We start from the raw sequence: 57,671 nt of genomic DNA on the forward strand, positions 1-57,671 counted from the left end.
CATTTTTCAGGATGATATCCTGAACGGCTTTCAGTTCTTTACCTTGCAGCATATAGCCGCCGTGAGTTGCAAAACGCTCACGTACTGCATCATAAACAGAGTCCACTACGATAACAGACTGTTCAGAAGCACAGATTACGCCGTTATCGAAGGTTTTAGACATCAGGATAGAGGCTACAACACGTTTGATATCGGCGGTTTCGTCGACAACAACCGGAGTGTTACCTGCACCTACGCCGATAGCCGGTTTACCAGAGCTGTATGCCGCTTTCACCATACCTGGGCCACCAGTGGCCAGAATCAGGTTGATATCTGGGTGGTGCATCAGTTGGTTAGACAGCTCAACGCTAGGCTGATCGATCCAGCCGATGATGTCTTTAGGTGCGCCCGCCGCGATAGCCGCTTGCAACACGATATCTGCAGCTTTATTCGTTGCATTTTTTGCACGAGGATGCGGAGAGAAGATGATACCGTTACGCGTTTTCAGGCTGATAAGAGCCTTAAAGATTGCCGTAGAGGTAGGGTTTGTGGTTGGAACAATACCACAGATGATGCCGATAGGTTCAGCGATGGTGATGGTACCAAAGGTATCGTCCTGAGACAGAATACCGCAGGTCTTTTCATCTTTATACGCGTTGTAGATATATTCAGAAGCGAAGTGGTTTTTAATCACTTTATCTTCCACGATACCCATGCCAGATTCCTCAACGGCTAATTTAGCCAATGGGATACGGGCATCAGCAGCTGCCAGAGCGGCGGCACGGAAGATTTTATCGACTTGCTCTTGAGTGTAATTGGCAAACTCACGCTGGGCTTTTTTTACACGCGCTACTAACGCATCCAGTTCAGCGATATTGGTTACAGCCATAATGCTCTCCTGATAATGTTAAACTTTTTTAGTCAATGAGCCGCACAAGCAACAAGTATAGACAGATAAATGCGCTCTCTTTCAGAAACTATATGCACTAAAAAGTTCCTGTTGGCTGATTTGCTAAAACAGCTTAGCTAGCAGTGGAGAAGTAAAGCCTGTGTTAAACTTGAACAGTTTGGCTTTCTGCTAATCAGTGGGCTGAATGATGATAGCAGCCCTTTACTGTGATACTGAGCTTAACCATTCTTGGGTAGTTGTTTTGTGATGTAAGTCACAAAAATACCAAGCTGACACCTTTCAGCAATGTGAGATTGAGACGATTTCTCATTAGTAACCAAGTACACTGAATTTTGCAGCGAAGTATCGATAAAATAAAACATTTTTGCAACATTTGGGCGTTTTTCTGCCATCTACAAAGCCGCTGCAAGAAATTAGTCTTAGAGCATAGATCAAGGCCTGTATTTCCATTACATTAGCGCCGCAAGAACGTATCCTTTTTCTTGTTATTTACTGGCATTGTTCCACGTAATGATGTCTTGAATGACAGAAGCGTTATTTAACATGGTTTTTGGAGAGTATGGTGAGCCAGTCTTTGCTGGATTTATCTGGTTATATTAAGTTTTTTGTCGGGCTCTTTGCGCTGGTGAACCCGGTGGGTATTTTGCCCGTGTTTATCAGCATGACGAGCTATCAGGCTGTTGCTGCACGTAATAAAACCAATCTGACAGCCAACATGTCAGTTGCCATCATTCTTATCTCCTCTCTATTACTGGGCGACTCGATACTGATGTTCTTTGGTATCTCGATCGATTCTTTCCGAATTGCGGGTGGGATCTTGGTCGTAACCATTGCAATGTCCATGATTAGCGGCAAGCTGGGTGAGGATAAGCAGAACAAGCAAGAAAAATCAGAAACTGCGATCCGAGAAAACGTTGGCGTGGTACCGCTGGCGCTGCCGCTAATGGCGGGGCCGGGGGCGATCAGCTCAACGATTGTTTGGAGCTCTCGTTATCACGGATGGCAGAACTTGCTTGGCTTTTCTGCCGCAATCATCGTTTTTGCCTTTTGCTGTTGGTTGTTATTTCGAGCAGCACCCTTACTCGTCCGCCTTTTAGGCCAAACGGGAATTAACGTTATCACGCGAATTATGGGTCTGCTATTAATGGCGTTAGGGATTGAGTTTATCGTCACCGGCCTGCGTTCTATTTTCCCCGGATTGCTATAAGCGCATCACCATTGACGTTTTATAAAACCGCTGCTGGCTACGCCAATGGCGGTTTTTTTATCTAAGAAAGCTCATAGATAAAAATATTACCAATCACTTTTTCAAATCATAAATCTGCTGAATTTCAATAGTTTCGCCTCATTCTTACGATCACTCAATGAGTCAATATGCACATTTTTTGTGCAAAAAATCACATCATAACATTCTGTCATATCTACCAAAGAGTGCGTGTATAAAACGCTCATAGGATCATGTGTGGTTGAATATTCTTACATTTATTCATTAAACGATGTATTACTTCATAAGTAACACCAAGCCTGAATGATTCGGTTTATCTCTGCGCATGATAAAAAGATATTATGTTATATCAGCGAGTTAACATTGATCTTTTGATCCCTCCGGTGCAGTCTGTTGAGAGGCCAAAAATAAAATTTAGAGAATTGCGTAACATTTTAATAAAAATAATTCGCAGTGATTTTAACCATCTGTTAGCTTTTGGGCTTAATCACTGTGCTTTAGGCCGATGATAAAACATTCTGCTGCCATCTTTATTGCGATGAGAATGGCGTGAGTTGCAGATTAATTCATGATCATCCAGAGAACGTGCTGACCTTGCGTTCTCGGTATAAAAGAAAGAGGTCTTTTTACTACCACATTCCGTATCAACAAATTCGTTCCTTGCTGATATGGAGATAAATCTCAACCCAGGTTTTTTGAACGGCAATAACGCGGTGACTGAATCTGCGATGTCGTTCTCAACACCAAGGGGAATAACAACAGTTGGCGTGCTCTGATGAGCATTCTATAAATGGGGAGTGGGTATACAATGAGCAAACACATCAAAAAGAAGTTATTAACCGTAAGCGTTATGGCTGCACTCGGTATGTTCACTGCGGCACAGGTTCAAGCTGCCGACGTACCGGCTGGCGTGAAACTCGCGGCCAAGCAAGAGTTAGTCAAAAACAATGGCTCGGAAGTTCAATCTCTCGATCCGCATAAAATTGAAGGTGTACCAGAGAACAACGTTACTAATGACTTAATGGAAGGCCTGACTCAGCACGATACTCAGGGTAAAACGATTCCAGGCACAGCGGCAAGTTGGGACAACAAAGATTTCAAAGTTTGGACCTTCCACATTCGCCCAGATGCTAAATGGTCTAATGGTAAGCCAGTGACTGCTGAGGACTTTGTGTATAGCTGGCAGCGTATTGTCGATCCTAAAACGGCGTCACCTTACGCGAGCTATTTGCAATATGCACACGTTGAGAACGTAGACGATATCATCGCGGGAAAAAAAGACAAATCGACGCTGGGCGTTAAGGCTCTGGACGATAAGACTTTCCAAGTGACGTTAACTGAACCGGTGCCGTATTTGGCTGAGATGACTTCCCACTATGCGATGAAGCCGGTGAATAAAGAGGCCGTTGAGAAATTTGGCGACAAATGGACGCTGCCTGAAAATTACGTTAGCAACGGCGCTTATAAATTAAAAGATTGGGTGGTCAACGAACGTATTGTTTTGGAACGTAACCCCGAATATTGGGATAACGAGAAAACGGTGATTAATAAAGTTACCTTCCTGCCGATTGCGTCTGAAGTGACCGACGTTAACCGCTACCGTACCGGCGAAATCGACCTCACCTATAACAACATGCCGATTGAGCTGTTTCAGAAGTTGAAAAAAGAGATCCCGAACGAAGTTAAAGCCGATCCGTATTTGTGTACCTATTACTACGAGATTAATAACCAGAAACCACCGTTTAATGATGAGCGCGTGCGTGAAGCGCTAAAATTAGGTTTGGATCGCGACATTATCGTTAATAAAGTCAAAAATCAGGGCGACCTGCCCGCCTATGGCTTTACACCGCCGTATACCGACGGGGCTAAGTTGACGCCGCCTGAATGGTTCGGCTGGTCACAGGAAAAACGTAATGAAGAAGCTAAAAAACTATTGGCTGAAGCTGGTTATGGCCCAGATAAACCATTAACGTTTAATCTGCTATACAACACTTCCGATCTGCATAAAAAGTTGGCTATTGCCGCAGCATCGATTTGGAAAAAGAATTTGGGTGTTAACGTTAAGTTAGAAAACCAAGAGTGGAAGACCTTCCTCGATACCCGTCATCAGGGCACCTACGATGTTTCTCGTGCTGCTTGGTGTGCTGACTACAACGAGCCTAGCTCCTTCTTAAACATGATGCTGTCTGACAGTAGCAGTAACACGCCGCACTATAAGAGCGCAGCTTTCGACAAAATTATGGCTGGGGCACTGCAAACCAACAGCAAAGAAGCTCGCGCGGGCGTCTATCAGCAAGCCGAACAGCAGCTAGATAAAGACTCCGTTATCGTCCCTGTGTTCTATTACGTGAATGCGCGTCTGGTGAAACCTTACGTGGGTGGTTATACCGGCAAAGACCCGCAAGATAACGTTTACGACAAAAACCTGTACATTATTGAGCACTAAAATACTCGCTGCATCAACGTCGTAGTAATACTCCTACGGCGTTGATAATAGGTATTACCCAAAATAATTCGCGTTGTGGGTAGGCGGCAAGAGAGCTTATTTCCATACTAAGGTAAGTGGCTGGGATAAGTGCGAGCAGCTGACACCAACAACGTGAAGTATGACGGGAATAGATGCCGTCGTGGCGGGGGAAACTTCGCCACTGTTCAAAAATATAATCAGCCTCAAGGCTGAAGCGCAGGGCTAGGGCAATGTTAAAATTTATCTTTCGTCGTTTGCTTGAAGCAATACCGACACTTTTCATCCTGATCACCATCTCCTTCTTTATGATGCGTTTGGCACCAGGGAGTCCGTTTACCGGCGAGCGTGCACTGCCACCCGAAGTTTTGGCAAATATCGAAGCTAAATATCATTTAAATGACCCTATCTGGAAACAGTACGGCCATTATCTGGTGCAATTAGGCCACGGTGACTTTGGACCTTCCTTTAAATATAAAGATTATTCGGTAAACGATTTAGTCAGTGCTTCGTTTCCCGTGTCTGCCAAATTAGGTTTTGCCGCATTTATCTTGGCGGTGGTTTTAGGCGTAACGGCTGGGGTATTGGCTGCGCTTAAACAAAATAGCAAATGGGACTACGCTGTGATGGGGGTCGCCATGACCGGTGTGGTGATACCGAGTTTTGTCGTAGCGCCGTTACTGGTATTAATTTTTGCTATTCAGTTAAAGTGGTTACCGGGCGGTGGCTGGAATGGTGGGGCGCTTAAATTCATGATCCTGCCGATGGTGGCACTCTCACTGGCTTATATTGCCAGCATTGCGCGTATTACGCGGGGATCAATGATCGAAATCCTGCACTCCAACTTTATTCGTACCGCGCGCGCTAAAGGCTTGCCAATGCGCCGCATCATTTTACGTCATGCGCTAAAACCGGCTCTGCTGCCGGTGCTCTCTTATTTAGGCCCAGCCTTCGTCGGTATTATTACCGGCTCAATGGTGATTGAAACTATTTATGGCTTACCGGGAATTGGTCAACTGTTTGTTAACGGTGCGTTGAACCGCGACTATTCCTTGGTATTAAGCCTCACTATTTTGGTTGGCGCGCTGACCATTCTGTTTAACGCGATTGTCGATGTGCTTTATGCCGTCATCGATCCGAAAATTCGCTACTGATTCGGGAGATCGCATATGTTACTGAATAAAAAAAATGCGCAGGTAGTCGAAAACTTCGGCGAACAGCTCGAAGTGGAAGGCCGTAGCCTATGGCAAGATGCGCGCCGTCGTTTTGTGCATAACCGTGCGGCGCTGGCTAGTCTGTTCGTCCTTGGTTTGATCGCGCTGTTCGTTGTTTTTGCACCGATGCTGTCGCAGTTTGCCTATGACGATACCGACTGGGGAATGATGTCAGCAGCGCCGGATATGGTGTCTGGGCACTACTTTGGTACAGATTCCTCAGGACGAGACTTGTTGGTGCGCGTGGCCATTGGTGGCCGCATCTCTCTGATGGTCGGTATCGCTGCGGCATTGGTTGCCGTTGTCGTAGGGACTTTATACGGTGCCATGGCAGGGTATATCGGGGGTAAAACCGATTCTGTGATGATGCGTCTGCTGGAAATTCTCAACTCCTTTCCATTTATGTTCTTCGTGATCCTGCTGGTGACCTTCTTTGGACAAAATATCCTGCTGATCTTTGTCGCGATCGGTATGGTGTCATGGCTGGATATGGCACGTATCGTACGTGGCCAAACGCTAAGCCTGAAACGCAAAGAGTTTATTGAAGCGGCGCTGGTGGGCGGTGTTTCTACGCGAAAAATAGTGACTCGTCATATCGTTCCCAACGTGCTGGGCGTGGTAGTCGTTTACGCATCGCTGTTAGTGCCAAGCATGATCCTGTTTGAATCCTTCCTAAGTTTCTTAGGATTGGGCACGCAGGAGCCGCTAAGCAGCTGGGGAGCGCTGTTAAGCGACGGTGCGAATTCGATGGAAGTGTCGCCATGGCTGCTGATGTATCCGGCTGCGTTTTTGGTCGTGACGCTGTTCTGTTTCAACTTTATCGGCGACGGTCTGCGTGATGCCCTCGACCCGAAAGACCGTTAAGGAGTTCTACGATGATGACAACAGATAAAAGCGCTGAGCGACTGCTCGCGGTAAAAGATCTTCGTGTGACGTTCTCGACGAATGACGGCGATGTGACGGCGGTAAACGACTTAAACTTCTCGCTGCGCGCGGGTGAAACCCTCGGCATCGTTGGAGAGTCTGGCTCTGGCAAATCCCAAACTGCGTTTGCGCTTATGGGGCTGTTGGCACAAAACGGCCGCATCGGTGGTTCTGCATTGTTCAACGGGCGCGAGATCCTCAACTTACCTGAGAAACAGCTCAACAAACTGCGCGCCGAAGAAATAGCGATGATCTTTCAAGATCCGATGACGTCACTCAACCCTTATATGCGGGTAGGGGAGCAACTGATGGAAGTGCTGATGCTACACAAAGGCATGAGCAAAGCGCAGGCGTTTGAAGAGTCGGTTCGGATGTTGGACGCGGTTAAAATGCCAGAAGCGCGTAAGCGTATGCGTATGTTTCCGCATGAGTTTTCAGGTGGTATGCGCCAGCGCGTAATGATAGCGATGGCGTTACTGTGCAGGCCTAAGCTGCTGATTGCCGATGAACCAACGACGGCGCTGGATGTGACGGTTCAGGCGCAAATCATGACGTTGCTTAATGAGCTGAAAAGCGAATTTAACACAGCGATTATTATGATTACTCACGATCTCGGTGTTGTCGCCGGTATTTGTGACAAAGTGCTGGTGATGTATGCGGGGCGAACCATGGAATATGGTCAAGCGCGTGACGTATTCTATGCGCCAAGCCATCCTTATTCGATTGGCTTACTCAATGCGGTTCCTCGTTTGGATGGCGAAAACGAATCTTTGTTAACGATCCCAGGCAATCCGCCTAATCTGCTGCGTTTGCCGAAAGGCTGTCCATTCCAACCGCGCTGCCCACATGCGACTGAGCAGTGCATGCAGATGCCGCCGTTGGAAAGTTTTGGTGAAGGACGCCTGCGAGCCTGCTTTAGAACGGTGGAGGAATTGGCATGAGTCAGAGCAGCGAAAATAAAAAAGTATTGCTCGAAGTGACCGATCTGAAAGTGCACTTTGACGTTAAAGATAATAAGGCATGGTTCTGGCAGCCCGCAAAAACCCTGAAAGCCGTCGATGGTGTCACCTTACGTTTGTACGAAGGGGAAACTTTGGGCGTGGTAGGTGAGTCTGGCTGTGGTAAATCGACCTTTGCGCGCGCGCTCATTGGTTTGGTCAAAGCTACTGATGGACGCGTTGCATGGCTGGGCAAAGATTTGCTAGGGATGGATGCTAAGCACTGGCACGAAGTGCGTAATGATATCCAGATGATTTTCCAAGATCCGTTGGCGTCGCTAAATCCGCGAATGACCATTGGTGAAATTATCGCCGAGCCACTGAAAACCTATCATCCGAAAATGTCGCGTCAGGAAGTGAAAGATCGCGTCAGAAATATGATGATGAAAGTCGGGCTATTACCTAACTTAATTAACCGATACCCACATGAGTTTTCCGGCGGCCAATGCCAACGTATCGGGATTGCGCGCGCGTTAATCCTTGAACCTAAGCTTATCATCTGTGACGAACCCGTTTCTGCACTTGATGTGTCGATTCAGGCACAGGTCGTCAATTTATTGCAGCAATTGCAACGTGAAATGGGGCTTTCCCTGATCTTCATTGCTCATGATTTAGCCGTGGTGAAACATATCTCAGACCGCGTTTTGGTGATGTATTTAGGGCATGCCGTTGAGTTGGGAACGTATGATGAGGTGTACCACAATCCTCAGCATCCTTATACGAAAGCGCTGATGTCGGCAGTACCTGTTCCCGATCCTGATCTGGAGCGCAACAAAAAAATCCAGCTGCTGGAAGGGGAATTACCTTCTCCCATTAATCCGCCGTCAGGCTGTATTTTCCGCACTCGTTGCCCGATTGCGGGGCCCGAATGTGCGTTGACGCGCCCGTTGATGGAAGGTAGCTTCCGGCATGCGGTATCATGTTTGAAAGTTGATCCGCTCTAAAAGCGCTTCAAGAGCTCAAACCAGAGGGCGTAGTTCATTCAGAGCTGCGCCTTCTTCTTTTAAACGTTGGCGTTAACTGTACTATTATCGGCTGATTTTCCCGCACTTGATGATTTGTCTCCTACTCAGGCTTGAAAGCCGAGCGCGCTCTACTCATACTGCAAGCACTAGATTTTTATCTCTATTGATTCTTTAAGGATATTCGTCATGGCAGAAGAAACTATTTTCAGCAAAATTATTCGTCGTGAGATCCCTTCTGATATCGTGTATCAGGACGATTTAGTCACTGCATTCCGAGATATCTCTCCGCAGGCACCAAGCCATATCCTCATTATCCCCAATCAGTTGATCCCTACGGTTAACGACGTTAAGCCAGAGCACGAAGCTGCGCTGGGGCGCATGATCACCGTGGCGGCGAAAATTGCACAACAGGAAGGGATTTCTGAAGATGGTTACCGCCTGATCATCAACTGTAATCGTCATGCGGGGCAAGAGGTTTACCACATCCATATGCATCTGCTGGGTGGTCGTGCATTAGGACCGTTGCTTGCACGCTAACCTTTAGCGTTCCTGTTTTGCTATAACACAATGTCTTTAACCGGAGTTCATCGTTATGCGCGTTTCATTCACTGGTTTTGCTCTGGCGGCGTTCTTACCGTTGGCACTTTTGGCTGGCTGTAGCGCGCCGAGTCATATTGCAGTGAGCGATGGACAGCGGGTCGTGATGGATCCCTCTGTGCTGACTGCAGGCATCACGGCGGACAATCCAACGGTTTCTTCGGGAGATCTCTACCCAGTTGCGTATGCCAATGTGAACTATGGGCAGGAACAAAAGCCGATTACGCTTAACTACCGTTTCTATTGGTATGATGTGAAGGGACTGGATATTTTCCCCCACGAGCCGCCGCGCACCATCACGTTAAAACCAGGGCAGAATGTACGTCTGGAATCGACCAGTGCCAATACCCGTGCAAAACAGGTTCGTCTCTATCTCTATTTATAAATTTAGCCAATACCTCATGGGAGAGGGATGATGAAAAAGCTTTTATCTGTGACGTTTGCGGCGTTGCTGCTGGCGGGCTGTCAAATCACGACGAAGCAGGGCAGTGAAACAACGACCGAGCCGGCGCAACCGACACAAACCCAGCCTCCGGTCACCGCGCCCACTACGCCGGTAGAACAGCCACCGGTCACCACCGTACCAACCCCGCCGAAGGTGCAGAGTTTTAACTGGAGCGGGAGCTTAACGCCGCTGATTAATCAGATGCTGAGCTCACCAGATGTGGCTGCGGGTAGCGTATTGTTAGTCGATAACGTACAAAACCAAACTAACGGTAGTATTCAGGTATCCAATGCGACCGCGGAGTTGAAAAAGGCGCTGCAGCAGGGCAATAAATTCACGTTGGTTCCGGCTAACCAAGTGACTAGCGCTAAACAGTCGTTAGGGTTATCCGCAGAAGATAGTTTAGGTTCACGCCGTAAGGCGATTGGTCTGGCGCGTATCGTTAATGCACAGTATGTGCTGTATAGCGCGATAGACGGCGATGTACAATCACCCAAGATAGCGATGCAGCTGATGTTGGTCCAAACCGGTGAAATCATCTGGTCGGGTAATGGGGCCGTGACTCGTTGATCCTATGTCGAACGTGTTTGAATCATCATTGACTTCCGTGCGGGCCGTTCTGGCCCGCCGTTTTTCGTTGGTTGACCCACTAGAGTGGCAAATATCTCAAGTCGAAGGGCTGACCGGTATTAACTGGAAAGTTTCAACGCCCGAGGGCCATGCCTATCTACTGCGTCCACAAACGCAACAAAAAACACAGCTAGGTATCAATCGCAAGCGTGAATCCCATGCGCTGAGGTTAGCCGCTGATGCCGCTATTGCGCCACAGTGCTTAGGCATTGACGCCGGCTGGCTGATTACCGAATGGATTCACGGCCAAGCACTCACTGATATCAATTACTTTTCTCATCTGCCAGCGTTAGCAGAAAAAATAGTGGCGTTACATCGCCTTAAACCAACGGGCCAAGCACGCGATTTTCACCGTCATTGCCAGCGTTATTATCAGTTAAGTTCGCCTCACTGGTTCACTCCGCAAACGCTAAGCATTCATCAATATTGGCAGTCGCGTGCGTTACCTACGCCGCTTAAATTCGCACTACTGCATATGGATATCCATCCGGGAAATATTATTCAAACATCCAGTGGGCTGCGCCTTATCGATTGGGAATATGCCGCGGTAGGTGATATCGCTTTGGATCTGGCAGCGATGTATCGTAGTTTCGGCTGGGCGGAACCGCAACAGCACTATTTTACCGATTTGTATGTGCGGGCAGGTGGTTACGCAGACATAGAAAAATTGCAACAACATGTTCAATGCTGGTTGCCCCGCGTCGATTATATGGCGTGGTTATGGTATGAAGTGCGCTGGCAGCAATCAAAACAGAATTCATTTCGTGAGGCCGCCAATCTGTTGCTATCCCAGTTGCTCGCTCAGAGAGAAGCAGGACGCTAGCCAGTAAAGCCGCACGTGACAAAATAGCGAAGGCGTTAATGCGCGCCGCAAAGTTAAATTGATAAGGAGATTCCTTGTGGGTCCAGTAATGTTGGATGTGGCAGCCTATGAGTTGGATGCCGAAGAGCGTGAGATTTTGCAGCATCCGCTGGTCGGGGGATTAATTCTATTCACCCGCAATTTCCATGATGCGCAACAGCTTCGTGAGCTGGTACGCCAAATCCGCGCTGCATCGCGTAATCACTTAGTGATTGCCGTCGATCAGGAGGGCGGCCGCGTTCAGCGTTTCCGTGAGGGGTTCACCCGTTTACCGGCGGCTCAGTCTTTTGCGGCTTTAAATAGCGATGCCGAAGGGCGTAGGTTAGCCCAAGAAGCGGGATGGCTTATGGCTTGCGAAATGATTGCCATGGATATTGATATCAGCTTTGCGCCGGTGCTGGATTTAGGCCACGGCAGCGCGGCGATTGGCGAACGATCGTTCCATGAAAAGCCAGAAATCGCAGTGCGTATGGCGGAAAGTTTTATTGATGGTATGCATGAAGCTGGCATGAAAACCACCGGCAAACATTTCCCCGGTCACGGTGCAGTGACCGCCGATTCGCATAAAGAAACGCCAATTGACCCTCGTCCGCTGGAAGAAATCATTAATCATGATATGGTTATTTTTAACCAACTGAATTCGCGCGGTAAACTGGACGCCGTAATGCCCGCTCATGTGATTTATCCGCAGGCCGATGCGCGCCCGGCAAGTGGTTCTCCATACTGGTTAAAGCAGGTATTACGCCAACAGCTAGGCTTTAATGGCGTGATCTTCTCTGATGATTTGTCGATGGAAGGTGCTGCTGTCATGGGGAGCTACGCAGAGCGTGGTCAGGCTTCGCTAGACGCGGGCTGTGACATGATTTTAGTGTGCAATCACCGCGAGGGGGCCGTCAGCGTGTTGGATAATTTGGCACCGATCACCGCAGAGCGTGTTAGCTCGCTGTATCATAATGGTAAATTAACGCGTGAAGAACTGATGGCTTCACCGCGCTGGAAAGCGGCGCATCAAGAATTAGAGCAGCTTCATCAGCGTTGGGTGGACAGCAAAGCATAAATACCGGCGCTTAAATCACAATAACGCAAGGCGGCTACGACGTTAGCCGCTGTTTGGGAGCAGTGAGAACATGATTATTTATCTTCACGGTTTTGATTCCACCAGTCCAGGTAATCACGAAAAAGTGATGCAGTTGCAGTTCATCGATCCCGATGTGCGTTTGATTAGCTACAGTACTCGACACCCGCGCCACGATATGCAGCATTTGCTGAAAGAGGTGGATAAAGTTGTGCAGCAGGCTGGCGATGCTCATGCGCTGATTTGCGGCGTAGGCCTTGGCGGTTTCTGGGCAGAGCGAATTGGTTATTTATGCGGTATTCGTCAGGTGATGTTTAACCCGAATCTGTTCCCGCAAGAAAATATGATGGGTAAGATTGATCGGCCTGAAGAGTATTTAGATATTGCGACCAAGTGCGTGGAGAACTTTCGTGAAAAGAATCGCGAGCGCTGTTTGACGGTGCTTTCACGTCATGATGAAGTGCTAAATAGCCAGCGCAGCGCAGAGTACTTGCAGCCTTTCTATGAAATTGTATGGGACGAGCAGCAGACGCACAAATTTAAAAGCCTGTCGCAGCATCTGCAAAAAATTCGGGCATTTAAAACGGTATCTTAAGGCCGATGAGAATTTAAGCATTTCACTTCCAGCTTCAGCATTCTGCTGAAGCTTTTTTTATCTCATCCTTTGGTCTGGTGAATAGTTTAAGCATGTTGGCCTAAAAGTGAGCTGGATTAATTTGCTATGGTGAATATCATCTCAAGCCAAGAGGGCTACGCTGTAATTCTTTGGCTATCACGAGATGTCTGTGTCGGCGCTTCACACGCTGGCGGCTTATGATTATGACAGAGCGTTTTAGCCCGCTTGGACGGATACGCGCATCTTGAGAGTCTTGTTGTTAAGTAAGTGATAGATAATTTTACTCATTGCTCTGAGTTGATGCCCAGAGCCAAGACGGAGTTAGTTATGACTGATATCGCTAAATTATTAGGTAAAGAAGCCAATTCCCTGCTCGAACATCGCTGTACGACTATCCCATCAGACCAGCTCTATCTTCCCGGTGCCGATTTTGTTGATCGTGTGATGATCGACAATAACCGTTCGCCGCGAGTGCTAGCGGCCATGCAAAATCTGTATAACACGGGGCGCCTAGCGGGGACTGGTTATCTTTCTATCCTACCTGTCGATCAGGGCGTAGAGCATTCTGCTGGGGCTTCCTTTGCAGCTAACCCGCTCTATTTCGATCCAAAGAATATTGTCGAGTTGGCTATTCAGGCGGGCTGTAACTGCGTGGCGTCAACCTATGGTGTATTAGCCGCGGTTTCGCGTCGCTATGCACATAAAATTCCTTTCTTGGTCAAACTGAACCACAACGAAACGTTAAGCTATCCAACGCAGTATGATCAGACTCTATATGCCAGCGTAGAACAGGCATTCAATCTGGGTGCTCAGGCCGTAGGGGCAACGATTTATTTTGGTTCAGCAGAGTCACGCCGCCAAATTGAAGAGATCTCAGCGGCTTTTGAACGTGCGCATGAGTTGGGCATGGTTACGGTGCTATGGGCTTACCTGAGAAATCCAGCATTTGTTAAAGATGGCGTAGATTACCACTCTAGCGCCGATTTAACTGGGCAGGCTAACCATTTGGCCGCAACGATTGGGGCCGATATTGTGAAGCAAAAAATGGCCGAAAATAACGGTGGCTATAAAGCCGTTAAATTTGGCTATACCGATGAGCGAGTGTATACCAAACTCACCTCCGACCATCCAATCGATTTGGTGCGCTATCAGTTGGCGAATTGCTATATGGGGCGTGCCGGTTTAATTAACTCCGGCGGTGCTGCTGGTGAAAATGACATTCAAGAATCGGTGCGAACCGCGGTGATCAATAAACGTGCCGGTGGCATGGGGCTGATTTTGGGACGCAAAGCGTTCAAAAAATCGATGAAGGATGGCGTCGCGTTAATCAATGCGGTGCAGGACGTGTATTTAGATAAGAAGGTGACTATCGCTTAACTGAAAGCGAGATGGCTGAAAATAGTTGGCTTAGAAAAATAAATTAAAAAAAGCGGGCTCAGCCAGAACGACTGAGCCCGCTTTATGATGGACAGGGGACTAAAAGTGATGAGGACGCTTTAGCGGCCTGCCTTCAGCTTCTGGAAGTAGTTCTCATAAATTTCGCTGGCGCTACCCACGTCGTTTTGCCACTCACCATGAGCGATGGTTTCAGCATCAGGGTAGAGTGATTTATCGCCAGAGATGGATGCTGGGAGCATTTTCTGAGCCGCTAAGTTCGGTGTTGGATAGCCGATAGTTTTGGCAACCTGTACCGCAATATCAGGGCGAAGCAGGAAGTTAATCAGCTTCAAGGCACCTTCAGGATTCTTCGCGTTAGCGGGAATAGATAGGCTGTCCATCCAGAAAATCCCGCCTTCTTTCGGCCAAACCACCTCTAGCGGCGTACCGGCTTCGCGTGCAACGTATGCCGAGCCATTCCAGACCATCCCCAGATTGACCTCGCCTTCCATGTAAGGATTGGCAGGGTTATCAGAGTTGAAAGCCAATACGTTTGGCATCAGCTTTTTCAGCTCTTCATAAGCCGCTTCGATCTGTTTCGGGTCAGTGGTGTTGCCTGAGTATCCCAGTTTCAGCAGCGCCATTTGGAAAACTTCGCGAGCATCGTCGGTGAGCAGTAGGCTACCTTTATATTCTGGCTTCCATAGGTCAGCCCAACGGGTGACGCTTTTAGGATCGATGGCATCCGAGTTAACGCCAATCGCGGTTGCACCCCAGATGTAGGGAATGGAGTAGTCATTCTCTGGGTCGAAAGGCTTGTGCAGCAGATTCGGGTCCAGATTATGGAAGTTGCTTAGCTTAGTTTTGTCGATCTTTTGCAGCATGCCTTCTTTACTCATTTTGGAAACAAAATAAGTGGAAGGAACCACCAGATCGTATGCGCCACTTTTATACGTCTTCAGTTTGGCATACATGGTTTCATTGGACTCGTAGGTGGAATAAATCACCTTGATGCCGGTTTCCTTGGTGAACTGCTCTAACAGTCCCGGCGGCACATATTCAGTCCAGTTATAGAAATAGACAGTATTATTGTCATTTTCCGTTTTCGGCGCATCGGCAGCGATTGCGGCATTAACTCCCAAAGCCAACAAACCTGCGGCTACCAGAGGTGACCACTTTTTCATTCAGCGTATCCCTATAGTGAAGGTCGAAATAAAGAGAAAATCTCTATGGGTCCTGCATGGAACACTTCGACAAGAACACATGTTTTCGCGGGAGTTGTACCATCAGGGCGGCCATTATAGGAGCGGGGGCGCGTGGGGTAAAGCAAGGGGATGGTTTAGGTTTTGCAGGGCGCGGAAAATCAATGGGTTTCTGCCACCAATGAGATGCATTGGTGGCAGAGAGATACCACGTTACCCTAGCCGATCGTCAGGCGGTGGGTTTTGCTTTTGTTGGATGGCATACGCTTTCTCATGTTCCCCTTGTTTGCGGGCATAGAACATCAAAATGCTTAAACTGATAATAAAGGTTGCCGTCAGCTTAATATTTTCTGCTCCTGACAATGCGACGAAGCAGAAAACACAGCCTAATGTTGCCGCCATAACGCTGACGATATTTTTCAGCGACGCGCCTTCCATACGAATTAACGCTACGCAGGAGTAGAAATACGGCAACATGGTCAGCAGAACCGCGATGCCGATAAGCTCGCCAAAAATATCGGAAGAGTTGCTGCCTTTTGCACTCATGAAGGTCATGAATGCCATCAACAACGTCATTTTGATTGCAGAGAGGATGATGCCTTTACGTGGCACGCCGTGGCTATCTACCTCGCCGTATATTTTAGGGAAGTTGCCATCACGCGCGGCGCGGACACCCGCCTGTCCGACCAACATCATCCAAGAGCCCAGCGCTGCCAAACAGGCAAATGCGGTAAAGGCCGATACCACTGGGGCAGCCCATGAGCCAATCATCATGGAGGTACTTGCGGCGAAAGGCGCACCGGTTTTTGACATCACATCAGCAGGGAACATTCCGCTCATGACCTGTGTTGCCAGAATATATACAATCCCAGCTAATGCGGTGCCCAGCATGGTTGCGATAGGAACAGTACGCTGCGGGTTTTTCACCAGACCCGAGCTGACGGCCGCGGATTCCACGCCAACAAACGCCCATAGGCAAATCAGAATGCTGTGCATAATCGCTTTGCTGTCCGTTTGGCCGGAGGTATTCCAGTTCGCCTGATACAGTGCAGGGTCGAACCAATGCCAGCCAGCGACGGCGGTACCAATGACGGGAACGAGGACGAGGATCAGCCCCAGTGTGGTTAGGCGACTCACCCAGTTGCCTCCCATCATGTTCACCAACGCCATAATCCAGATAATGACGATACTGGCAATCCCGGCAGGAATCGGCTGATTAAGCGCGGGGAAGAAGACAGAAAGATAGGCCACGCCGGCAAGACAGTCGGCGAGATTACCTATCCAGTTTGCATGGTAGTAAAGCACGGCGGTTTGGAAGCCAAATGCGGGACCTAAACGGCCAGCATAGGCGATAGGTCCGCCAACCTGTGGATCGCGCGTGGTTAAACGTGCAAACACATATGCCAATGACATGGCACCGATCAATGTAATAAACCATCCGAAGAGAGCGATAGAACCAATTTTGGCGAGGTTCGCAGGTAGGAGGGCGATACCGCTCCCCATCATGTTACCTGCGACGATACCGGTACACGCTATCAGCCCGATTTTTTTAGAAGACGCCATTTTAGCCCCGTTAACATCAGCATTTAGCTATGTTCCCTCACGGCACGCTGTCGTTTGATATTGAAAATCCTTGGGTGGGAATTATATGACAAATTGAGACATGTATCACATTTGCAAATAGGTTAACGACAATGCATTGAGCTAAAACAGTTTTGAGTCACAACCGATGGTGTAATGAACAATCTAAACCGAGTTGTCTTGCACTAAAGCTAGCACAGGAATGCAAAAAAGGCGCTCTAGGCGCCTTTCATGTTGAATCAGTATTCTTAATTAAAGCGGCTTGGATGCCGTTCTGTCGCGCAATATGAACTGACTCCCCAGTACCAGAACCAGCGATAATACCAGCAGGATGGTTGCCAGCGCGTTGACCTCAGGAGAGACACCCACTTTCACCATTGAGTAGATTTTCAAGGGCAAAATTTCATAGCTTGGGCCGGTCACAAATGAGGAAACAACCACATCATCCATCGATAGTGTGAAGCTCAGCAACCAGCCAGCCGCTACAGCAGGCATGGCGAGCGGCAAAAGAATTTTGCGCAGAATAATGAATTCGCTAGCGCCAAGATCTTTAGCCGCCTCCAACATACGCACGTCAAATCCCTTTAGGCGTGAATATACGGTAACGACGACAAAGGGCAGGCAGAAGGTGATATGCGAGAACAGCAGTGACCAGAAGCCTAAAGAGACACCCAGTAACATGAACAGCACCAGCAACGAAATCGCCATCACAATATCCGGTGACATCATGACAACAAATAGCATTCCGCTGACAAAAGGTTTGCCGCGGAAGTGATACCGGAACAGCGCTACGGCGGTCAGTGAACCGATCAGCGTAGCAAAGGTGGCAGAAAGCACCGCCATCGTGATCGAATGGCCTGCAGCCTGAAGCAAGCTGTCATTGTTCATCAACGTGCTGTACCAATCGAAGGTGAATCCCTTCCAATTGATGCCAAAACGAGAGCTATTAAACGAGTTAGCGATCAGAATAATAATAGGGATATATAAATAGGCATAGACGATGGACATAAATCCACCGCGTAGCAGGCGTCCGATCATTCCAGTTCCACCTTTTTATTCATTAATTTCCCGACGCGATAATAGATATACAGCAGAATCCCCATCACCAGTGTTAAACATATGCTGGTCGCCGCGCCGAAGGGCCAGTCGCGGATATTTAGGAACTGGCTTTTTATCACATTGCCAATCAGGAGGTTCTTTGCACCGCCAAGCAGGTCAGAGACGTAGAACAGTCCCAATGATGGCAGCATGACCAGCAATGAGCCTGCAACAATCCCCGGCATGGTTAATGGGATAATAATACGAATAAAGGTTTGTAGCTTATTAGCCCCCAAATCACGCGCGGCCTCCAGCACTGATTTATCGAGTTTCTCAATACTGGAATAGAGCGGCATCACCATAAACGGCAATAGGATATAAATCAGCCCCAGAATAACCGCTTCTGGTGTATACATTATCCGTAAAGGCGTATCGATAATTCCGGTCCACAAAAGAAACTCGTTCAGATAACCACGGGTGCTGAGAAATAATTTCAGGCCATAAATACGTATGAGTGAATTTGTCCAGAATGGAACAATCAGCAAAAACAGCAGAAGAGGGCGTACTCTCTCAGGTAGGCGTGCAAGAATAAAGGCAAAAGGATACCCGATCACCAAACAACATAGCGTGGCGATGACGGCCATATTAAGCGAGTGCAACAACACTTCGGCATACAGCGGATCAAATAAACGCGTGTAGTTATCGAGAGAGAACACCATCTTGACCAGATGAGCGTCATCACGCGTTAGGAAGCTGGTGGCGATAATCATCAAATTCGGCATAAAGACGAATAGCACCAGCCAAGCGACCACGCCGGTGATCACCACATTCTGGAAATACTTACGCGACTTCTTCATCAGCCAGCACCACCTCCCAGCTTTCGACCCAAGTCACGGCCATTTTTTGATTCAGTGAATGATCCACATCAGGATCGTCTTCATTAAAGAACTCGCTGACCAGCACCATCTTGCCGTTTTCCAGTTCGACGGTTGATTCCAGCGTCATACCTTTATAGTTACGCTCGCGGACATAGCCGATGATGCCATCGACGTGCTGACCGTGATGTATTTCTTCAACGCGCACGTCTTCAGGTCGTAGTAGCACGTTCAGTTTATCGCCTGGGCTGACTTCCATTGCCGCATCCACATAAATATTGCACTCGCGACCTTCAACATTCGCTCTCACACGATGCTCATCGACGCGGTGCAGCACTTCCGCATCGAATATGTTGATTTCACCGATGAAGCTGGCGACAAACAGGTTTTTCGGCTCTTCGTAAATCTCACGTGGCGTACCATCCTGCTCGATTTTACCGTCGCGCATCACCACGATACGGTCGGACATCGTCAGTGCTTCTTCCTGATCGTGCGTGACAAAGATAAAAGTAATCCCCAGCTTACGCTGTAACGCTTTAAGCTCGTTCTGCATCTGCTTACGTAGCTTGTAATCCAACGCGGAAAGTGACTCATCCAGCAGGAGTACCCTTGGCTTATTCACCACCGCGCGTGCAATGGCGACGCGCTGTTGCTGACCGCCAGAGAGCTGATGAGGACGACGCTGGGCAAACTCTTCCAACTGAACCATGCGTAACGCTTCCAAAGCGCGCGGCTTAATTTCTGCCTCGGGTCTTTTTTGCATACGTAGGCCAAAGGCGACGTTGTCGAGCACGGTCATATGCGGAAACAACGCATAACTTTGAAATACGGTGTTGACGTGTCGCTGTTCAGCGGGAAGGTGAGTGATATCTTCACCGTCCAGAATCACCCGGCCGTCATCAACGTCTTCCAAACCGGCAATAAGACGCAAAACGGTGGTTTTTCCGCAGCCAGAAGGGCCGAGAATGGTCAAGAACTCGCCATGATTAATCGTGAGGTCAAGGTCAGTGATGATATCTTTATCATCGAAAGACTTGCGGATACCTGTCAAACGGACAACAGGTTGTGGTGCTGCGTTAGAACCTAGAGAGGATATCTCAGTCATTTATTTGCTACTCTATCCCGGTGTGTATTGCAGATAGAACCGCCGCTGAAAAGACTGTTATCCCTTTCATCGCTGAAAGGTAAGAGCAGGTAGACTCAAGCTAAATCAATGAGTCAGACAGCTCAAAACCAGCGGCGCCAATCAAAAATTAAGGCGCGAATGATAGACTGTGTGAACTACAATTAAAAGCCAGCCCGCTAATAAATCCTGATTTTCCCGCCTTACAGCCACCATGATGCACTAATTTGCCGAGAATGGGGCAAAAATCCTGTGAAACGGCTATTTTTATTCAGTATTACTTTCTTTACTTTGTTTAACTTCAGCTAAAAATGACCTGACGCAATATTTCAGTTTTGTCGCCTCCGCATAATGTAAAACCTATGATGAGGGCAAAGGGTATTTCGCCATAATGAGATGTATACCCGTCATACTTCAAGCTGCATGTGCGTTGGCTGCGCTCGTTCACCCGGATTACTTACAAGAGTAAGCTCATCGGGTTCACTCACTTGCCGCCTTCCTGCAACTCGAATTATTTAGGGGTTTACAGTGCAATCGCCTTGCAAAAGTCCACGCTTGACGTTGTTTGGCTCGCCCACTAGTCGATTATTTATCCTACGCGGCACTTGTCCTTCCTTCTTTGCCCTCCTGCAGCAAGAATGATGCGGACTGTGACGAATAATGAATTATTGCGAGACACTTTTATGAATAACTTACTCGATCGTTTTTTTAATTATGTTTCTTTCGACACACAGTCAAAATCCGGCGTTCGTCAGGTTCCGAGTACCGATGGCCAGATGAAGCTAGCACGGGCGCTGAAAGCAGAATTAGTCGAATTAGGCTTTGAGCAGGTTACCTTAAGCGATCACGGGTGTGTGATGGCAACACTGCCCTCTAACGTTAGCTGGAAAGCGCCGACGATCGGTTTTATCTCCCATTTAGATACTGCCCCCGACGCCAGTGGCAAAAATGTTAATCCACAAATCGTTGAAAACTATCGCGGCGGAGATATTGCGTTGGGCATTGGTGACGAAGTGCTGTCGCCTGTGATGTTCCCTGTATTGCACCAATTGCTTGGCCAGACGCTGATCACCACCGATGGTAAAACGTTGCTGGGGGCTGATGATAAAGCGGGGATTGCAGAAATCGTAACGGCGATGCTACGTCTTAAACACAATAACGTACCTCATGGCGATATCCGTATCGCATTTACGCCGGATGAAGAAGTGGGTAAGGGCGCACAGTTTTTCGATGTAGAGGCCTTTGACGCGGAGTGGGCATACACCGTGGATGGCGGCGGTGTGGGAGAATTGGAGTGTGAGAATTTCAATGCCGCGTCGGTGACTATCAAGATCGTGGGTAACAACGTACATCCGGGAACAGCAAAAGGCGTGATGGTGAATGCATTGTCGCTGGCGGCACGTATCCATAACGAATTACCCCCAGAACAAACGCCTGAAAATACCGAAGGCTATGAAGGTTTCTATCATTTGGCTTCGATGAAAGGCACGGTAGAGAAAGCCGAAATGCATTACATCGTGCGTGATTTCAGCCGTGAGGGTTTTGAAGCACGTAAGAAAACCATCATGGATATTGCCAAAAAAGTGGGCAAAGGCCTACATCGTGACTGTTATATTGAAGTGACGTTGGATGACAGTTACTACAACATGCGTGATGAAGTGGCAAAACATCCACATATCATTGAGCTAGCGCAGCAGGCGATGCACGATGTTGGCATTGAGCCAATTATGTGCCCGATTCGTGGCGGTACTGATGGTGCTCAGCTTTCATTCCGCGGCCTGCCTTGCCCGAATCTGTTTACCGGTGGCTATAATTTCCATGGCAAACATGAGTTCATCACGCTCGAAGGCATGGAAAAAGCGGTTTCGGTTATTATGCGCATTGCTGAGTTGACCGCGTTGAAAGCCAAAGGCTAGCAATAAAAAAGCCGCTGAAAATCAGCGGCTAAAATAAACAGACACAGCGGCAATAAATCGTTATACCCAAAATAGTTCAAACTGCATTTTGCTGGCTGCGTTCGTTATGTTTCCCCTCCTTGGGGCTCACGAGCGAACGCTTGCCGCGTCAATGCAACTCGAATTATTTTTGGGTAGAGATCGCTGAGCGATCGGTCAAAATACGCAGGGTCACGGATTCAACCTGATCCTGCGTTTCTTTATGGTGGCGAACCATATGTGCCGTTTTCAGGTGTGCATCTAAGTGCGCATGAGATCCCCAACGCTCAAGCATAAAAATGGTATCTGGTGCTAAGGTTTGCGGCTCAATGGCTGGCAGCGTGTCAGTCAACGGTGCGTACTGATAGCAACCCTCTTCAGCTAACACTTCAGCTTGCAAGGCTTGGAAACGCTTGACGATCTCATCGAGATGGCCGGATCGAACTTTGATTTCAGCTATAACGGTAATCATGGCGATGCCTTATTTTTGACCGAAAACGGTCGCTAAATGATCGCGGTAACAAGCGATATTGTGTTCAACGTTTGGATTCTTAATAACGTCGGTGCACAGGAACGTTGGCAGGCGGGTCATACCCAAGAATTCATTGGCTTTGTGGAAATGCATGTACAAACCGTCAACCCCTTGACCGTGGAAGAACTGGTCCGGATCGTCAAATGCTTCCTGTGGTGCGTTCCAGGTCAGAGACAACATATGTTGCTTGCCCTGAATTAAACCGCCTGAACCATATTTTTTGTTGGCATCAGAACGGGTGCGACCATCGCTGGCATACAAGCGGCCGTGGCCTTCAGTGAAGACTTCATCGATGTATTTTTTAACGATCCACGGCTCACCCATCCACCATCCCGGCATCTGATAAATCACCACGTCGGCCCACAGATAATTTTCAATTTCTTGTTCTACTTCATAACCGTGATCGATAGTGGTTTCACGCAGTTCATGACCCAATGCAGATAGCGTTTCTTTGGCAACTTCATGCAGCGTGGTATTCAATTGCCCCTTAGAGTGGCCGAAAGCTTTCATACCATTGATTAGGAAAATCTTGCTCATAATGCAACTCCTCAAGCGACGCCGTGAAAAATGGACGCCGTGTTGTTATTCGATAAATTCGTTAGTGGCTGAAGCAATTATCACACTCTTTATTTTCATAAAATAGGTGATATGAATCACAACACTTTTGCTTAACAGTCAATAATTGAGGGCTGATAGGAATAATCTCGTCATCAACCTCGCGCGAGAACGGGGACTCAATAGACGCTGAAGCCGTGTAGAGAGCTGGATTGTTGAGCAGCGAGCACTGCGTTAGCTTAGAATTTGCACCGGATAGGGATTAATAAGAATGGATAAAAATTGAGGAATATATTCCGCCCAATCCTGCACACTGAGGATTGGGCGGACAGTCACATTACGCTACAGGTTTAGCAATAATGCTACGGGTTTCCATACGAACTTCTGTCAGATAGACCTGCAGGTTATCACCGGTTTGATATACGGTTTCGCCTTTAATCTGTAGGCTGCCAGTCTCTTGACTGCACACCAACTCGTCACGGACAGCATGAATGAAGGACGATGGGATAAAGGCTATCGCACCATTATCAACCAGACGAACTCGCATTCCGCCACGAGAGATGTCGATGATTTCAGCATTGAAGTGAATTGCTGGATCAACTTTGTCTTTCAGGAAACGTGCATATAACCAATCCCCGACGTCACGCTCGGCCATACGGTTCAAGCGGCGGCGTTCTGCCATTTGCACCGTGATAGATTCATCGGGGCGCTGAGCCGGTTTGTCGGCTATTAATGCTTTCAGCAAGCGATGATTGACCATGTCACCGTATTTACGAATTGGCGAGGTCCAGGTCGCGTATGCCTCCAAACCTAGGCCATAGTGCGGGCCAGGCTCAGTGCTGATTTCGGCAAAAGTCTGGAAACGACGCACACGGCTATCAAGGAACGTCGTCGGCAGCGAATCCAGATGGCGACGCAGCTCACAGAAGCCTTGCAACGTGAGCAATGCTTCGGCATTAGCCGCCACATCGTTGGCTTGCAAAATGCTCACGGCTTGTTCAACCAGCGCTGGGTCGAAACCAGAATGGGTATTATAGACACCGAAGCCCAAGCGATCGCGCAGTACGATAGCTGCACAAACGTTGGCGGTTATCATGCACTCTTCAACGATGCGGTTTGCTACGCGGCGATGCTCGGCAATGATATCTACCACGCTGCCTTTTTCACCTAAAACAAAGCGATAATCAGGGCGGTCTTTAAATACCAATGCGTGCTGTTGGCGCCAGTTTGAGCGCGAGTCAGCTAAACGATGCAGCAAACGCACCTGCTGCTCAATCTGCGCGTTCTCGGGTTTCCAGCTACCAACGCCTTCCAGATAGTCTGAAACTTCGTCATAGACCAGTTTCGCTTTAGACTCAATCCAGCCAGCAAAGAAGCGGATATCGTCAGAGATCGCACCGTCTTGCGCTACGGTTACACGGCACAGCAACGCTGGACGACGTTCGTTGGCGCGCAATGAGCACAGGTCATCTGACAGATCGCGCGGTAACATCGGGATATTAAAGCCGGGCAGGTAAGTGGTAAATGCACGTACCTGAGCGATTTTGTCCAGCTCGGAACCTTGCTCGACATAAGCCGTTGGATCGGCGATAGCGATCGTTAGCGCCAGAGAACCATCTTCAGTCTCCTGCACATACAGCGCATCATCCATATCTTCCGTGCTGGCGCTATCGATGGTGACGAACGGCAGTGCGGTGAGGTCTTCGCGCTGTAAACCTTCTTCGTGCATTTCGCTGCCAGACCATTCAGGCGCACTGCGATCCAGACCGTGGCGCGCGAGAGTCACCCACCACGGCGCGAAATCATCGCCACCGTCGGTGATGTAGGTGGTGATGTTGGCAAAGAAGGTACGATCGCCTTTCAGTGGATGGCGATTCATTTCAGCAACGACCCAGTCGCCTTGCTTAAATTCATGCGTCACCGAGTTGTCAGCCCTGCAGGGGATGGCATCTTTGAGTAACGGATGATCAGGAATAATGGACAGTCGGTTGTCACCGTCTTTTTTCTGCACACGACCAACGAAGCGAGTCAGAAAAGGTTCAACCAACTCTTCCGGCTCAACGACTTCACGATCTTTCTCAGTGTGAACAGCAGCCAGAACGCGGTCACCGTGCATGACTTTTTTCATGTACGGAGGCGGAATGAAATAGCTTTTCTGAGCGTCAACTTCCAAGAAGCCAAAGCCTTTGTCGGTCCCTTTTACGACGCCTTCAACGCGTGGAGTCTGGGAATGCAGTTGCTGTTTAAGCTGTGCGAGCAGCGGGTTATCCTGAAACATAGTATTGAAACGTAGATTCCGGCAGGTGGATGAAGTGAGTGACCTCAAGGGCGGTTCACATTTTTACGCGAATCAGCCCCTATGAGCAAGCCCCCGTTACGACTGTGGGTGAAATGTTCAGCGATTCAGCTAAAACAGCTCATTCTCCCAACGAAACAAGTAGTCTTTGGCTCCAAGCACCGGTAGCAAGGGCAATAATGAGCTCAAGGATTTCGCCGTGGGTGAGGCCTGATTGGTTCAAGGATGCGACATGCTCAGGAGTGAATCGGTAGGGCGTTTGGGAAAGGGTAATACTGGCCTGAATAATAGCGCGTTCGCGACGGCTGCATTGGGCAATCGCGCTAACAGGATCGGCCAGCACGGCATCGGCTTGTAAGCGATGTTTGCTCAGCAATAGATAGCGCCGCGCATGATGTTGACTGCCGCGACGACAACCGTTCAGTCGAGCGCTGACTAAAAATGCCAACTCGCGTAGCGGCTGGCGTAGACGGTCACTACAGTTATATCCGTCGGTGAATAACTGGGTACTCACGTCGGCCGCTTCGCCGTTGTGCATACTGACAAGCATCAGCGCGATGGCCAGTCCTGAGGGAGCGCCGCATACCGCAATGGGGGACAGCGAAGCATCCGCACCCAGTGGTAGCCAAGGCCGCCATGCGGCAGATAATTCTGCGGGTAAGCCGCTAAGTTCCAGAGGGGGAAATATCGTGGGCTCGGAAGGGAGTGGATGGCCGGAGAGCGCAGATGTTCCCGGAATGAGTCTCGCTTGCAGGCATACCAGACCGATAATTTGCGAGAGAGTCACAATATCAGGGTAAGAGAGCTTAACGGCCCGTAGCGCCCGCAGGTTTTGCTTGCTGCTGCGGGTAGGATCCCATGCCAAAAGCCGAGCATGTTCGGTGATCTGTGCCAGTCGCTGATTACTCTCGCGCGTGTTATGCGGGCAGTGCAGCGGGGCGAGCTGTTTGGCGTAGAACGTGCTCAACGGCGTCACCTGTGAAACCTGCGCGACAGTGAGCGCAATGCTTAAGCGATCATAGTGTGAAAGCGAGTGCTCGCGTGTGATTTCAGGAGCTATACCTAATAGCTGGGTATAGGCATCACCCACTAACAGGAAATAAGCCTCACGGTCAGCGTGTTGGTCAAACAGGGGAAAGCGCCCCTGAGTCAGAGGCAGGCTATTATCCACATCGTGTGATGAGGAAGAGCGTGAGCTAAAAACCGTAAGCGGCGAAGTCGATCGCTCCATGGTGTATCCTTCAGGCATCTTACGAAAAAAGGGTGAACCCTTTATGAAACAGCCTACTATCCTTGCTTAATGTGGTTGGGAGATGAAATATTGTTAAGGAATAGGCTAGGTTGAAAAGGAATAACTGAAGGGGGATGAAAGCTAAGATAAAAAAATCCCCAGCCGAGGCCAGGGATTTGCAATTCACAACAAACGGTAGGAAATTAATCCAGTTCCAGCTCGTTCATGGCCGCGATGTTGAAGCCACCATCAACGTGCAGGATTTCACCAGAGATACCGCCCGCCAGTGGGGAGCACAGGAAGGCTGCGGAGTTACCCACATCTTCGATGGTCACGGTACGACGAATAGGTGTAACGGCTTCGCAATGTGCCAGCATTTTACGGAAGTTTTTGATACCGGATGCAGCCAGAGTGCGGATTGGACCTGCGGAGATACCGTTAACACGGATGCCTTCAGGACCCATGGCGTTGGCCATATAGCGTACGTTGGCTTCCAGAGACGCTTTAGCCAGACCCATAACGTTGTAGTTAGGGATGGCGCGCTCTGCGCCCAGATAGGACAGAGTCAGCAGGCCAGCGCCTGGATTCAGCATGGTGCGGCAAGCTTTTGCCATCGCAACGAAGCTGTAAGAGCTGATGTCGTGAGCGATTTTAAAACCATCGCGCGTGACCGCATTCACATAGTCGCCGTCCAACTGGTCGCCTGGTGCGAAACCAATGGAGTGAACGAAACCGTCGAATTTCGGCCAAGATTTTGCCAGCTCAGCAAACATCGCATCGATGCTTTCGTCTTCTGCTACGTCACAAGCCAGAACCAGATTAGAACCCAACTGAGCGGCGAATTCTTCTACGCGTGATTTCAGTTTGTCATTCTGGTAGGTGAAAGCCAGCTCAGCGCCTTCGCGGTGCATAGCCTGTGCGATACCGTAGGCAATGGAGAGTTTACTGGCTACGCCAGTGATCAGAATGCGCTTACCGGTAAGAAAACCCATACAATAATCCTTGTAGTCTTGGTTTGCGTTACCCTTCATCCTCGTTGCCGCCATAAGCAGCCTCAATGAATTCGGGGAACTAAATGCAAACTGTTATATGCGGCGGAAAACAGAGTGGTGCAAAAAGAAACACGTTTGTTAACCCGTCCAGCACTTGTGTTAATAAAACCAAACCGAGCGATTCTATCACGCTTGATTCTCTGTGGAATGCTTTTGATGCTCTGCTCGGATCAGTGGTTGATTTCTAGGCTGTTATTGTTGCTAAAACAGCTGATCAGAAAACTCCGCCGTCGCGGCGCCATGCATCCGCCGTTAACGCCTCGCCAAAATGACTATTGATTAAGCGTTTAGTCTGTTCATGCAGCGGTGCCGCCAAGACTTCAGAAGTGCTGCCACGTTCTACCACTTCACCATGATGCATCACCATCACCTGATCGCTGATGTGCTTCATCATGCCTAAATGCTGAGTTACATAGATATAGGCGATACCCTGCTTTTGTTGTAGTTCTAACATCAAATTAATGATCTGCGAGCGCATCGACATGTCTAGCGACGCCAGCGCTTCATCCGCCACAATCACCTGCGGCTGTAAAATTAACGCGCGCGCCAGCGCAATACGTTGAATCTGCCCTGATGCCAGCATGTGAGGGTAGTAGTAAGCATGGTCTGAACGCAGGCCGACCTGACGCAGCGTTTCATTGATGCGCTGCTCACGCTCGGGAGCATCTAGCTCCGTGTTTAAGCGAAGTGGTACATCCAATATTTGGCCGATACGCTGGCGGGGGTTGAGCGACGTCGACGGATCTTGAAAAATCATGCGAATACGCTGGCTTCGATAGCGAAAATCACCATAGTGTAGCTGCTTATCATCAATCACGATGTCGCCCGCGGTGGGTTCAATCATGCCAGAAAGCATTTTTGCCAGCGTCGATTTCCCCGAACCGTTCTCGCCGATGATGGCCAACGTTTGCCCCTCTCGCAGCGTAAAGCTTACCGGTTTAACCGCCTCAAGATTCTGACGACGGAACAAGCCGGTGCGGTAGCGGAAAGTCTTTTGCAGATTATGCACTTCCAGTAGCGTACTCATTGCGTCTCCTCCATGTTGAGCGGGAAATGGCAGGCAAATTTATGCGCTTTAACAGTTCGCAACGGCGGCGTTTCAATGCACTTTTTCTGCGCATAAGGGCAACGCGGCCCTAGTCGGCAGCCAATAGGCAAATGCTCAAGCGACGGAATAGCGCCCGGCAGCGTATTGAGACGGCTTTTATGTGGCAATGCACGGCCAAAATCTGGCATCGCACGAATCAGTGCCTGCGTATAAGGATGGTGTGGTGTGACCAAAATCTCTTCACAGGTAGCGCTTTCTACCGTTTGCCCGCAGTACATGACGTTGATGCGGTCGGCCCATTTACTCATCATTTGCAGATCATGGCTGATCAGCAAAATGGTGGTGTTATTGTTTTGATTCATGCGTGACAGCAGGCGGAAAATTTGTGCCTGAGTGGTGGGCTCCATCGCATTGGTCGGTTCGTCAGCAATCAACAAGCGTGGCTGGTTTGCTAAAGCAATCGCGATCATCACTTTCTGGCATTCGCCTTCGGTAAGTTCATACGGAAAACTACGCATGATATCTTTGTGATCTTTAATGCCGACGCGGTGTAGCAGCTCAATGGCGCGACGCTTGCGCCAGTGGAATCTTTGCCACCAGCGGCCTTTGTAGGTCCAGCCGGGGATAGCCTGAATAACCTGTTTACCAATGCTTTCAGAGGGATCCAAACAGGACTGTGGCTCTTGAAAAATCATCGACACGTTATGGCCGACCAAGCGGCGCCGCTGACGTGGTGTCAGGCGCAGTAAATCAATGTCATCGAAGCGGAAACGGTCGGCGGTTACTTTCCAGTTATCTTTGGTCACGCCGCAGATCGCTTTGGCAATCAGGCTTTTTCCTGAGCCGGATTCGCCGACCAATCCGCGGACTTCACCTTCGGTTAGCGTAAGACTCACGCGATCGACGGCCTTGACCGGCCCTTCGGCAGTCATAAATTCAATTGTCAGGTTACGAATATCAAGTAACGGCATTTTGCTTCCTATTCCACGCCTGCGTTGATCGCTCGGCGCATTCCGTCGCCTAATAAATTCACCAGCAGCACGCTTATCATGATAGCCGCGCCCGGCAACATAACCGTCCATGGAGCGACATACACCAGCTCCAGCGAATCGCCTAGCATTGCTCCCCACTCGGGAGAGGGCAGTTGTGCCCCGAGATCGAGAAAACCGAGTGCTGCGATATCTAAAATTGCCATCGAAAGAGCACGAGTGAATTCACCCACCAGTACGCCTGCGATGTTAGGTAATACTGAGTCCCACAGGATGAACCACGTGGATGCGCCGTCTAGACGTGCGGCGACGACGTACTCTTTTTCCAGCTCTTCGTGTACCGAGGTATAAACCTCGCGCACCATATGTGGCAACAGTGCTAGCCACACGGCCAACATGGCGTGTTCCAGACGCGGTCCCATAAAAGCGACGACGACAATAGCTAGCAGCAGGGAAGGGATTGATAGCAGCGTATCCAGAATATGATTCAGGATCGCCGAGCGTAAACCATGCGTCACACCGGCCAAAATACCGATAATCACGCCAAAAATACTGGCGGCGAGGGTGACAATCAAAGCAGAGCCAAATGTCGGGGCAACGCCACATAACAGACGGCTAAGAATATCGCGGCCTAAATCGTCGGTGCCGAGGAAAAATGACACGTTCCCATAGCGGGACCACGACGGTGGCAGCAGTTGGTAGCCGAGAAATTGTTGGTCTAGCGCATACGGTGCCAGCATGCTGCCAAAGAAGCATAGCGCTATCAGCAGCAGTACGCCGTACAGACCAATCATGGCGAGCGTATCTGCATGAAAATGCAGCCACGTCTGACGCAGTGGGCTAGGTACGCGTTTTTCGCGGTATACGTTATCGAAGTGCATACCATTCCTTATGTTTCAATGGATTTGTCAGTGCGCCCACGATATCAGACAGCACGTTCACGATTAGCACCAGAGAACCGACCAGCATCACGCCCGCCGAGATAGCCGCAAAATCCTGTTGACGAATGGCGTTAATCATCCAGCGGCCGAGTCCTGGCCAACTGAATACCACTTCAGTAATCATCGCCAGCGTCAGCATGGTGGAAAACTGTAGTCCCAACTTCGGGATAATTGGTGGCAGCGCATTATGCAGCACATGACGACGGATGATGGTAAATCGGGTCAAACCACGCGTAGCGGCTGCTTTAATGTAATTCTGGCTAACGACGTTATCGGTACTGATCCTCATCAGGCGGATCACTTCGGTCATCGGAACCAGTGCAAGCGCAGTGACGGGCAGTATGATATGGCGAGCGACACTCATCAGCATGGCATCACGGTAAGGTGAGTCCGATAGCCAAGCATCAATCAATGCAAAGCCGGTCACGTTTTTCATCGGGTAGAGCAGATCGTAGCGACCTGATACCGGCAGCCATCCCAGATGCAGTGAAAAGAACAGCATCAACAAAATGGCTAGCCAGAAAACCGGCATCGAATAGCCAAACAGTGCCAACGCGCTGATGGCGCCATCTTGCCATTTACCTCGCAGCAGACCGGCGATAATCCCCAGAGGAATACCGACAATCAATGCCAGCATAAAGGCCAAAATGCATAGCTCCATGGTGGCTGGGAAGACTTCTTTCAGTTGCTCCACGATCAGTTGGCCGTTGATGCTGGACACACCAAAGTCACCTTGAAAAAGGCTATGCACGTAGAAGCTGTATGCATCAATCAGTGATGCGCCGCCAAGCGGCGCATGTGGCGTGAAATAGAGCAGGCTAAAACCGACCAGCGATAGGAAAAATATCGTGACCAACAGCAACAGCAGTCGACGCAACGTGAAGATAATCATGGTTTATCCTCCGCACCGGCAGGGGCATCTGCGGCAGAAGTTGGTGGGCCTGCGTCAGGATCGTTAGTCGCTTCGGGCTCGGGTTGCTTTTCACGATAGACGCCGGCGAACGACGCGTTACCAAATGGACTTAATACGAGTCCTTTGATGTCATAACGATAGGCCTGAAGACGCAATGATGAGGCCAATGGTAGAATCGGTAGCTGTTCTTCGAGAATTTTTTGTGCGTCCTGATAGTCCTCGATGCGCTGAGAAAGCTGTTGTGACAACAATGCCTTGTGCAGCAGGGAATCGAATGCGGGATCGCACCAGTGCGCTAAGTTAGTTTGTGACTGAATGGCGGCACAGCTCAGTAACGGACGGAAGAAACTGTCTGGATCATTACTGTCGGTCGCCCAGCCAGAAAGCGTCATGTCATGGCTCATATCGCTCAAGCGCGCTTCTTGGAAACGGCCTTCAACCGGAATGATGCTTACTTTGATGCCCACCTGCGCCATGTCAGCCTGAATGAGCTCTGCGGTTTTTAGCGGGCTTGGGTTATAGGCCTGAGAGGCGGTGGGTACCCAAAGCTGAAGGTGCAAGTTGGTGACGCCGGCTTGTTTCAGCAGTTCTCGCGATTTTTCAGGATTGTATTCCGTGATTTTAGCTTCGCTATCATACGCCCAAGAAGCGCGAGGCAGCAGAGACGCGGCAGTTTCTGCCGTACCATAATAGATTGACTGCATCAGACGCTGGTTATTAATCGAGTAGGCAATAGCTCGGCGCACATCAAGATTATCCAGCGGCGGTTTGCGAGTATTAAATGCCAAATAAGCAACGTTCATCCCTGGGCGGAGCGTAAGGCGCAGGCGAGGGTCATCGCGCAAAATACTGAGCTGGCTAGCGGCGGGATAGGCCAGCACGTCGCATTCGCCGGTCAATAGTTTGGATAAACGTCCAGTCCCACCAGCACCGAGATCGATAATCACCTGAGGCATACGAGGTTTGCCTTTCCAGAACGCGTCATTGCGATCCAGACGGATATATTGCCCCGCGTGATACTCATTCAGCATAAATGGGCCGGTACCCACTGGCAGACGGTCAATTTCTTCTTCCTTCCCTTTTTTAGCCAAGTTGTTAGCGTATTCGGCGGAAAGGATCGGTGCGTAGTGGGTGGCTAAGTGCCATAAGAATGATGCGTCGGGCTGTTTCAGCCGAATTTCGACCGTTGAGTTATCCAGTTTGCGTACGCTTTGCACGGCATCGCTAAATTGGAGACTTTCGAAATAAGGGTAGTGACCGCCATTTACGTTGTGGTACGGATGCTTGGGATCAAACATGCGGTTGAAACTAAAAACCACGTCGTCGGCGTTCATCTTGCGTGTAGGTTTAAACCAGTCAGTGGTCTGGAAAGGCACATCTTTACGCAGATGCAACACGTAGGTTGCGCCGCCGTCTAACACTTCCCAGCTTTGTGCTAATTCAGGGATTAAACGGTAGGTATAAGGGTCAACGTCTAGCAGACGATCGTAAAGCTGCGCAGCCAGAGTATCAACGGTCAGACCACTGCTGGCCATTTGCGGGTTGAAGGTATTGAGTATCCCGCTGACACAATAAATAAAACCGCTCTGACGGATATCCGGCAGCGGTTTGAGTTTGGTCGTAGGGGCAATATCGGCTGCTGTCGCAACGGCAGACAGGCAACTTAATGCCAGCATCAGGGTTTTTAGACCACGCATAAACGCTTCAAGAGGTTGTTGAGCAAAGTGTTTAGTGTAACGTACATTGGCTGGCAGCCCAATCATTCCAGTTAAGTGATAGGGTTATTTGCCTCATGCTTAACCAATCCTATTGATAAGCATATGTTAGAAACCTCCAATCAGCGGGTTTTATAGCAAATATTCCGTGCGGGAAAGCGCCTGTAGTGTGATGTGACGCACGTGCTACATACAAATAAGAAAAATTCCCAACAAAATGCTTTACAGATCGTACTGATAACTATTATCATTCAATCGTTCTTTAGAGACGCCTCCTCAGGGCATTCACTTCTCTTAAGAGCACGACATTGCTCACATTGCTTCCAGATCTACTTTATAGCCAGCCGGGTGCTGGCTTTTTTTTTGCTTCAATTTTCAAATATCGTCTTTATACATCTATCCGAGCGCCTGCCGTCAGCCCTGAATGTCCAGTTTTTTCATGATCCCACGCAGCTGATGGTAGGTAAGATTTAATAATTGAGCCGCTTGCCTTTGATTGTGTCGGCTCTGCTGTAGCGCCTGAATGATAATCTGCTTTTCGCTTGCCGCCAGCCACGCTTTCAAATCGAGTGGGAGAGTTGGCTGTTGTGACGCACTGATCGCCGTGGGTTCGCCAGACGGTGGTTGCGATAATACGACCGTTTGGGGCTTAAAGGGATTAATGACGATCGCGTCCAGCAGTTCAGGGGATTCGCCATGCCGATAAACCGAACGCTCCACGACGTTTTTTAGCTCACGGATATTGCCCGGCCAAGAGTAATTCAGCAGTGTTTCCCGCGCGTCATCGCTGAATCCGGGGAAAAAAGATAAACCCAATTCGCCGCACATTTGCATGGCAAAGTGTTCCGCGAGCAGCATGATGTCACTGCGACGTTCGCGTAGTGGGGGCAGTTGGATAACGTCGAAGGCCAGTCGATCTAACAGATCCGCACGAAAAGTGCCTTCAGCAGCCAACGCGGGTAAATCCGCGTTAGTTGCACAGACTAAGCGCACATCGACCTGCAACGGTTGGCTACCACCCACGCGTTCCAGATGGCCATATTCAATGACCCGTAGTAGCTTTTCCTGAATCAACATCGGCGCAGTCGCCAGTTCATCCAAGAAGAGCGTCCCGCAATCGGCACGCTCGAACCTCCCCAGATGACGCTTTTGCGCTCCGGTAAATGCGCCAGCTTCATGGCCAAAAAGCTCGGAATCCAGCAAATTATCGTTAAGCGCTGCGCAGTTCAGGGACACAAACGGTCCCTGCCAACGGTGAGACAAATAATGCAGGCGGTGCGCAATCAACTCTTTACCCGTGCCGCGTTCACCGATGATCAGTACCGGTTTATTTAGCTTCGCTAGCTGTGACGTCTGCTCTAACACCTCGAGAAAACTATTGGCTTGACCGAGCATGTTTTCAATATTGTCTGGCATCGCAACTCTCTCGCTTAGTGAATTTCACCATCTATTAGTTAAAATCATCACACCATGTTTTACCCCTAGATGGCAATGTTTTTTAATTATTCTTTAAATAACAGCTAAATACGATGAATTGCAAAGTTGGCACGATACTTGATTATATCTTTGCGAGGCAGTAAATCATTTCAACACCGGATGTGCCGACTGAATGCACGCCGAATAATGAGGATAGTAATTATGGGTATTTTTTCTCGTTTCGCCGACATCGTAAACGCCAACATCAACACCTTGCTGGATAAAGCAGAGGATCCACAGAAGCTGGTTCGTCTGATGATTCAGGAAATGGAAGATACTCTGGTAGAGGTGCGTTCTACTTCCGCTCGGGCTTTAGCGGAGAAAAAACAGCTGATGCGCCGTATTGAGCAGGGTGAAACCCAGCTGAATGAGTGGCAGGAAAAAGCCGAGCTGGCGCTACGTAAAGACAAAGAAGACTTGGCACGTGCGGCATTAATTGAAAAACAGCGTGTTAGTGATTTATTAACTACGCTGCGTCATGAAGTGAGCAACGTTGAAGAAACGTTGGATCGTATGAAGCGTGAAATCACCGAATTGGAAAGCAAGCTGACGGAAACGCGTGCTCGCCAGCAGGCTTTGGCTCTGCGCCAGCAGGCTGCCGCTTCATCTCGAGAAGTTCGTCGCCAGTTAGACAGCGGTAAATTAGACGAAGCAATGGCGCGTTTTGAACAGTTTGAGCGCCGTATTGACCATATGGAAGCCGAAGCGGAAACCATGGGTTTAGGCAAAAAGAAATCACTTGATCAAGAGTTTGCCGATCTCAAAGCCGATGATGAAATCGGCCAACAACTGGCCGCGTTGAAAGCCAAAATGAATCGCCCTGAATAAAGCGCGATGAGCAATCGAATCACCGGAGTTATGGAATGCCTCTATAACTCCGGAAAAAGGAATAGACTGTTGCTAACAGCGTTACTCGAATACACAGCTTTATGCGAATAATAAGGAATTCATGATGGGCTACCTTTTTCTTGCCATCCCTCTGACCATTTTTGTTTTGTTTGTATTACCCGTCTGGCTATGGCTGCACTACAGCAATCGTCAGGAGAATGACAGTGCGTTGCAAGCGCAAGAAGTGCAACGTTTAGCACAATTGAATGAAGAAGCGCAGCGTATGCGTCAGCGCATTAGTGCACTCGAATCCATTCTGGATGCAGAACATCCAAACTGGAGGGACGCTTAATGACAATGCCAATGAGCGGTAAAAAATTGTATCGCATTCCGGAGCGAGGCGTCGTCAAAGGAGTCTGTGCTGGCTTGGCTGAATACATGGGCGTACCGGTTGCACTGGTTCGCGTTATGGCCGTGCTGTCGATTTTTTGCGGCCTGTTTATCATCACAGCCATTTTGTACATGGTGTTGGCGATGACGCTACCCACGGCGAGCGCTGCCGAGTTGAGCGGCGTACAGCAACCCACTGCACGCCAGCAAATGCAAGTGGTTACGGTAGATCTCAACGAGTGCGAGCAACGCTTGCGCCGAATAGAGCGCTACGTCACCTCGGAAACCTTTGGCGTAAATCGCCGTTTCCGCGATCTATAAATTTATTCGCCAAGGGCTAGGAGGAAAACAATGAGTCAATTTAAACCTGCTGATATGCTGCGTGCAGGTGGCCGTCAGGCTCGGCGTTATCTGCCTAGTCTGCTGAAAAACGGTTTACTTTTGGGGCTCACCTTTGCCCCAGCCGGTATTGCCGCCGGTGTGTTGCGTTATGTGACGTGGCGGCCGCTGCGTTGGTTGTTAATATGGGGATTAGAACCTTTATTACAGCGAGCGGTTCGTCAGGCAACGTCCCGTTATCGTCACGGAGCTGAAAAGTCATAGCGGCTGCGTGTAAGGAGAGGAATGAAAAGGCTACAAAATGAAATTGCGTCTTTGGTTAACCGTGGCGTCGACCGTCATTTACGATTGGCGGTGACCGGGCTAAGCCGAAGCGGAAAAACCGCATTTATCACTTCTCTGGTTAATCAGCTTTTGCATATTCACAGCGGCGCTCGTTTACCGCTGTTTTCTGCCGTGCGCGAAGAGCGCATTTTAGGGGCTAAACGCGTGCCGCAGCGCGATCTCGGCGTGGCGCGCTTTACCTATGATGAAGGGCTATCACAACTTTACGGTGAGCCACCTATGTGGCCAACGCCCACGCGAGGCGTGAGTGAGATCCGCTTGGCGCTTAAATTCCGCAGTAATGACTCGTTGCTACGCCACTTTAAAGATACATCGACTCTCTATTTGGAAATCGTCGATTATCCGGGAGAATGGCTGCTGGATTTACCGATGCTGGAACAGGACTATCTGAGTTGGTCGCGGCAGATGAACGGACTGCTACAAGGGCAACGTAAAGAGTGGGCTGAAGAATGGCTGGCGCTGTGCGCAAAGTGCGACCCACTGGCTCCTGCCGATGAAAAACAGCTGGCGGCAATTTCGCAGGCATACACCGATTATCTGCTTCGTTGTAAAAACGAAGGGCAGCACTTTATTCAACCAGGGCGCTTTGTTTTACCCGGCGATCTGGCTGGCGCGCCAGCGTTGCAGTTTTTCCCGTGGCCGCAGGTGGTTGACGTGGGTGAGTCAAAATTGGCTCAGGCAGATAAGCATACCAATATCGGCATGCTGCGCTCACGCTATCACTATTATTGCAATGAAGTTGTGAAAGGCTTTTATAAAGAACACTTTGTGCGTTTTGATCGCCAGATTGTGCTGGTGGATTGTCTACAGCCGCTCAATAGTGGGCCGCAGGCATTTAATGAAATGCGCTTAGCGCTCACTCAACTGATGCAGAGCTTTCACTATGGCAAACGAACGCTGTATCGCAGACTCTTTTCACCGTGTATTGATCGACTGATGTTTGCCGCCACTAAAGCCGATCATGTCACGGCCGATCAGCATGCAAATTTGGTTTCTTTGCTCCAGCAGTTGGTACAGGACGCGTGGCAAAATGCAGCGTTTGAAGGTATTAGCATGGACTGCGCCGGTATCGCTTCAGTACAGGCAACACAGAGTGGTTTAGTCGATCATCACGGGCAGAAAATCCCTGCGCTGAAAGGGCATCGATTGGTTGATGACCAGCCTCTAACGGTTTTCCCAGGAGAGGTTCCGGCACGTTTGCCAAATAATGAATTCTGGCAAAAACAGGGATTTCATTTTGAAGATTTTCGCCCGCAAAGCATGAATGTGGATAGCCCATTGCCGCACATCCGTATGGATAGCGTGATGGAGTTTTTATTGGGAGATAAATTGCGATGAGCGAACCGATAAAACCAAGAATTGAGTTTGATCAACCGCTGGCAACTGAGCCAGAGGTGGTGCTCAAAGCCAGCCAACAGTTTGCGGCACAAGAGGCTGACAATTTTTTGCCAGCCGAGCCAGAAGTGCTGACAGAAGAGCAGGAGGAGGGGCGTGCTGAAGGCATCATTAATGCCGCGCTCAAACCCAAACGCAGCCTGTGGCGACGTATGGTCGGTGCCGGTTTGGCACTGTTTGGCGTAAGCGTCATCGCGCAGGGGGTACAATGGTTTCATCAGGCATGGATTCAGCAAGACTGGATCGCGCTGGGGGGGACTGTCGCTGGGGGCTTGATTGTGTTGGCCGGTGTAGGCTCGCTGGTGACGGAATGGCGCCGTCTTTACCGTTTACGTCAGCGCGCCGAAGAGCGTGATGTTGCTCGCGATTTGTTGCACAGCCACGGTATTGGTCAGGGAAAAGCGTTCTGCGAAAAGCTAATGCAGCAGGCGAGCCTCGATCAGAGCCATCCGGCGGTGCAGCGTTGGCAGGCGTCGCTGCATGAAACCCATAATGATCGTGAAGTGGTGGAGCTGTATTGCAAGTTGGTGCAGCCCGTGTTGGATGTTCAGGCTCGTCGTGAAATCAGCCGCTACGCAGCGGAATCAACGTTAATGATTGCGGTCAGCCCGTTAGCGCTGGTCGATATGGCGTTTATCGCTTGGCGTAATATTCGCTTGATCAACCGCATTGCGGCGCTTTATGGTATTGAACTTGGCTACTTCAGCAGAATTCGACTGTTCCGCTTAGTGTTGCTGAACATTGCCTTTGCTGGTGCGTCTGAACTAGTGCGAGAAGTTGGCATGGACTGGATATCACAAGATTTAGCCGCGCGCTTGTCTGCCCGAGCAGCCCAAGGTATTGGCGCTGGTTTGCTGACGGCTCGTCTGGGAATTAAAGCGATGGAGCTATGTCGTCCACTGCCGTGGCTAGAAAATGATAAACCTCGCTTGGGCGATTTCCGCAAAGAGCTTATTACGCAGTTGAAACGCGTAGCGCCGAAGAAAGCAAAAGAATCGTAGTCCGATTATCCCCTGCGATGTGTAACCGAAAAATGCTCCTCATTGCGTAGGAGCTTTTTTTTACGCTCAAGACATTAACCACGTGTAAGCACTGGTTTCGTGTGGCGATTAATATTGAGCTCGCTGGGACAATATGGGCGAATGCATAGATTCAACCTACCGTAAGTCCATATTCTGATTTTAGTGTACCTAAATAGTTTGCCTATGCTCTTGTGTATATACTGTGCGCCGGAAATACAGGCGCTAAGCATTCGGTGGAACACCACTTTTCGACAAGCTGAACACAAGGGATGAACGTCGGTGAAACAGAAAAAATGGTTTTTTGGGGCGGTGGTTTTAGTTGCTAGCCATCAAGTCTTTGCTTCGATGGATGTTGATGAGTGCGAATGGTGGGCTGAAGGATGCAATATGGCAAGTTATCCATTTTATGCACCGGCCAATGACACCCGCAGCAATTTACTGATGTTGGCTTCTGAACGGCTTCATTTTGCGTCTCCTTTCCCGCAGCTAGCCACTGATGAGCGCAGCTCTCGTGCGACTCCTTTTTATATTACCCGCCTCAAAACCACTGACGGCTTTGACGAAACGGGCAGTATCGTTATCCCTGTTGATGCTCAGGCGTTGATGGCTGATGCACGTAAAATGAGCATTAATCTGGATGGTGTGGCATTGGAACCAAGTTACACCAACGTAGACGGTGGGCGCTGGGTATCGAACAATCCCGCGACGTTACAGCGATTCTTCAAACAATTGTTGGCGGATGATTCTCTTACCGATGAGCAGCGCCGTGCTCTTGCCAATGAACGTGTTCGCTTACTGCGTGATTCCGCAGAGGAAAGTGCACTGCCAGCTCTGCCATTTCCCGCAGACTCTCACGCTCAGGCATTCCGCGATTATTTAGCGGGTATTGATGCTTTTTATCGCGGTGATTTTTCAAACGCTGAGACACCATTTTTGGCCTTGAAACAAAGCTCACAGCCATGGGTTGCCGAAACTGCGCAGTATATGTTGTTCCGTATCGCTTTAAACCAAATTGTTGAGGATGCGGTCGACGATATGGGGATGTTTGACCGCGCAAAAAGTAATAAGGCTGCTGCGGCGCTGGCGTTAGAGCGAGGGGATGAATATCTAAGCAGCTTTCCTACGGGGCAGTATGTTAATTCGGTGCAGGGATTGTACCGCCGTATCAATTGGTACACGGGAGATTACAATGCGTTAGCCTTTAACGGAGAAAAAGCCATATCTCAGGCCACAACGCCAGAGGCGTTGCAATCTGTAATCAATGAACTGGATGCCCGCTTGCTGGGGAATCAATATCTTAAGCCGCCTTTTATTGGTGAACCTAATAGCCCGCAGGTCACGTTTACACAGGTATTAAAACGTCTACGTGAAAACTATCAGACGCAGACGACAGCGACGCAGGTCACCGCAGAAGAGTTGGCAGGCTACAAAGCGCTATTTGAGAAAGCCGACATGCTGCCTGCTTGGGAATATCTGCAAACCGCATGGACGTTTTATCTGAAACATGACTACGCCGCAGTGCTTAACGCTGCAGCCTCCGCAGACAAAGACGCAGTGAACGATACGCTGTTGTTTAGCCAACAGGTATTACGCGGTCTGTCCATGCAAGAATTAGCGCGCTGGCCGGATGCTGAAACCTATTGGCGGCATTTACTCACCATCGATCACTCACGGATTCAGCAGGATTATCTGCAATACCAATTAGCCAACAGTTTGGCTCAACAGGGTAAAGTTGACGATATCTTTGTCGCGAACAGTCCCGTAGTGAATCTTGCCTATCGTTCAAACGTGTTGAAGATGCTTGCGAGTCAAAATCTGCTCCGCAAACAGGTTGAAACAGGACAAAGCCCCGAAGAGCAAATTATCGCGTTGCATACGTTGTTGGCGAAGGAGTTGCTTAACGCTGACTATCAAGGATACTTACAGGACAAACCGCGAGCCGAGCTGTTTAAGCAACCTGTGCGCGATGATATGCGGGATGTGATGCTGTCTGATTTCAATTGGGATGGGCGCAATGCGCAAGAGGGGTACGTTTGTCATTCCCTTGACGATATTGTCACGACCCTAGCGCAGCGCCCGAAAGATGCCCGTGCATTAAACTGTTTAGGCGAATACCTTCGTGTTTCCAACTTAGTGATACCTAATGGCTACGACGATGGCATTACCGCTGATTTAACCAAGGCTAAATCTCAGTATGACGATCGCTCAGTCAGCCGTTTAATGCATTACCAACAGGTCATTGCGATGCCTGATGCGCCTCCTGAAGATAAAAGCTATGCACTTTATCGCGCGGTGATGTGCTACGCCCCGACGGGTGAGAATGACTGCGATCAGCAAGATATCGATAAAAACACGCGTAAAGCGTGGTTCCTACAGCTCAAGAATGATTATCCCGGCAGTGAGTGGGCCAGCCGTTTGCGATTTTATTGGTGAGAAGTTGGTGCTGGGGCGCTATCGCGCTCCTGTTTAGCCTCGGTGTGCATGCCAGCGAAGGGCGAGTGGAGGCTGGGAGTTATCACAATTTCTGGCTTTGGTCGGCGGTTCGCTCGCAGCCCGTGCTGAAGCAGGGGCAGGTTTTGTATCTGCATCAGGCGGAGATTATGACGCGACGTGGCAAACCTGCACTCTACAAACGAGGTTTGCCATACTCTGCGATCGTTGTTCCTGATGTGTGGATCTCGGTGCGAGTGTCCACGCTTGATATTCCTGATTCGATGGTAAATGCGTTATTGAAACTGTGCCGGAATTGGGAGGCAGCGGGGACTCACGTGGTGGGGATTCAGATTGATTTTGATGCCGCCAGCTACCGGCTTGATCAATATTCTGTTTTTTTGTTAAAACTTAAAAGCAAGCTGCCAACGGGTTACAAACTGGGGGTTACGGGGCTACTCGATTGGGCCAAAACCGGCAGCGTTGAACAGCTTAATCAACTCCCCGTTGATGAAGTCGTGATCCAGACTTATCAAGGACGACATACGGTCACTCGCTATCAGGAATATCTGCCCGCGCTGCGAGGGCTTAACATCCCTTTTAAAATTGGCTTGGTACAAAATGGCGTATGGGACAAACGTTGGCAACGCTATTTTGCCACTTCCCCCAATTATCTGGGAGAAGTGGTATTTCTATTAAATGAGCAGTAATCAATATCTGTTTTGTATCCCCGACGTACCTCGAGTGGCATATCCGCTGTTTTAAACGGAGTAACCCGAAATTTTTTAGGTATATCAGGTGAATATAGAAATATTACCTGCTTACTGGGAGCTCTTTTCTGGCTCCCCATTCACTCCATGAACCGTCATACAGGGCAACGTCGTTAGCCTGTAGCGTGGTGAGCGCCAGTACCACGACGGCAGCGGTTACGCCAGAACCACAGCTAGCAATAATTGGTTGCTCAAAGTTAACGCCTGCGTCAGTAAAGATGGCTTTTAGCCGTTCGTTAGGCTTGAGAGCGCCATCCTGAACCAGATCGCCCCAAGGCACGTTACGGCTGGTGGGAATATGCCCACGACGCAAACCCGGACGCGGTTCGTCCACTTCACCGTTGTAGCGAGCGGCAGGGCGGGCATCGATAATTTGAACGCTGTCATTTTGCGTCGCTAACAAAACATCGTTGGCATTTTTTACGACTAGCGGATCGAGCTGGGCGACAAAAGTGGCGTGGTTTTTCGCTGGCATCCCACTTTCAAGCGGAAGCTGCTGTGCTTTCCAAGCGTTAAAGCCACCGGCCAGAATCGAGACCTTTTTTACCCCAAAGCTGCGTAGCATCCACCATGCGCGTGGCGCAGAGAACAAATTCCCTTCGTCGTACACCACTAAATGTTTTTCACTGCTGATGCCAAGGGCCTGCATATCGGCGGCAAACTTTTCCGCCGTTGGCATCATATGCGGCAGCGGGCTGCTGTGATCGGATAGGGCTTCGATATCAAAAAACCGTGCGCCTGGCAGATGCGAGGTATGGTATTCGGCTTCCATATTGCGCAGGTGTTCTTGACCCGCGGGAGCCATACGAGCGTCAATGATCTGAATATCCGCATCATCTAAATGAACCGCAAGCCACTCGGCGGTGACGAAAAAGGTATTTGCCATGGCAATGAGTCATCCTTTTAATTAAAAAAAGTCTTATTGAAACAATATCTAAGCCGTTCTTTATACCTCAAATGCTACAAGGTGGTAATCTTTTCCACCGAAGTGAAAACGAGTGACATCGGTCATACCCAGTCCTTGAACATGGGCGACCAGTGAATGTGGATTGTCATCGGCAATAAACGCCAATCCTGCGTCATATTTTTGGTGCATATGATCTTTTACGGCGGCAAACAGCTGCGACAACACTCCCGCACCGCGAAAACGGCGAGAGATGCAAACTGGGCCGTAAAGGAAAGGCGTGAGTTCGTTTAGCGGGCGCTGATTCAGCGAGTTGTGCTCTGCAACTTCAAGCAGAGCGTCGATAACGGGTGGGTGCGGCTTTGCACAGGTCGCGGTCATACATACAAAACCGGCCACGGTTTTACCCTCGACGGCAACTAAGATGCCCAGTTTGCCGTTGATGGCTTCGAGCTGAGCCCGACTCATCTGAGAAACGATGTATCCCTGTTGTAAATTTTCGGCATCTAGATTTTCAGGCGTATTCAGCCGTTGGATTTCTAAAATGCTGTCATAGTCTGCTGGGGTAGCTTGTCGAATGATCATGTGCTGCATTTCCCCTATTTATATCTAAAATGGGTGATGAATAGGTGATAAGATTCTGTGGTATAGCTATGATGTCATAACTGTGATGATTAGTTTAAGTTTCATTATATAAGTTGTCATAGTTTTACTACCGTAACCCAAAGTCAGTCTTGTGATAAATCAGAAATGACTGGCTGGATAACAATAGAAAGATCTGTCAACTTATACTGACAGTTACTGTTTCAGTTGTCGTACAATGACCCCATCAGTATGAGCGACAGCTGGTTACCTCTCGTGTTTTTGACACGTATGTTTTTTATACATAGCAATATGCAGATTAAGGTCAAAACTGATGCGCCTGGAAGTTTTTTGTGAAGACCGAATCGGCTTAACCCGTGAACTGCTGGATTTGCTAGCAGCGCGTAATATTGATTTGCGCGGGATTGAGATCGATACCATCGGTCGTATCTATTTGAATTTTAATGAACTTGACTTTGAAGTCTTCCGTCAGTTGATGGCAGAAATTCGTCGCATCAGCGGTGTTACCGACGTGCGCACGGTGCCTTACATGCCATCAGAGCGTGAACATCGTGCGATGTGGGCACTGTTGGAATCACTGCCTGAACCGGTTTTTTCCATCGATATGAAGGGAAAAGTTGAGCTGGCGAATCAGGCTGCGCTCACGCTGTTTGGTACGACGGAAGACAAAATCTGTAATCAGACCGCAGGGGGTTTGATCGGTGGTTATAACTTTTTGCGCTGGTTGGAAAACGAAACTGTTGCTCCGCACGCGGAAAAAGTCGTGATCCGTGGTCAGGACTATCTGATGGACATTACCCCGATCTATCTTGGTGATGAGAAGGGCGAAATGTCTGCGCCAGTGGGTGCGGTGGTGGTGCTGAAATCTGCGGTGCGCATTGGACGTCAGTTGCAAAATCTTACCGTAAACGACGACAGTGAATTCGAGCACATCATTGGCGTGAGTCCTAAAATGCGTCAGGTGTTGGAACAGGCACGAAAACTGGCGATGCTGGATGCCCCGTTATTGATCGTGGGTGATACCGGAACCGGTAAAGATGTATTGGCGCGCGCCTGTCATTTACGCAGCCCACGCGGCAAACAGCCATTTTTAGCGCTAAACTGCGCGGCATTGCCTGATGACGTCGCCGAAAGTGAACTTTTTGGCCATGCCGCAGGGGCTTATCCTAACGCGCTGGAAGGTAAAAAAGGTTTCTTCGAGCAGGCTAACGGCGGTTCGGTGTTGCTGGATGAAATCGGTGAAATGACGCCGCGTATGCAAACCAAGCTGCTGCGTTTCCTTAACGATGGCACGTTCCGTCGCGTGGGGGAAGAGCATGAGGTGAGTGTTGATGTGCGCGTTATTTGCGCGACGCAGAAAAACCTCATTGATTTGGTGCAGCGCGGTTTATTCCGTGAAGATCTCTATTACCGCTTGAACGTACTGACGCTGAATTTACCACCGTTGCGCGAGCGTACTCAGGATATTATGCCGCTGACCGAGCTGTTTGTGTCACGCTTTGCCGATGAGCAGGGAATGCCGCGTCCTCGTTTGGCGCCGGAACTGAACGGTTTCCTCTGTCAGTACGGCTGGCCGGGTAACGTCCGTCAGCTGAAAAATGCGATTTACCGTGCGCTGACTCAGCTAGAAGGGTATGAACTGCGCCCGCAGGATGTGGTGTTACCTGAGTTTGAGGCAGAAATGGCGCTGGGTGATGAAGTACTTGATGGCTCGCTCGACGATATTTGTAAACGTTTTGAACGTTCAGTGTTGACGCGTTTGTATCGCAACTATCCAAGCACGCGCAAATTAGCTAAGCGTCTGGGTGTATCACACACGGCGATTGCGAACAAACTCCGTGAGTATGGATTGAGTAGTCGACGCCATACAGAAACGCATCCTGATTCTGAGGACGCGTAAAAAAGAAAACGCGGTGGCTGGAAACAGCACCGCGTTTTTGTTTATATCAGGCTAACGTTTATTTCAGCGCAGCCAGAGCCGCGTCGTAATCTGGCTCTTCGGTGATTTCGTTGACCAGTTGGCTGTAGACAACGTTGTCGTTGCTATCCAGAACGACGACTGCACGTGCAGTCAGGCCAGCTAGCGGGCCGTCAGAAATGGCAACGCCATAATCATGTTTGAAGTCACCGCCGCGCAAGGTGGACAGAGTGATGACGTTGTTCAGGCCTTCTGCGCCGCAGAAGCGTGACTGAGCAAAAGGCAGGTCGGCAGAGATGCACAGCACCACGGCATTTTCGGTCTGGCTCGCCAGTTGATTGAATTTTCTCACTGATGCGGCACATACGCCGGTATCAATGCTTGGGAATATATTCAGGATTTTGCGTTTACCAGCCAGACTTGCCAGATCAACATCGGAAAGATCTTTAGCGACCAGTTTGAAAGGCTTCGCTTTGTCACCCGCCTGAGGGAGTTGGCCGGCTACGTGAACTGGGTTGCCTTGAAAATGAACTGTCTGCGTCATTATGGTATTTCCTATTACAGTTAGTTAACACGAACTAGAGTTTACGCTAACACGATAACCTTGAATACACGAACAATTTTAAATGTTTGTGTAACATGGTGATATTGGCTAATACTTCAGCTATGACATCCATGACTCGCTTCGCGCCTTTAATAAAAGCTAAGGAATCAGCATGAAAACGATGCGTTTTTATTCAGAAGTCTGGCCTTTACATACCCCATTTGTGATTGCTCGCGGTAGCCGAACCGAAGCTTATGTCGTGGTGGTTGAGATTGAGAAAGATGGTGTGGTGGGTATTGGCGAATGTACGCCGTATGCACGTTATGGTGAGGACGTAGAGAGCGTGCTGGCGCAGCTAGCATCGGTTCAATCGGCGGTTGAAAACGGCATCGATCGTCGTGAACTGCAAATGCGCCTCCCCGCAGGCGCTGCGCGCAATGCCGTGGACTGCGCACTGTGGGATTTGATCTGCAAGCAGACGAATACCACGCTGTGGGAGCAGTGTAATGTGCCGCAACCCACTCAGATACGCATGGCTCAAACGGTGTCTATTGGTTCTCCAGAACAGATGGCGTCAACGGCGCTCTCTCTGTCTCAGCAAGGCGCAACATTGCTGAAAATCAAACTAGACGATCATCTTATCACCGAGCGCTTGATGGCTATCCGTGCAGCGGTGCCAGAGACAACGCTGATTGTTGATGCTAATGAGTCGTGGCAGGCGGAAGGATTGGCGGCGCGTTGCCAGCTTTTAGCTGATGTTGGCGTTGCCATGCTAGAGCAGCCGTTGGCCGCGAAACAGGATGATGCTTTGGCACACTTTATTCATCCTTTGCCTATCTGTGCCGATGAAAGCTGCCACACCTGTAGCGACTTTTCGGCGCTGAAAGGGCGTTATGACATGGTGAATATTAAGCTGGATAAAACCGGTGGGCTGACCGAAGCGTTGGCGTTACGTTCTTTGGCGCAGAAAGAGGGGATGGCCATCATGCTGGGATGTATGATTTGCACCTCGCGGGCGATTCGTGCCGCATTGCCGTTGGCACCGGCAGCCAAGTTTGTCGACTTCGATGGACCGACTTGGCTGGCACAGGATTCTCAGCCTGCGCTGAACTTTAGCTGCGGCGGCATTCAGCTATAGCTTTGCTGGCTATAAATCATAATCGATCAACGCCAGCAGTGCCGGAAGATACTTTTCGCTGGCGAGATCGGCTGAAATAGCTGGAAGCTCTAACGTAATGCAGGGCAAACCGAGATCGGCACACCAGCTACCAAATGATCCCGGCGTTTCATATCCTACACTGCTGACCAGCGGCAGCTCAAAGTCTGCGGAAAGCTGCTGTCCCAGCAGGCTGTGGTGCGGATCTTCCACGCAGGCTAAGGGTTCATGCAACGAGACGACCCATGCCGGTTTTAAGCGGTGAATAAGCTGGCACAATGCCTGCGTTTCTGGCTCCGAGCCTGCGGTGTCTCCGGTCGATAATCTGACGTCTCTCTCACTGCTGGCGCTGTTCCAGCGGTAAACGGACGAGCCAGATAGCCAGTTGGCTGCGGGGAAGTTTCGGTTTAGATCGACACCAGCCGAATTAGCACGTAGCCCAAGCTGGCAGCCGTCTGGGTTGACCGCCAAAATAACATGGTGGCGCTGTTGCATTGGCTGCAGGCTGCGTAATGCGCAGGAAAGTGCAATCACGGCCGTGGTTTCGTCTCCGTGAGTACCCGCCATGATCAAGCCAGTCTCACGATCGGGCTGCACCGCGGGGAAATAGAGCAGCGGTGCACCGAGTAAAGAGTGGCCATAGGTGATGGCTTCTGCGCTGATTTGTCCGCGTTCTGAGCGGGGACGGATCTGTTTTACACCATTTCCCATGCAACAGTTTTCCCGTGATAGTAGAATAAGTTCGAATAATTTCCGTCTGTTAACCTTCTTATTAAGGCACACTTTTTGACCTCAGAAAACGTTCGACTCGACAAAAAATAACGAACGTGGGGGATAACGGTGTTCAGAATGAGGAAATGCTGCAGGCCATGCCAATGACTTTGGATATATAGGGTTCTATTCATGCATCTTTTTCGTGTTACCGCATTAGCCGCATTGATTGCTTCGGGGTTTGTTACCGCACAGGCTGCACAGGTTCCGGCTGGAACCCTATTGGCCGATAAGCAAGAGATTGTTCGTCATATTAAAGATGAGCCCGCGTCGTTGGACCCCGCTAAGGTGGTGGGTTTACCGGAAGCACAGGTTGCCCGCGATCTTTTTGAAGGTTTGGTGAATCAGGGGGCCGACGGGAAGCCAGAGCCGGGCGTAGCTCAGAGTTGGCAAACCGTCGATAACAAACGCTATGTGTTTAAACTGCGTGAAAACGCCAAATGGTCGAACGGTGAACCGGTTACGGCCTACGATTTCGTTTACAGTTGGCAGCGTCTGGTTGATCCCAAAACGCTTTCACCTTTTGCGTGGTTCGCGCAAATGGCGGGTATCGCGAATGCAGACGGAATTATCAGCGGCAAAGTACCGGTGCAAAAGTTGGGCGTTGCTGCACCTGATTCACAAACGCTGGTGGTGCAATTGAATAAACCCGTGCCTTTTTTTGTGAATCTACTGGCGAACTTTAGCCTGTTTCCTGTTCCACAAAAGACCATCGAAAAATACGGCAACGATTGGACTAAGCCAGAAAACGTGGTTGGCAATGGTGCGTTTGCCATGCAAGAACGGGTCGTGAACGAAAAAATCGTTTTAAAGCCAAACCCTTACTATTGGGATCATAAAAATACGGTGTTGACCAAGGTGACGTTTATTCCGATAAATCAGGAATCGGCGGCGACCAAGCGTTATCTGGCTGATGATATTGATATCACCGAATCTTTCCCGAAAAATATGTATAAAAAGCTGATGAAGGATATCCCCGGTCAGGTGTATACACCGGATCAGTTGGGCACCTACTACTATGCCTTTAATACACAGAAAGCGCCGCTCAATGATGTTCGCGTTCGTCGTGCGCTTTCCTATGCTATCGACCGGCAAATCATTGCGGAAAAAGTGTTAGGCACAGGCGAGAAGCCCGCGTATCACTTCACACCGGATGTGACCGCCGGATTTGAGCCTGTGCCTCTAGCCATGCAGAAAATGACGCCGGCTGAGCGCAATAAACAGGCAAAAGAGTGGCTGAAAGAGGCGGGGTATGGACCAAAGAAACCGCTGAAATTAACGCTGCTGTATAACACGTCGGAAAATCACCAAAAGATTGCGATTGCCGTGGCATCCATGTGGAAGAAGTCGCTGGGGGCTCAGGTGAAATTAACCAATCAAGAGTGGAAAACCTATATCGATAGCCGTAATACCGGCAAATTTGATGTGGTACGAGCGTCGTGGGTGGGCGACTATAACGAAGCATCGACGTTTTTGTCGTTGCTGACGTCGACGCATAGCGGCAATATTGCCAAGTTTAATAGCCCCGGCTATGACAAATTGCTGAAAATGGCCAGTGAGGAAACCGATGCCGCCAAGCGTAATGCCGATTACGTACAGGCTGAGCAGATCATTGCCGAGCAAGCACCGATTGCACCTATCTATCAGTACACCAATGGGCGTCTCATTAAACCGTGGGTGAAGGGTTATCCTATCACTAACCCTGAAGATGTTGCCTACAGCCAAACGATGTACATTATCAAGCATTAAATAAGTGGGGGAGCCGGCTTGGCGGCCTGCTCCTTTTCTAGCTGCTCTTGCTTTATCAGTGTGTACGCAACGTAGTATTTGAAGATATTGCTCACATACTGCACCGTTTCATTACCGATTTTTAATTGCGCAACGCGTTCGACGTTGTCAAACCAGCGGTTCGGATCGAGCCCCATAGTTTTAGCCTGTTTGCGTAAACTCTCCACTTTGGCGGGGCCTGCATTGTAGGCGGCAAAGGTGAAGAGCATTTTGTTGAGATCGTCCATAGGCTGATCGGCAAAATAGCGCTCCTGCATAAAGCGAATATATTTTACCCCAGCATTTATGTTGGGATCGGCTTGGGTGATGTCACCTACTTTGAGCGATTTCCCCGTGCTGGGGAGAATCTGCATAATGCCAATCGCACCGCTGTGACTACGTTTGGTCTGATCAAGTTGCGATTCTTGATAACCTTGGGCCACCATCAATAGCCAATCTACGCTGTATTGTTTGCCATATTTTTGGAATATCGCAGTGACCTGCGCGAACTTCGTGAGTTCCTTTTCAGACGTGGCGCTTTTAACCCACTTCACACTGCGCAAGTATTTATATATCTGCTGGTTACCAAACGAGCTTCCCAGCTTATGGCTGGCACAAAAAGGGTCGAGTTTAGCACGCAACAATGGGGAGTTTTTACGCCACGCGAGGGCGATATTGCCATCCTCGCGTAGGGCTATATGATCGTAAACCACAAGATTAGGATAGATTTTTTGCCACAGCAGCGCGAGGTAGCGATCAACGACCGTATAGCCCGCAAGATTGGCGTTAATCATCTCTAGAATATCTTCTGGCTCAAAATTTCCCGGCGCGCTATTGACCCGTAGTGGTGCTAATCCTTGTTTCTTTAATTGCTCATTAAATGCGTTCACGCTTTGCATATAGCTGGTGGACGGATTAATAAATACGCTTTTTCCTGCTAAATCATTGACGGTGGTAAGCGGTGGCTGAAGCTTGTTGGCAACCACAACCTCATGTACCCCCGTGGCCAGCGGTGTGGAGAAATCCACTAACTGCTGGCGCTCTGGGGTAATTGTGAGGTTTGCTGCAATAACATCGCCTTTTCCTGCGAGTAAATTGGGGATCAGCTTGTCCCGAGAGGTTGGGATAAGCACCACATGGATTTTTTTGTCCGGCTTGACGCCGTTGTTCAACTGCTTATCAAACTCTTGCATTAGCTCAACCATCAAACCCCGAGGCGTACCCTGATTGTCTAAAAAATAAAAGGTTTTGCTATAGGGGATCAATACGCGAATGATTCTGCGCTGCTGCATGGTGTCGAAATCACCATACACCGACTTTATGGCCGTTGGCAGCGCCAGTGTTTTAGCCGGTTCGGCGTAGCTGAAAGCGCTGAACAGCAGAGCAATGAACAGATAGAGGCAGCGCACCATGGTTCACCTAAAGGCGGAGGAGAAATGGGCGAATATCGGGCTTCGCGTTATCTTTTAAATATAGTTCTTCTGCGTTGCAAGCTGGATATTTATTCATTCGACAAATTCATGTGGCAAATGTAAATGTCGCTAACACCAGATCAATCTGATTCCTTGACGTTAATGTTTTGTGCATATTAGCTCTGCTTGCGTTAACAATTTGAAATATAACGCAAAAGTATTTTGGTAACACATTGATTTATTGGCATTTTAATTGCCTTTTCTTTTCTGGCTGTTAGTATGACTTGTGTTGATAACACTGGCAGTTCTACAGCCTTGTATATTTGATGAGTTAGCCTTCGTCCTGAAGGTAAACAATAAGACTGGGAATCAAGCATGAAGCGTGCACTACCTCTTGTGACTATGTTGCTTTCGGTATGGATGGCAGGGACGTCTGTTGCCGAGGCAACCGAATACCCTTTGCCGCCACCGGACAGCCGTTTGATTGGTGAAAACGTGACGGTAACGGTACAAAACAATGGCAAACCTCTTGAAGACATTGCCTCTCGCTACCAGATTGGCCTGCTTGGCATGCTGGAAGCTAATCCGGGAGTCGATCCTTATCTGCCTACGCCGGGGACGGTTTTAACCATTCCTTCGCAAATGTTGCTGCCCGATGCGCCGCGTGAAGGCATTGTGATTAACTTGGCAGAAATGCGACTGTTCTATTACCCGAAAGGGGAAGGTAAAGTCGTGGTTTATCCTATTGGCATTGGCCAGTTGGGACGTAACACGCCAGAAATGGTGACCAGCGTTTCTCAGTCCATTGCTAATCCTACTTGGACGCCAACGGCAAATATTCGCAAACACTATAAAGCTGAAGGTGTGACGTTGCCGGCGGTTGTACCGGCAGGCCCAGAAAATCCAATGGGTTTGTTTGCGCTGCGTCTGTCGGCTCAAGGGGGGGTATACCTCATCCACGGCACCAACGCGAATTTTGGGATTGGCATGCGCGTAAGCTCTGGCTGTATCCGCCTACGCCCAGACGATATCGAAGCATTGTTTAAAACCGTTCCTAAAGGAACGCGAGTTCAGATCGTGAATGCGCCGGTGAAAGTTTCGGTGGAGCCTGATGGTAAGCGTTATGTGGAAGTACATCAGCCATTGTCACGCACTGAGAAAGACGATCCGCAAACGATGCCTATTGTTCTGAAACCGGCAGCTAAAAAGTTTGCAGAAAGCCCACTGACCGATCGACTGGTGTTTGATGAGGCGATGAAACGCCGCTCGGGTATGCCCGTTTTAGTGCACCATGGTCAAGAAGTGAAATCTGAGCCTGCCGCCAACGCAGTGAAGATTACCGAAGCCAAGGCTGAGACTGCCAAGGATATTCAATAAAAGCGTATGGCATGCGTTTAGCGCGCTGTAGTGTGATTCATGGGGATGCCTCTGGGCGTCCTTTTTTTATGGGTGCGACTCAATAAATGCGGTTAGTGGTTTGCTTTACGTGGACGGCGAGATAAAGCGGGGCTGATAGGGGATGGGAGGGCTCGGCGTGTTAGATGACGTCGGCATAAAAAAAGGCGCACAAAGTGCGCCTTTATTACATGACTCAAGAAATATTATTTCTTGTATTTAACAGCCATGTTGTCCAGACGCTGGTTAGCACGTGCTGCGTCGTCTTTAGCAGTCTGAACGTCAGCGCGCATTGCGTTAACGTCGTTGCTCAGCTGATCAACTTTGGTGTTCAGAGTCTGAACATCAGTAGACAGTTGGTCGATTTTAGCATTGCTTGAACAACCAGCCAGCATAGTAGAAGCCAGGATTACTGCGCCCAGTACCAGTTTAGTACGATTCATTATAAAACCCTCTAGATTGAGTTAATCTCCATGTAGCGTTACAAGTATTACACAAACCATTTTCTAAAGAGAATAAATTTTTTGTACTAAGTCGCTTTATTTTGATCGTTCGCTCAAAGAAACGCCTTCTTTTTCCAAAAGATTAAAAAAAGGAGAGAAAACAGGTCATTTCTATTGGATTCATCTTATTTTGATTTGGAAATTAATTATATGAACAGGACTAATTCAGGCGGAAAAAATGCGGTACAGATGTAAACAAAAATGAGAGCTTGAAGCTTGAATTATTCTTAATTTCTGCTAATCCGAGCGCCAGAGTGGGTGATTAGGAGTGTATGAACATCACGAGTGACCATACATGAGTTCGATTCGGGTTCGTAAGACGCTAATGGCAGCACAAGAATGGTGCCATTAGCGCGTTTATATCACATTGCGTAAGCAATATTATTTCTTGTAGCCACCGCGAATGTTGTCCAAACGCTGGTTAGCGCGAGCGGCTTCATCTTTAGCAGACTGAACGTCAGTGCGCATGGCGTTAACGTCGTTGCTCAGCTGATCAACTTTGGTGGTCAGAGTCTGAACATCAGTCGACAGTTGGTCGATTTTAGCGTTGCTTGTACAGCCAGCCAGCATAGTAGACGCCAGAATTACTGCGCCCAGTACCAATTTAGTGCGATTCATTGTAACACCCTCTAGTTTGAGTTGATTTCCATATAGCTAAACGAGTATTACACAAACTCTTTTTCGAAGAGAATACATTTTTTGTACTGAATCGCTTTGTTTTGACCAGTCATCTAAATAAACGTCATTTTTAAATGAAAAAATTAAATTAAGTTGGCGAAAATGAAGCTTTTTTGCTTGTTTTGCTAGGATTTTAAAATAAGTAAAAATCATGATTAACAATAGCTTAAGTTTGAACTGTGTGATAAAAACAATAAAAAAAGCGCCGGATTCCGGCGCTTGATATAATTACAATAAATGTAATTAGAGAACGTGAACAGAAGCGGTGTTGGTAGTTCCACTTGGCACCAGTGCGCCTGAAACCATAACGACAACGTCGCCTTTCTGAGCCAGACCGCTTTCAACTGCGACTTCTTTACCGATACGATAGAAATCGTCAGTAGAAGCAATCTCTTTAACCAGCATAGGAACCACGCCTTTGCTCAGGATCAACTGGCGAGCGGTCACTGGGTTAGTGGTCAGCGCTAGGATCATCGCATCTGGGAAGTATTTGCGTACGGCTTTCGCTGATTTACCGCCTGCGGTTGCCACAACAATTAGCGGTGCGTCCAGTTTTTCTGCTGTTTCAACGGCGCCACGGCATACGGCTTCAGTGATGCGCAGTTTGCGGCTGTCATGCAGAGTTTCGATACGGCTCTGCATCACACGGTCTGTGCGCTCACAGATAGTGGCCATAATGCTGACGGCTTCCAGAGGATATTTACCCTTAGCGCTTTCGCCTGACAGCATAACGGCGTCAGTACCGTCGAGGATGGCGTTAGCAACGTCGCCCGCTTCTGCGCGAGTTGGACGTGGGTTTTTGATCATGGAATCCAGCATTTGGGTCGCAGTAATAACGACTTTACGTGCGCGGTTACATTTTTCGATCATCATCTTCTGAGCGAAGATAACTTCTTCAACCGGGATTTCCACGCCCAGGTCACCACGTGCAACCATGATGCCGTCAGACGCTTCCAGAATTTCGTCGAAGTTGTTCAGGCCTTCTTGGTTTTCGATCTTAGAGATAATCTGGATGTTTTCGCCACCGTGTGCTTTCAGGTGTTCGCGAATTTCCATGACATCAGAACGTTTACGGATGAATGAAGCCGCAACGAAATCAACGCCTTGCTCACAGCCGAATACCAAGTCACGCTTGTCTTTTTCAGCCAGTGCTGGCAACTGAATGGAAACGCCCGGCAGGTTAACACCTTTGTTCTCGCCCAGATCGCCGGCGTTCAGAACCTTACAAACCACTTCGGTTTCTGACACTTCGATAACTTCCATACCGATCAAACCGTCGTCAACCAGCACGGTGTTACCGATTTTCAGGTCAGCGGCAAAGCCTGGGTAGGTGACGGCTACACGGCTGGTGTTACCAACGACGCTTTGGTCCGTGGTGAAAGTGAAAGTCTGACCTGCGGTCAGCGCGGCGTCTTTACCGCCTTCCAGTTTCATCGTACGGATTTCTGGGCCTTTGGTGTCCAGCAAAATAGCGGCTTTCTTACCGGTTTTTTCCATTACAGCACGGATATTTTTGATGCGCTGTCCGTGTTCTTCATAATCACCGTGGGAGAAGTTAAGACGCATAACGTTCATGCCTGCGGTCAGCATGTTGTTTAGCATTTCTTCGGATTCGGTCTTAGGACCGATGGTGCATACGATTTTGGTCTTTTTCATGAAGTTTAATTTCTGCAAGTTGTGATGGATTGAAAAAACAATGTGCTCTTGGCGATGCCATGAGCAAGAGATGAAGCCGATAAAACGATGTTGCTTAAAAGGTTAACGTTGCCTAAAAGTGTGAACGTCGGTAATCGGGATGTTGAAACACTACTAAGAATAGATGACAGCTGAGGGATGGATGCGGAAAAGTGTTCTCCGCGTTTAGGTATTGATAAGCGCGAAAGCATCTTTGAATTGTAGTTTGCGTAGCGACAGATCAAGGGCTGAAACCATTCAATTGAAATGACGTTTCGTATTATACGGTCTTAACCTGTGAATTGACAACGAATTTGCCTCACCGTGGACGTGATTAGCTAAAAAAACAACGATTGCTGCGCAAATGTAGCGTCGATGAAAAACTTGTTGCGCAATAAAATTTTGACATTCCCTCAGATACCGGCTGGATCTATTCATGTTTGGCCGCTTGCTGAGATTGATTAATGTTCTATGCTTATTTTTGCCATCAGGCGAAATATTATTTCTGATGGCGGCAGGTTATCGCTTTTAAATCAGAATATTATTCTTTTTGCTCAAAATCCTACTATTAAGGATATTTAATATGAGTAAGCGTGAATCCCCTTTTAGCCTGAGCAGGCGCCGTTTAATTATCGCCACGACGCTGACTACGCTCGCAGCAGCACTCCCGTTTCAATCTGCATTTTCAGCCATGCCCTCCACAGACACCAAAAGACGCTATACGCGTGTGAATCTCAATAGCAAAGAAGGGCAGAGAATGCTCGAAAGCTATCAAAAAGGGATCAGGGCAATGCTCGCATTACCGCCATCAGATCCCCTGAATTGGTATCGGCATACGTTAATTCATACGCTTGATTGCCCTCATGGTAATTGGTGGTTTTTGCCTTGGCATCGTGGGTATGTGGGGTGGTTTGAAAGGATCATCCGTAAACTGAGCGGAGACGCTGATTTTGCCATGCCGTTCTGGGATTGGACGGCGGAACCGCGTATTCCTGAGGTTTTTTTTGACGGTGTGCTTAATCCAGATAATCAGGCGTTTATTGATAGTTACGCTAAATTTCGTGAAGCATTATTTAATCCTGTAGAAGCATTGTGGGGGCAATTCACTCCGCAACAGCTGCATGAATTACAACTGCGTAACTATCCGTATCCACGCGATCTTTGGCGAGGTATCGAAGGTGATGGAAAACCTGAAGACGCGATGTTCTTTCCTCGAGGGCAAACGCGAGCGCTCACTCAAGACCAACCCAATTTCGATTGCACAACCCAGAACGCGGTTTCCCTAGAGACGATTTTAGATGCATTGGCGCCGCGTTCTTTTGAGCTGTTTGGCAGTGAGTCCGCGCCCAATCATAGCAACAGCCATCAGCATGGTTTTGGAATACTGGAGGCCTTCCCGCATAACAAAGTGCATAACGATATCGGAGGTTTTATGGGGAACTTTTTGTCTCCTGTCGACCCGGTTTTCTTCATGCATCATGCTAATCTCGATCGTTTATGGGAGGTGTGGCGCACAAAGCAAATACGAGATAATTTGCCCACCGAGCCACAAACCGGCTTGAGCCTGTGGAAAAACGAGCCTTTCCTGTTTTACGTCGATGAAAATGGTCGGCCAGTGCAGAAGAACAGCGCAGGAGATTATGCCCAGATAGGCGATTTTGATTATGACTATCAAACGGGAAGCGGGGATTCAACGCCACGTTTAACGCAGGGTAAAGTAAGCTCACTGCCTGCACTACAGCTAGATGCCACACTCGATCAAACGGATTTGAGCAATGGCCAAATTGTTAACGCCCAGGTGATTTTGCCGAAGCCTCTGCAAAATTCAGCGGAGCTGTTTGGGGATGAGCAGCAACGCTACTACGCGTTGGTGGAGATCATGCCGATGTCTTCGGTTCAGGGCGTGAGCTTTAATGTTGCTCTGGATAAACCGAGTTTGATGCAGAAGAGAACTCAGGTCAGCGCTGTCGACACTTGCCAAGATCCTGTGAATAGCTTCGCCTTTTTCGGCAGCATGGATATGACGAACATGAAGACAACCTTTA

General features: G+C 49.1%; 52 protein-coding genes (2 of these 52 cut by a window edge). 27 read left to right on the plus strand and 25 right to left on the minus strand.

Going from position 1 to position 57,671, the window contains the following annotated elements:
* Positions 1–868: the beginning of a bifunctional acetaldehyde-CoA/alcohol dehydrogenase gene (gene adhE / locus M988_RS08305; protein WP_039186438.1), read on the minus strand. It extends 1,802 nt beyond the left edge of the window; only the first 868 of its 2,670 coding nucleotides appear in the window; it begins with the start codon at positions 866–868; its stop codon lies off the left edge, out of view.
* A 583-nt stretch (positions 869–1,451) separates the two neighbouring features.
* On the opposite strand from adhE, the gene M988_RS08310 reads away from it, so the two are divergent.
* From M988_RS08310 to fbaB, 13 genes are all read left to right on the plus strand, one after another.
* Entirely contained in the window at positions 1,452–2,096 is a 645-nt protein-coding gene (locus M988_RS08310) for a YchE family NAAT transporter (protein WP_020303715.1), read from the plus strand.
* Positions 2,097–2,922: 826 nt separating this feature from the next.
* The gene (gene oppA / locus M988_RS08315) at positions 2,923–4,560 is read left to right on the plus strand and encodes an oligopeptide ABC transporter substrate-binding protein OppA (RefSeq protein WP_064573642.1); all 1,638 of its coding nucleotides are present in this window, start codon (positions 2,923–2,925) and stop codon (positions 4,558–4,560) included.
* Positions 4,561–4,811: 251 nt separating this feature from the next.
* Positions 4,812–5,732, plus strand: coding sequence for an oligopeptide ABC transporter permease OppB (gene oppB, locus M988_RS08320; protein ID WP_064573644.1), 921 nt, complete (start codon positions 4,812–4,814; stop codon positions 5,730–5,732).
* A 15-nt stretch (positions 5,733–5,747) separates the two neighbouring features.
* Entirely contained in the window at positions 5,748–6,656 is a 909-nt protein-coding gene (gene oppC / locus M988_RS08325; protein ID WP_008813721.1) for an oligopeptide ABC transporter permease OppC, read from the plus strand.
* Positions 6,657–6,667: 11 nt separating this feature from the next.
* Positions 6,668–7,657 carry an ABC transporter ATP-binding protein gene (gene oppD / locus M988_RS08330; RefSeq protein ID WP_004093081.1) on the plus strand — a complete coding sequence of 330 codons (990 nt, stop codon included), beginning with the start codon at positions 6,668–6,670 and terminating at the stop codon, positions 7,655–7,657.
* Complete coding sequence (oppF, locus tag M988_RS08335) at positions 7,654–8,658, plus strand: murein tripeptide/oligopeptide ABC transporter ATP binding protein OppF (RefSeq protein WP_004093083.1); 1,005 nt, start codon at positions 7,654–7,656, stop codon at positions 8,656–8,658. Before oppD ends, oppF begins: the two co-directional genes overlap by 4 nt.
* Positions 8,659–8,865: 207 nt before the next feature.
* Complete coding sequence (gene hinT / locus M988_RS08340; protein ID WP_004093085.1) at positions 8,866–9,216, plus strand: purine nucleoside phosphoramidase; 351 nt, start codon at positions 8,866–8,868, stop codon at positions 9,214–9,216.
* Positions 9,217–9,271: 55 nt separating this feature from the next.
* Positions 9,272–9,661 (plus strand): YcfL family putative periplasmic lipoprotein, encoded by a 390-nt coding sequence (locus M988_RS08345; protein WP_039186442.1) that lies wholly within the window; start codon positions 9,272–9,274, stop codon positions 9,659–9,661.
* A gap of 30 nt (positions 9,662–9,691) precedes the next feature.
* Complete coding sequence (gene lpoB, locus M988_RS08350) at positions 9,692–10,291, plus strand: penicillin-binding protein activator LpoB (RefSeq protein WP_020303716.1); 600 nt, start codon at positions 9,692–9,694, stop codon at positions 10,289–10,291.
* 4 nt (positions 10,292–10,295) lie between these two features.
* Complete coding sequence (locus tag M988_RS08355) at positions 10,296–11,174, plus strand: phosphotransferase (RefSeq protein ID WP_064573646.1); 879 nt, start codon at positions 10,296–10,298, stop codon at positions 11,172–11,174.
* 76 nt (positions 11,175–11,250) lie between these two features.
* Positions 11,251–12,270 carry a beta-N-acetylhexosaminidase gene (nagZ, locus tag M988_RS08360; protein ID WP_008813717.1) on the plus strand — a complete coding sequence of 340 codons (1,020 nt, stop codon included), beginning with the start codon at positions 11,251–11,253 and terminating at the stop codon, positions 12,268–12,270.
* Between the two features lie 70 nt (positions 12,271–12,340).
* Positions 12,341–12,883 (plus strand): alpha/beta hydrolase YcfP, encoded by a 543-nt coding sequence (ycfP, locus tag M988_RS08365; RefSeq protein ID WP_039186451.1) that lies wholly within the window; start codon positions 12,341–12,343, stop codon positions 12,881–12,883.
* Between the two features lie 348 nt (positions 12,884–13,231).
* Positions 13,232–14,281: a class I fructose-bisphosphate aldolase gene (fbaB, locus tag M988_RS08370; protein WP_064573648.1), complete on the plus strand. Its 1,050-nt coding sequence runs from the start codon at positions 13,232–13,234 to the stop codon at positions 14,279–14,281.
* A gap of 119 nt (positions 14,282–14,400) precedes the next feature.
* Here the strand turns inward: fbaB and potD are convergent, their stop codons facing one another.
* The 5 genes from potD to potA form a co-directional block, all read right to left on the minus strand.
* The gene (gene potD / locus M988_RS08375; protein ID WP_008813714.1) at positions 14,401–15,465 is read right to left on the minus strand and encodes a spermidine/putrescine ABC transporter substrate-binding protein PotD; all 1,065 of its coding nucleotides are present in this window, start codon (positions 15,463–15,465) and stop codon (positions 14,401–14,403) included.
* A gap of 231 nt (positions 15,466–15,696) precedes the next feature.
* Positions 15,697–17,046, minus strand: a complete 1,350-nt coding sequence (cadB, locus tag M988_RS08380; protein ID WP_064573650.1) for a cadaverine/lysine antiporter — start codon at positions 17,044–17,046, stop codon at positions 15,697–15,699.
* Positions 17,047–17,316: 270 nt separating this feature from the next.
* Positions 17,317–18,102, minus strand: coding sequence for a spermidine/putrescine ABC transporter permease PotC (gene potC / locus M988_RS08385; protein WP_008813712.1), 786 nt, complete (start codon positions 18,100–18,102; stop codon positions 17,317–17,319).
* Entirely contained in the window at positions 18,099–18,959 is an 861-nt protein-coding gene (gene potB / locus M988_RS08390) for a spermidine/putrescine ABC transporter permease PotB (protein ID WP_004093110.1), read from the minus strand. The genes potC and potB overlap by 4 nt, the downstream gene beginning before the upstream one ends.
* Positions 18,943–20,082 (minus strand): spermidine/putrescine ABC transporter ATP-binding protein PotA, encoded by a 1,140-nt coding sequence (potA, locus tag M988_RS08395; RefSeq protein ID WP_008813711.1) that lies wholly within the window; start codon positions 20,080–20,082, stop codon positions 18,943–18,945. The genes potB and potA overlap by 17 nt, the downstream gene beginning before the upstream one ends.
* 701 nt (positions 20,083–20,783) lie before the next feature.
* On the opposite strand from potA, the gene pepT reads away from it, so the two are divergent.
* Positions 20,784–22,016: a peptidase T gene (gene pepT / locus M988_RS08400; RefSeq protein ID WP_008813710.1), complete on the plus strand. Its 1,233-nt coding sequence runs from the start codon at positions 20,784–20,786 to the stop codon at positions 22,014–22,016.
* A gap of 163 nt (positions 22,017–22,179) precedes the next feature.
* On the opposite strand, the gene M988_RS08405 is transcribed toward pepT, so the two are convergent.
* The 11 genes from M988_RS08405 to pspF all read right to left on the minus strand — a co-directional run bounded on the left by M988_RS08405 (position 22,180) and on the right by pspF (position 34,722).
* Positions 22,180–22,506 carry a putative quinol monooxygenase gene (locus M988_RS08405; RefSeq protein WP_008813709.1) on the minus strand — a complete coding sequence of 109 codons (327 nt, stop codon included), beginning with the start codon at positions 22,504–22,506 and terminating at the stop codon, positions 22,180–22,182.
* Between the two features lie 9 nt (positions 22,507–22,515).
* Positions 22,516–23,103: an NAD(P)H-dependent oxidoreductase gene (locus M988_RS08410; protein WP_008813708.1), complete on the minus strand. Its 588-nt coding sequence runs from the start codon at positions 23,101–23,103 to the stop codon at positions 22,516–22,518.
* A gap of 355 nt (positions 23,104–23,458) precedes the next feature.
* Positions 23,459–25,399 (minus strand): exoribonuclease II, encoded by a 1,941-nt coding sequence (locus tag M988_RS08415; protein WP_064573651.1) that lies wholly within the window; start codon positions 25,397–25,399, stop codon positions 23,459–23,461.
* Positions 25,400–25,538: 139 nt separating this feature from the next.
* Positions 25,539–26,648: a hypothetical protein gene (locus M988_RS08420; RefSeq protein ID WP_064573652.1), complete on the minus strand. Its 1,110-nt coding sequence runs from the start codon at positions 26,646–26,648 to the stop codon at positions 25,539–25,541.
* A 203-nt stretch (positions 26,649–26,851) separates the two neighbouring features.
* Positions 26,852–27,640: an enoyl-ACP reductase FabI gene (fabI, locus tag M988_RS08425; RefSeq protein WP_035503461.1), complete on the minus strand. Its 789-nt coding sequence runs from the start codon at positions 27,638–27,640 to the stop codon at positions 26,852–26,854.
* A 274-nt stretch (positions 27,641–27,914) separates the two neighbouring features.
* On the minus strand, positions 27,915–28,727 hold the full coding sequence (gene sapF / locus M988_RS08430) for a putrescine export ABC transporter ATP-binding protein SapF (RefSeq protein WP_008813704.1): 813 nt from the start codon (positions 28,725–28,727) through the stop codon (positions 27,915–27,917).
* Positions 28,724–29,719 carry a putrescine export ABC transporter ATP-binding protein SapD gene (gene sapD, locus M988_RS08435; RefSeq protein WP_004093126.1) on the minus strand — a complete coding sequence of 332 codons (996 nt, stop codon included), beginning with the start codon at positions 29,717–29,719 and terminating at the stop codon, positions 28,724–28,726. The genes sapF and sapD overlap by 4 nt, the downstream gene beginning before the upstream one ends.
* 8 nt (positions 29,720–29,727) lie before the next feature.
* Positions 29,728–30,618 carry a putrescine export ABC transporter permease SapC gene (gene sapC, locus M988_RS08440; RefSeq protein ID WP_008813703.1) on the minus strand — a complete coding sequence of 297 codons (891 nt, stop codon included), beginning with the start codon at positions 30,616–30,618 and terminating at the stop codon, positions 29,728–29,730.
* Entirely contained in the window at positions 30,605–31,570 is a 966-nt protein-coding gene (gene sapB, locus M988_RS08445) for a putrescine export ABC transporter permease SapB (RefSeq protein WP_004093129.1), read from the minus strand. The genes sapC and sapB overlap by 14 nt, the downstream gene beginning before the upstream one ends.
* Positions 31,567–33,288, minus strand: a complete 1,722-nt coding sequence (gene sapA, locus M988_RS08450) for an ABC transporter substrate-binding protein SapA (protein WP_223283527.1) — start codon at positions 33,286–33,288, stop codon at positions 31,567–31,569. Before sapA ends, sapB begins: the two co-directional genes overlap by 4 nt.
* A gap of 432 nt (positions 33,289–33,720) precedes the next feature.
* Positions 33,721–34,722, minus strand: a complete 1,002-nt coding sequence (gene pspF, locus M988_RS08455; protein WP_064573653.1) for a phage shock protein operon transcriptional activator — start codon at positions 34,720–34,722, stop codon at positions 33,721–33,723.
* A 222-nt stretch (positions 34,723–34,944) separates the two neighbouring features.
* Between pspF and pspA the strand changes: the two genes are divergently transcribed.
* From pspA to M988_RS08495, 8 genes are all read left to right on the plus strand, one after another.
* Complete coding sequence (gene pspA, locus M988_RS08460; protein ID WP_035503465.1) at positions 34,945–35,610, plus strand: phage shock protein PspA; 666 nt, start codon at positions 34,945–34,947, stop codon at positions 35,608–35,610.
* Positions 35,611–35,734: 124 nt separating this feature from the next.
* The gene (pspB, locus tag M988_RS08465) at positions 35,735–35,962 is read left to right on the plus strand and encodes an envelope stress response membrane protein PspB (RefSeq protein ID WP_008813699.1); all 228 of its coding nucleotides are present in this window, start codon (positions 35,735–35,737) and stop codon (positions 35,960–35,962) included.
* The gene (gene pspC, locus M988_RS08470) at positions 35,962–36,321 is read left to right on the plus strand and encodes an envelope stress response membrane protein PspC (protein WP_039186466.1); all 360 of its coding nucleotides are present in this window, start codon (positions 35,962–35,964) and stop codon (positions 36,319–36,321) included. Before pspB ends, pspC begins: the two co-directional genes overlap by 1 nt.
* Before the next feature lie 30 nt (positions 36,322–36,351).
* A complete protein-coding gene (locus M988_RS08475; protein WP_064573658.1) occupies positions 36,352–36,603 on the plus strand; it encodes a phage shock protein PspD in 252 nt (83 codons plus the stop codon).
* 21 nt (positions 36,604–36,624) lie between these two features.
* A complete protein-coding gene (locus M988_RS08480) occupies positions 36,625–38,022 on the plus strand; it encodes a YcjX family GTP-binding protein (protein WP_008813697.1) in 1,398 nt (465 codons plus the stop codon).
* The gene (locus M988_RS08485) at positions 38,019–39,080 is read left to right on the plus strand and encodes a YcjF family protein (RefSeq protein WP_008813696.1); all 1,062 of its coding nucleotides are present in this window, start codon (positions 38,019–38,021) and stop codon (positions 39,078–39,080) included. The genes M988_RS08480 and M988_RS08485 overlap by 4 nt, the downstream gene beginning before the upstream one ends.
* Before the next feature lie 300 nt (positions 39,081–39,380).
* Positions 39,381–41,534: a PA5441 family protein gene (locus M988_RS08490; RefSeq protein WP_064573662.1), complete on the plus strand. Its 2,154-nt coding sequence runs from the start codon at positions 39,381–39,383 to the stop codon at positions 41,532–41,534.
* A complete protein-coding gene (locus tag M988_RS08495; RefSeq protein ID WP_064573665.1) occupies positions 41,504–42,241 on the plus strand; it encodes a DUF3142 domain-containing protein in 738 nt (245 codons plus the stop codon). The genes M988_RS08490 and M988_RS08495 overlap by 31 nt, the downstream gene beginning before the upstream one ends.
* Before the next feature lie 103 nt (positions 42,242–42,344).
* Here the strand turns inward: M988_RS08495 and sseA are convergent, their stop codons facing one another.
* Both sseA and M988_RS08505 read right to left on the minus strand, forming a co-directional pair.
* Positions 42,345–43,187, minus strand: a complete 843-nt coding sequence (sseA, locus tag M988_RS08500) for a 3-mercaptopyruvate sulfurtransferase (protein ID WP_064573667.1) — start codon at positions 43,185–43,187, stop codon at positions 42,345–42,347.
* Positions 43,188–43,247: 60 nt separating this feature from the next.
* Positions 43,248–43,790 (minus strand): GNAT family N-acetyltransferase, encoded by a 543-nt coding sequence (locus M988_RS08505; RefSeq protein WP_008813692.1) that lies wholly within the window; start codon positions 43,788–43,790, stop codon positions 43,248–43,250.
* 331 nt (positions 43,791–44,121) lie between these two features.
* Between M988_RS08505 and tyrR the strand changes: the two genes are divergently transcribed.
* Positions 44,122–45,708, plus strand: a complete 1,587-nt coding sequence (gene tyrR / locus M988_RS08510) for a transcriptional regulator TyrR (RefSeq protein ID WP_064573669.1) — start codon at positions 44,122–44,124, stop codon at positions 45,706–45,708.
* A gap of 58 nt (positions 45,709–45,766) precedes the next feature.
* Here the strand turns inward: tyrR and tpx are convergent, their stop codons facing one another.
* Positions 45,767–46,270, minus strand: coding sequence for a thiol peroxidase (gene tpx, locus M988_RS08515; protein WP_004093161.1), 504 nt, complete (start codon positions 46,268–46,270; stop codon positions 45,767–45,769).
* A gap of 172 nt (positions 46,271–46,442) precedes the next feature.
* Between tpx and ycjG the strand changes: the two genes are divergently transcribed.
* Positions 46,443–47,408, plus strand: coding sequence for an L-Ala-D/L-Glu epimerase (ycjG, locus tag M988_RS08520; protein ID WP_039186483.1), 966 nt, complete (start codon positions 46,443–46,445; stop codon positions 47,406–47,408).
* A gap of 9 nt (positions 47,409–47,417) precedes the next feature.
* Here the strand turns inward: ycjG and mpaA are convergent, their stop codons facing one another.
* Entirely contained in the window at positions 47,418–48,137 is a 720-nt protein-coding gene (gene mpaA / locus M988_RS08525; protein ID WP_039186485.1) for a murein tripeptide amidase MpaA, read from the minus strand.
* Positions 48,138–48,329: 192 nt separating this feature from the next.
* Here mpaA and M988_RS08530 point away from each other — a divergent pair, with 192 nt between their 5' ends.
* A complete protein-coding gene (locus M988_RS08530) occupies positions 48,330–49,946 on the plus strand; it encodes a peptide ABC transporter substrate-binding protein (RefSeq protein ID WP_064573673.1) in 1,617 nt (538 codons plus the stop codon).
* Here the strand turns inward: M988_RS08530 and M988_RS08535 are convergent.
* Complete coding sequence (locus M988_RS08535) at positions 49,943–51,376, minus strand: MltF family protein (protein WP_008813686.1); 1,434 nt, start codon at positions 51,374–51,376, stop codon at positions 49,943–49,945. The genes M988_RS08530 and M988_RS08535 overlap by 4 nt on opposite strands.
* A 375-nt stretch (positions 51,377–51,751) precedes the next feature.
* On the opposite strand from M988_RS08535, the gene M988_RS08540 reads away from it, so the two are divergent.
* On the plus strand, positions 51,752–52,753 hold the full coding sequence (locus M988_RS08540) for a L,D-transpeptidase family protein (protein ID WP_008813685.1): 1,002 nt from the start codon (positions 51,752–51,754) through the stop codon (positions 52,751–52,753).
* A 224-nt stretch (positions 52,754–52,977) separates the two neighbouring features.
* On the opposite strand, the gene M988_RS08545 is transcribed toward M988_RS08540, so the two are convergent.
* The 3 genes from M988_RS08545 to pykF all read right to left on the minus strand — a co-directional run bounded on the left by M988_RS08545 (position 52,978) and on the right by pykF (position 55,608).
* Positions 52,978–53,214, minus strand: a complete 237-nt coding sequence (locus M988_RS08545; RefSeq protein ID WP_004093172.1) for a major outer membrane lipoprotein — start codon at positions 53,212–53,214, stop codon at positions 52,978–52,980.
* 441 nt (positions 53,215–53,655) lie between these two features.
* On the minus strand, positions 53,656–53,892 hold the full coding sequence (locus tag M988_RS08550) for a major outer membrane lipoprotein (protein WP_004093174.1): 237 nt from the start codon (positions 53,890–53,892) through the stop codon (positions 53,656–53,658).
* Positions 53,893–54,195: 303 nt separating this feature from the next.
* Positions 54,196–55,608 (minus strand): pyruvate kinase PykF, encoded by a 1,413-nt coding sequence (gene pykF, locus M988_RS08555; RefSeq protein WP_008813684.1) that lies wholly within the window; start codon positions 55,606–55,608, stop codon positions 54,196–54,198.
* A 601-nt stretch (positions 55,609–56,209) separates the two neighbouring features.
* Between pykF and M988_RS08560 the strand changes: the two genes are divergently transcribed.
* A protein-coding gene (locus M988_RS08560; RefSeq protein WP_064573675.1) for a tyrosinase family protein crosses the window boundary here: on the plus strand, positions 56,210–57,671 show its 5' portion. Its footprint extends 149 nt past the window's final position; 1,462 of the gene's 1,611 nt are visible here — the first part of the coding sequence; its start codon is at positions 56,210–56,212; the stop codon falls past the right edge of the window.

Source organism: Hafnia paralvei ATCC 29927 (assembly GCF_001655005.1).
GTDB lineage: Bacteria > Pseudomonadota > Gammaproteobacteria > Enterobacterales > Enterobacteriaceae > Hafnia > Hafnia paralvei.

Coding starts and splice junctions, on each gene's coding strand:
- sapD (WP_004093126.1), bottom strand. CDS start 29,719: ATGCCGTTACTTGATATTCGTAACCTGACAATTGAATTTATGACTGCC.
- M988_RS08480 (WP_008813697.1), top strand. CDS start 36,625: ATGAAAAGGCTACAAAATGAAATTGCGTCTTTGGTTAACCGTGGCGTC.
- pspA (WP_035503465.1), top strand. CDS start 34,945: ATGGGTATTTTTTCTCGTTTCGCCGACATCGTAAACGCCAACATCAAC.
- M988_RS08505 (WP_008813692.1), bottom strand. CDS start 43,790: ATGATCATTCGACAAGCTACCCCAGCAGACTATGACAGCATTTTAGAA.
- oppD (WP_004093081.1), top strand. CDS start 6,668: ATGATGACAACAGATAAAAGCGCTGAGCGACTGCTCGCGGTAAAAGAT.
- fbaB (WP_064573648.1), top strand. CDS start 13,232: ATGACTGATATCGCTAAATTATTAGGTAAAGAAGCCAATTCCCTGCTC.
- oppF (WP_004093083.1), top strand. CDS start 7,654: ATGAGTCAGAGCAGCGAAAATAAAAAAGTATTGCTCGAAGTGACCGAT.
- M988_RS08405 (WP_008813709.1), bottom strand. CDS start 22,506: ATGATTACCGTTATAGCTGAAATCAAAGTTCGATCCGGCCATCTCGAT.
- ycfP (WP_039186451.1), top strand. CDS start 12,341: ATGATTATTTATCTTCACGGTTTTGATTCCACCAGTCCAGGTAATCAC.
- sseA (WP_064573667.1), bottom strand. CDS start 43,187: ATGGCAAATACCTTTTTCGTCACCGCCGAGTGGCTTGCGGTTCATTTA.
- M988_RS08355 (WP_064573646.1), top strand. CDS start 10,296: ATGTCGAACGTGTTTGAATCATCATTGACTTCCGTGCGGGCCGTTCTG.
- pepT (WP_008813710.1), top strand. CDS start 20,784: ATGAATAACTTACTCGATCGTTTTTTTAATTATGTTTCTTTCGACACA.
- pspB (WP_008813699.1), top strand. CDS start 35,735: ATGGGCTACCTTTTTCTTGCCATCCCTCTGACCATTTTTGTTTTGTTT.
- potC (WP_008813712.1), bottom strand. CDS start 18,102: ATGATCGGACGCCTGCTACGCGGTGGATTTATGTCCATCGTCTATGCC.
- pspC (WP_039186466.1), top strand. CDS start 35,962: ATGACAATGCCAATGAGCGGTAAAAAATTGTATCGCATTCCGGAGCGA.
- potD (WP_008813714.1), bottom strand. CDS start 15,465: ATGAAAAAGTGGTCACCTCTGGTAGCCGCAGGTTTGTTGGCTTTGGGA.
- M988_RS08550 (WP_004093174.1), bottom strand. CDS start 53,892: ATGAATCGCACTAAATTGGTACTGGGCGCAGTAATTCTGGCGTCTACT.
- oppC (WP_008813721.1), top strand. CDS start 5,748: ATGTTACTGAATAAAAAAAATGCGCAGGTAGTCGAAAACTTCGGCGAA.
- sapF (WP_008813704.1), bottom strand. CDS start 28,727: ATGAGTACGCTACTGGAAGTGCATAATCTGCAAAAGACTTTCCGCTAC.
- M988_RS08415 (WP_064573651.1), bottom strand. CDS start 25,399: ATGTTTCAGGATAACCCGCTGCTCGCACAGCTTAAACAGCAACTGCAT.
- hinT (WP_004093085.1), top strand. CDS start 8,866: ATGGCAGAAGAAACTATTTTCAGCAAAATTATTCGTCGTGAGATCCCT.
- M988_RS08475 (WP_064573658.1), top strand. CDS start 36,352: ATGAGTCAATTTAAACCTGCTGATATGCTGCGTGCAGGTGGCCGTCAG.
- oppB (WP_064573644.1), top strand. CDS start 4,812: ATGTTAAAATTTATCTTTCGTCGTTTGCTTGAAGCAATACCGACACTT.
- sapA (WP_223283527.1), bottom strand. CDS start 33,288: ATGCGTGGTCTAAAAACCCTGATGCTGGCATTAAGTTGCCTGTCTGCC.
- M988_RS08545 (WP_004093172.1), bottom strand. CDS start 53,214: ATGAATCGTACTAAACTGGTACTGGGCGCAGTAATCCTGGCTTCTACT.
- potB (WP_004093110.1), bottom strand. CDS start 18,959: ATGAAGAAGTCGCGTAAGTATTTCCAGAATGTGGTGATCACCGGCGTG.
- M988_RS08530 (WP_064573673.1), top strand. CDS start 48,330: ATGCATCTTTTTCGTGTTACCGCATTAGCCGCATTGATTGCTTCGGGG.
- M988_RS08540 (WP_008813685.1), top strand. CDS start 51,752: ATGAAGCGTGCACTACCTCTTGTGACTATGTTGCTTTCGGTATGGATG.
- sapC (WP_008813703.1), bottom strand. CDS start 30,618: ATGCACTTCGATAACGTATACCGCGAAAAACGCGTACCTAGCCCACTG.
- M988_RS08535 (WP_008813686.1), bottom strand. CDS start 51,376: ATGGTGCGCTGCCTCTATCTGTTCATTGCTCTGCTGTTCAGCGCTTTC.
- lpoB (WP_020303716.1), top strand. CDS start 9,692: ATGAAAAAGCTTTTATCTGTGACGTTTGCGGCGTTGCTGCTGGCGGGC.
- M988_RS08485 (WP_008813696.1), top strand. CDS start 38,019: ATGAGCGAACCGATAAAACCAAGAATTGAGTTTGATCAACCGCTGGCA.
- cadB (WP_064573650.1), bottom strand. CDS start 17,046: ATGGCGTCTTCTAAAAAAATCGGGCTGATAGCGTGTACCGGTATCGTC.
- M988_RS08420 (WP_064573652.1), bottom strand. CDS start 26,648: ATGGAGCGATCGACTTCGCCGCTTACGGTTTTTAGCTCACGCTCTTCC.
- ycjG (WP_039186483.1), top strand. CDS start 46,443: ATGAAAACGATGCGTTTTTATTCAGAAGTCTGGCCTTTACATACCCCA.
- oppA (WP_064573642.1), top strand. CDS start 2,923: ATGAGCAAACACATCAAAAAGAAGTTATTAACCGTAAGCGTTATGGCT.
- fabI (WP_035503461.1), bottom strand. CDS start 27,640: ATGGGTTTTCTTACCGGTAAGCGCATTCTGATCACTGGCGTAGCCAGT.
- pspF (WP_064573653.1), bottom strand. CDS start 34,722: ATGCCAGACAATATTGAAAACATGCTCGGTCAAGCCAATAGTTTTCTC.
- sapB (WP_004093129.1), bottom strand. CDS start 31,570: ATGATTATCTTCACGTTGCGTCGACTGCTGTTGCTGTTGGTCACGATA.
- pykF (WP_008813684.1), bottom strand. CDS start 55,608: ATGAAAAAGACCAAAATCGTATGCACCATCGGTCCTAAGACCGAATCC.
- potA (WP_008813711.1), bottom strand. CDS start 20,082: ATGACTGAGATATCCTCTCTAGGTTCTAACGCAGCACCACAACCTGTT.
- tpx (WP_004093161.1), bottom strand. CDS start 46,270: ATGACGCAGACAGTTCATTTTCAAGGCAACCCAGTTCACGTAGCCGGC.
- M988_RS08410 (WP_008813708.1), bottom strand. CDS start 23,103: ATGAGCAAGATTTTCCTAATCAATGGTATGAAAGCTTTCGGCCACTCT.
- M988_RS08345 (WP_039186442.1), top strand. CDS start 9,272: ATGCGCGTTTCATTCACTGGTTTTGCTCTGGCGGCGTTCTTACCGTTG.
- tyrR (WP_064573669.1), top strand. CDS start 44,122: ATGCGCCTGGAAGTTTTTTGTGAAGACCGAATCGGCTTAACCCGTGAA.
- mpaA (WP_039186485.1), bottom strand. CDS start 48,137: ATGGGAAATGGTGTAAAACAGATCCGTCCCCGCTCAGAACGCGGACAA.